The sequence below is a fragment of the Variovorax sp. efr-133-TYG-130 genome (assembly GCF_030208835.1).
Classification (GTDB): domain Bacteria; phylum Pseudomonadota; class Gammaproteobacteria; order Burkholderiales; family Burkholderiaceae_C; genus Variovorax.
On the sequence record NZ_JARVTD010000032.1, the window covers coordinates 1 to 56516 of the forward strand.

A 56516-nucleotide genomic window follows, 5' to 3' on the forward strand; every position below is an offset into this window, starting at 1 on the left:
AACTGCAACCCGCCGTCTTCTAGGAAAAACTGTCTCGATTAAACCGAGCAGGTCAGAGCAATGTACTCCAATCACTTGCTTCATTTGTAGCAGATCACCAGCCTTGCCTTCGGGATTTTTAGGATATCTCGGGCCCATACGCCATGGTCGATCTATCAAGCAGACAATAGCGTACCGTCCGACCGATTGGATGCGCGACCACCTGGCCACTCTCGGTCAGGGCGCTCAACGCGCGCTCGATACGAAGACTCTTCCAGCCGTCCTCAAGAAAGAGAAATTGCAGATCTTTCAGGCTGACCAGTGGTTGTCCCGCCATTTTGAGATGCTGCAATCGTCTTCTCATTTTTTCGGCATCTTGCACACGGCGCTCATGCACGTTTTCTGGGGAAACCAGCCGCAGATACTGTCTGGCGTGCCAACGCACGATCTGGATCGCACGCACAAATGTCTCATTCGCGATCGGGCCATCCAATCCATCTGCCACATGCAGCACTGCGGCAACCCGCGCCGCTTGCTCGGTCAGCTTTGCAGCAAAGCCGCTCACTTGACTGTACGGCCCCTCGAGCATTACCTGTTGTGCGACGTTGAAAGCATCGCGAAAAATTATTTGCGCACGCGCAGAAAGAGTCAGCGGTATTCGTTGGTCGTCCACTCCTTCGGTAAGCTGCGCGCCGTCTTCAAGTAGCTGAGTGCATCGCCGCGCATAGGCAGCTAGATGCTTCTTTTTCGTCTCTGAATCATCGATCCAACGGTAGCCGCTGGAAGGAGGGGGGCTTGCCCAAAGAAAGCGATTGACCAAACCGCTGTCTTCAGCCTCCTGCCCTCGGCGAAGCATGAAGCGCTCCAACATTCCCGGCTGAATGCCGAGGATCATGGACATTCGCGGCGCTGCCACTGAAATGCGCTCCTTGTCATTTGCTCGATCCAAGTGAAGGGGAGCGCCACCCCAGAGATCATTCCAGAAAGCCATGTCGCGCATCAGGCCTCCCTTGAAGAAGCTGCTGGCTTCCATCGAATACAACAATGCGGATGGCCAGCGCAAACAAAGTGACTGTTTCACTGCCAAGGGTGTTGCATCGTTAAAGAGGAGCTTGGGAATCGCCGCGCTGCTGGGGTGTGCCAGGTAGAGTTTCCTAAGTTCTCGCTCTGCCCGATCGGCGATTCTGCGGTTGCCAAGCTTTCCCCGATATTTCGCTTCGACCGCCTTTCTTTGCATTTCCCAGAGCCTCCTTGCGACAACCAGTTCAACCTTGGCTTCGCGCGCTGCGTCGGCAGTCCTCTGTTCAAAGTCGTGGAATGGGCGTAGCAGGGGACTGGCCGAAGCATCCTTTCCTTCGCCGGAGCCGGCGATGAGGATCACGTTCAGGGAAATGGGACTGGGAGCCATCCCGGGCCGTTGAACGTTGTAAAGATTCTGCGCAGCGCTGGCCATCGCGGCTAGTGCAATAGGCGCAATCATTTCCATCGGAATCTTGGTGTTGCTGCTGTGCTCCTCGATTGCGGAAGTCAGGCAGGTTCCATATGCGCGGATAGGAAGTGCTTCGTCTGATTGGAGCAAGTGCATCAAAGCTTTCGTCAACAAATTTTCAAGATTCACCGGGGTGCGGCTGTGATCTCGCATTCAGTCAGGCCGGCAAGGGAGGATAGCGCCGCTATCAACAATCTATACACACTAGACACTAAAAAATTGGTACAGGAATTATCTCGACGTAAAAAAACAGAGTTTTTGGCGTATTTCTGCGAGAAAATTGCATTGGAGAGCAACATATTAGCGTATGAAAAGACTTCCATTGACGCGGGATATGATTGCTGTTACGCGTGGCACTGGCGCCGCTACGACAGGCAGGATTGAGCGCCAATGGAACTGAGAGATGATGCCTCGAACCGCCCTGGAGCGGAGGCGCGTAATATGGCAGACGTCCGTCGGTGATCGGCTTTGGCGATGATTACTTTAGCCCTGAGGACAGCAGCTTTGGAGGGCGTCCTTGCGACCTTCTGTGGTCAGACCCAATCTTGCTAGCGTTTCGTTTCGAGACGACGTTGGTGGCAGCTTTCAATTTTGAACTCTGCTGCCAGAAAGTCGCGAGATTCCTTCAGCTCTGATACTTTGAGATTTGACTTTTGCTTATGAAAAGTGCTGATGACTTCGGTCGCTATGAGGAAGCCTTGTGGGGGCTTTCTTCTTCTCGTAGGTTTTTGCTTATCAGCCGGAGCCCGCTAGATCATCAACAAGCCACGCAGCGAGTGCTGGCGAAGGAAGATGAGGCGTTTTTGGGAGTCAAATTGGCTGCATTGACGATAAAGTTGATTGTCGAATCCGACGGTGATGTCTGCTCCGTGGAGGAGCGGCGGAGCGCAAGAACAGGGTCTGAGTTTCGCTTTGTGACAGTGGTAAAGATCCTCGAGCCGATAGCATCGCGTCTTAATCTATTGCTTGAAATCGGCACCGACGAGATACGGCATTTGTTGCCTGGCCACCAATTCAATCCCTACTTTGAGTTGTTGAGTAGAGTTATGAGAAGAGTTGCCTATATGCAGCCCGCGCTTCATCACTGGCGTACGTTTGTTGGCGAAGAGGCAAAAGCTTTCGTTCGGCATTTCAATAGGCTGGTCAATCTTGTACGGGAAAAAGGGCGAGGGCTTAAGGTACAACGTGCCCTGGATGGGTGGCGCAAGCGCATACGCGCGCGAACTGCTTCTTCTCGAAAATACGTCGATCAGATCTTTGCCCTGTATCCTGATCTGTTTTCGATCCATCTGAATCTGAGCTATTGCATGCAGGAGAACGTGGGTACTCGGGCGTGGGAATCGCCTTTCACTCTGCAACAGGTAAAAGCTCATCTCGCAAGATTCGACCGCTTCATGCGTGCGCACTTTCCGGTGGTGGGCCACTTGTACTGGCGTGAGTATGGCTCGCAGTCAGGCTATCACTTTCGAGTGGTCTATTTCGTGAACTCCTTGATCAAGAGCACGGACGAAAGCGTCATGCCGCTGCTGGAAGAGTATTGGCGAAAGAACGTCACTCAAGGATGGGGTCGAACCTATGACTCCCGTTCAGCACGTTATGGACATATCGGGGTGGACGGGGTGCGTGCGCACGAGCTTCGCGAGAGTACACGCATGGCGCTAGTGAGTGACGTAGAGCGACATATCACAAAAGCGGATTTTTGGGCATTCCATAAGGAAGGCGGGAAATGCTTCGGGCGAGGGCAAGCACCAGTGGCGCTTTTCGGCGCTTTGACAGGCGGAGTTCGCAGAGGATGATGGTGAGCGAATCGATGCTCTGGGAGCGATGGAGCCTAAGGCTTGACCATCAGTGAAAATAGAACGTCAGGTGTTTCGACTTTGAGGTCCGTTGAGCAAGCGTTGATAGATCTTTCGAGAAACACATCATCTTTTCTTTTCGGGGCGAGAAGCGATCCATGCGTCGAGCTCGTCTTCCCTATAGCCCATAGCGCTTTGCCCGATCTGCACCGGGCTCGGAAACGTTGCATCGAAATACTGACTCTTCGGGTTTTGCCGTTCGTAGAAGGTCGAGCGAGAAAGGCCGGTGCGTGAGATGGCTTCTTTTGCGCGAAGGAGCCTCGCGCCGAACTTTGCGGCGGCCGGCCTTTCCGTAGGCAAGCTGAGCTCTACAGCAACAGATGTCGTTGGAGTGCTTTGTGATGTCTTAGTATCGGTGACCGTCAGTTTTCTGATCTCGAATCCGGATTTGAGGCAGTAGCGGACGGCATCCGCGCGGCGCAGATATGTCCCTGGCGCGGGGGAGAGGGCTTGTGTCCGGGCTGCAGTAAAGATCTGGAGCTTCTCGCGGGTCACCCAGTCCTGCAGGTCCTTTAGACGGTGCGCGCATGTGTCCAGCCAGCGTTCTCTTCGCGGCGATATCAATGGCTTGAGAACTTCATTTGAGAGGGCTGCAACTTCCTCTCGCCTGCGCTGCATGATCATCTGCCGCGCCGAATATGAGCGTGGGTACAAACGCCTGGAAACGAACTCATCTGTCCAGGCTACTCGCGTCTCAGATGAAGGCGACATCTCCTCGATGCGACCGACCAGCGCATCGGCGATCGAAAACGTCAGCTCGCTGCAGGATAGGAAGTCCTTGTCAGGCAAATCGACGATCCGAGCCTGCAGCCCGGAGCGAGGAGGCGCGTCAGATTGTTGGTCAGTAGGGGGCGACAAGCTAGGAGCGTTCATCGGAAGGAATGTCTCACCACATACTCGCATGCATCTGCGATTAGAAAGATTCTAGGGGCGGCCCAAAGAAATCGGCGGCGTGTTCGTCAAGTGCGACGTGAGCCAGGAAGTCGACGGTCAGGTCGCCGTGGCGGCCGCCCTCAAGCTCGGCAATCTGGTCGGCCTCGTCGGCTCCGCTGGCATCGCCCCGGCCGAGAAGACCATGGGCAAGAATGACCCGCACGCACTGGCCGCCTTCAGCGAGGCCGTCGCGGTCAACCTGATCGGCAGCTTCAACATCCGTCCGATGCTAGGCACCGTGGTGTCCTCTTTGCGCGAGGTGATGCTCCAACGTTCGCCGGCCGGCTGTACGGGATCTTGTAGTCACCCTAGATTCACCAGGTTTTATATCACGACGTGATATAGTTGGCTGACTCCGGCGTTCATTCAATGTTCCCTTCTGCCTACAAGCTCCGCAAGAACGACTTCGAGGCGCTCTCCCAGTTCCGCTACCAGATGCGCCGTTTCGAGCGCTTCTCCGAACGCGCCGCGCAGGCCGAGGGCCTCACGCCGCAGCAGTACCTGGTGCTGCTGCACATCAAGGGCGTGCCGGGGCGCAACTGGGCCTCGGTTGGCGAGATCGCCGAACGCCTGCAGCTGCAGCCGCACGGCGCAGTTGCGCTCGTCACGCGCTGCGAAGCGCTCGGACTGGTGCAGCGCCGACGCAGCGAAACGGACCGCCGGCAGATCGAGGTGCACCTGCTCGCCGAGGGCGAGAGGCTGTTGCTGCGGCTGGCCGAGCTCCACCGCGCGGAACTGCGCTCGCTCAAGGGCGTGTTCGACGTGCCGCAAATCGATCTTCCGGAAATTCCATGAGCTCCAAAGCCAACTCCCATCCGCCGCGCGGCGACTTCGCGCTCAACACGCGCCTCATGCGCATCACCGTCATGGCGGCCGTCATCGGCGCCGTCAGTACCGTGGCCGCGCGCGTGCTGCTTGACCTGATCCGCTTCTTCACCAACCTGTTCTTCTTCCAGACTTTCTCGCTGGCCGACCGTTCGCCGGCCACGCACACGCTGGGCGCCTGGGTCATCGTGGTGCCGGTGATAGGCGGTCTGATCGTCGGCCTGGTCGCGCGCTACGGCTCCGACAAGATCCGCGGCCACGGCATTCCCGAGGCCATCGAGGCGATCCTGTTTGGCAAGAGCAAGATGTCGCCGAAGGTGGCGCTGCTCAAGCCGCTGTCTTCGGGCATCGTCATCGGCAGCGGCGGGCCCTTCGGCGCGGAGGGGCCGATCATCATGACCGGCGGCGCCATCGGCTCGCTGATCGCGCAGCACTTCCACCTCACCGCGGCCGAGCGCAAGGCGCTGCTGGTGGCAGGCGCCACCGCCGGCATGACGGCAGTGTTCGGCACGCCGGTGGCGGCCGTGCTGCTGGCCGTCGAACTGCTGCTGTTCGAGCTGCGCCCGCGCAGCCTGCTGCCGGTGGCCGTGGCCTGCGCGGTGGCGGGCTTCGCGCGGCCGCTGCTGATGGACCCGGGCCCGCTCTTTCCGCTGCAGACCGCTGTGCCCGGCCCGCTCGCCATGCTGTCGTGCGTGATCGCGGGCGTGCTGTGCGGCGCGCTGTCGGCGTCGCTCTCGATCTCGCTCTACAAGGTGGAAGACTGGTTCGGCAAGCTGCCGGTGCACTGGATGTGGTGGCCCGCCATCGGCGGCCTCGCGGTCGGCATCGGCGGCTGGCTGCAGCCGCGTGCGCTGGGCGTGGGCTACGACGTGATCGGCGACCTGCTGCACAACCACCTTGCGCTGGGCGTGGTGGTCGCGCTGCTGGCGGTGAAGGCGGTGATCTGGGTCATCTCGCTGGGCTCGGGCACCTCGGGCGGCGTGCTCGCGCCCCTGCTGATGATGGGCGCGGGCCTGGGCGTGGTGATCTCGCACGTGCTGCCCGGCAATGATCCGATGCTGTGGCCGCTGGTCTGCATGGCGGCCACGCTGGGTGGCGTGATGCGCGCGCCGCTCACAGCCACCATCTTCGCCTTCGGGCTCACGCACGACAGCAACGCGCTGCTGCCGCTGCTGGCCACTTCGGCCGTGGCCTACGGCTTCACCGTGCTGACGATGCGCCGTTCGATCCTCACCGAGAAGATCGCGCGCCGCGGCTATCACATCTACCGCGAGTACGGCATCGATCCGATGGAGCGGCATTCGGTGGAAGAAGTGATGACGCGCGAGGTGCGCAGCATCGACGCGGCCATGCCGGTGGCGCAGGCGATGTTCGAGCATTTCGGCGAGGGGCAGGCGCACCGCGCGTTCCCGGTGTTGCGCAACGGCGCGGTGATCGGCGTGGCCGACCGAGCCATGCTCGCCGCACGCGGCACGCGCGACCCCATCGCCACGGTCGGCGATGCCTGCGCCGACGCCCCGCTCTATTTCGCGCTGCCGGGCGAGAACTGCCGCGCCGTTGCCACGCGCCTCGCGCGCCACAGGCTGGAGCGCCTGCCGGTGGTGAAGGACGCGCAGTCGTTCGCGCTGGTCGGCATCGTGGCGCGCAGCGACTTGATCAAGCCGTCGCTTGCGCACTTCGACGAAGAGGAAAAGCGCGAGCGCATGCGTGGACTGCCGTGGCAGGCCTGAGTGACGTGGCCCCTGTAGACGTGCCAATGTTGAGTTAGCGAGTCCAAGGTTGTGGAGACTACTTAATCTCCGGTGATTGCCTTGCATCGCCAGCGCGCTGGCGATGCAATGCAGCGAAGCTGGCCGGCGGGATGTTTTGTGGCGGGCGGTCCAGTCCACACCAATATCTCGACATCCCGTACGCAGTTCGATCACCCCAGCTCCACCAACATAACGTCCAAGGGCGTTCACTGAAGTCCGGTGAACGCCCTTTTTCATTGGGGAACCTCCACTTGGCGGTCCAGTGATGTCCGATTAAGTCCACTGGTAGCCGGCGTAAAACCGGGGGAACAATGGAGCAGAATCCGAGCCATCCGGGACTCTGACTTGTATCTGGAGGTCAGTCCCGCCGGCTCAAAGCGGTGGTTCTGGAAGACCTACGCGAACAGGAAGGAGGGGCGCATGGCTTTGGGCAGCTATCCCGCTATGAGCTTGGCAGAGGCACGCAAGGCTCGGGATACAAGCTGCTAGAGAGCACGTCCGTGGTCGTCGTACTGTCGAAGGTACTGGAACTGCTCTTCTTAATAAGGGACTTGGAGGATCTTTGCGTGGCCATGTTGGTGAATGAGTACGACATGGATCGATTGAGTGACCGATTGCATAGCCGAGGGGATTGAGCGTGAGTCTGAGTGCCTCTTCAAGGATCTGATCCTTGAAGAGGCACTCATTCGGCCAGCCAAATTGTTTTTTTGGGGAAGCAGAGTCGCGTCTTGCGTGGCAGATGAGCGCATTGGCCCCGCCCAATTGAAGCACCGGGCCCGCCTTTCGAGGGGCGTTTGAGGATTTGACGCTGACCCAGTGGAAGTACGGATAGCGCAGACAGGGAATCAGCCAGGACCGTCGCTCGCAGCCGCGAGCAGCGGCACCAAGACGTCGCTGATGGGTGTTGGAATGTTGTGAGCCTGACCGCGACGTGAGACGACGCCGTTGCGAATGTCCCATTCGAGCGGACGGCCGGCTTCGCGATCCGTGAGGATGGATGTGCCCATGTCGACGGGAGACGCCTGGAACTTGTCGAGGATCGCCTGCGGCACCTCGTCGCCAAGCTCGGCGCCCTCGGCGCGGGCCACCGCCAGACATTCCTGCAGATAGCCTAGGGTGAGCCTGGAGATGTCGGACCGGCCGAACATGCCCGAGCGACGATGCGTAAGCGCCATGAGTCCGGCCACCGCGTTCTGCAGCAGCTTGCGCCAGGCCAGGCATTTGAAATCTGCCGCCAGCTCGACGAAACAGCGGGTGCCTTGCATCGCCTCGGCGATCACGCGGGAAGTCGGCGCGTCCGGCAGGCTGAGGCGAGCATCGCCACGCAAGTGCACCGAGCCATCGGGCTGCGCCTGCGCGGGAAACCACACGATGGCGGGCACGACCTGCCCACGCGGGCAATGTGGCGCGATCCTCTCTAACTGCTCGACGCCGTTTTGCAGAACGCACACGACGGTTTCCGGACCGGTCAGTGCGCCAAGCCATGCTGCGGCTGCCTCGATCTGCGTCGCCTTGACAGCCAGAAAGACGAGGTCGACCGGGTGATCGATCTGGATGGGATTCGTCCGGATCGGACCAGGAATGGTGATGAGGCGATCGCCATCGCGCAGCGCCAGATGACCGCGGGATGTGCGGCCGCACAGCAACGGCGTGCGGCCGACCTCGTGCAGCACCGCCGCGATCGTGGTGCCGATGGCACCTGGACCCACGACTGCCACGGATGGACTGCTTTCTGGATTCATGCAACGGGACTCCTGCGGCTTGGTTGCAGAGCACCTGCTTGCGTGGCGGTTGTCTGCTTAGGATGAGTACTGTAATTTCAGATGAACGATGATGTTGGTAACGGAGTTTCTTTGGATGGAGGACGGCTCGGGCAATGGATAGGAGGCATCCAGGCCCGCTGCGGCAATCTGGCTGCCAGCGAAGCGAAGGTCGTGGCTCTTCTGCTCGCCGATCCCTTATTCGTCGGCGCGAGCACAACCGCGCAAGTTGCGGCTCGTGCGGGCGTTTCGCCACCGAGCGTCGTCCGCGCCGCGCGTGCCATCGGGTTCACCGGGTTCACCGAGCTCAAGATCGAGATCGCTCGCGCCCGCGGCACGACCCGGTTTTTCGCACCGCCTGAAATTCTCGGTGCGGACGCGACGTCCGCCACGGTGCTCGAAACGTCCATCCGCGCAGGCACCGACGCACTGGCCGCACTCGCCGGGGCCGTCGAACTCCCTGCTGTCGACGAGGCGGTCCGCGCCATCCAGTCGGCGCGCCAGGTCATCGCGTACGGCACCGGCCCGTCGGCAACCGTCGCCGCCGATGCAGTCTTCCGCCTGCGAGCAGTCGGCGTGACGAGCATCGGCATTCCCGACCACCTGTCGGCGATGATCGCGACGCGCCTGCTCGGACCTGGCGATGTCGTCATCGCCGTGAGTTCGACGGGACGCACGGCGGCCACGCTCGCCGTCGCCGATGCGGCTTCCTCGGCTGGGGCGTCGCTCATCGCCATCACCAACCAGTACGGCACACCGCTGGCCACGCTTGCGGACGTTGCGCTGGTCGTTGGCGGCGCGCCGCTTCCGGCGCAGATGGCCGCGGCGGGGAGCCGGCTGGCGCAGCTCGTCGTGATCGATGCGCTGGTCGCGATGCTTGCGTTGCGAGATCCGGAGCGCAGCCGACGGGCAGAACGGGCGGGCATCGACCTGCCCGACATCTCCTGATGCATCCCGGCACGGTCGCGCTCGTGCTCGTTGCGGCGACAGCGCATGCGCTGTGGAACATCGCCTCGAAGTACAAGCGTGGCGAGACCTTCCTGTTCGTCTGGGCCTATACCTGCGCCTCGGCGCTGCTGTGCGTGCCGATCGGCATTGCCCTCATGGCCGAGGGGCAACAGGTGCTTGATTGGCGGCTCGTGGTGGGTTCTGCGGTCTCAGCGGCATTGCACATCGCGTACTCGCTCATCCTGCAGGCCGGCTACGACCGTGCGGAGCTCGGGGTGGTCTACTCGGTCGCCCGCGGCACGGGGCCCATGCTGACGATGCTGTTCGCGGTTCTCCTGTTGGGAGAGCGGCTCACCACGGTCGCCATGCTCGGCGCGTTGGTGATCATCGCGGGCATCCTCGTCGTCGCGGGCAATCTGTTCAGAAGTGGCTCCCGCCATCCGGTGCCGGGGATCCTCTGGGGGGCCGCGACAGGCGGCACCATCGCCGCATACACTCTCTGGGACAGCTACTCGGTCACCTCGTGGTACCTGGCGCCTGTGATCTATTACGCAGGCACGCTGCTGCTCCAAGGCCTGATCCTGACACCCATCGCACTGCTGCGGCGGCATCGGATTCCCGATGTCCTCCGTGCCGATGCCGTGCCGATCCTCATCGTGGCCGTGTTGTCCCCGCTCGCCTATATCCTCGTTCTCACCGCGATGCTGAGTGCGCCGGTGGCTTTGATCGCGCCGCTGCGCGAGTCGTCCATCGTCATCGGCTCTTTCCTCGCGTGCTGGCTCTTTCGTGAGGACCATCTCGCACGGCGCGTTGTCGGGGGCGTGATCGTGCTGGCCGGGATCGCGGCGATCAGCCTTTGATGTTCATGGGGAGGACTCAGGGGCTGGCGCGATTGCGAATTGGGGTTTCGGTAGCAGGGGAGGGCCGCCGAGCTTGGCCTTCGTCGCGCGGAGAAAGAGTCCCCTATCTTTACTTCAAAAAGCCTCGAGCGCCAGCGCCGTCACGCTCTCGGCACCTTCGACGATGCTGTCGCGCATGCCCGGCACCTTGTTCAGGATGTGCTCGGCATAGAAGCGCGCGGTGGCGATCTTGGCCAGCATGAAGTCGGTGTCGAAGCTGCGCGAGGCGAGGTCCTGCGCAATGATCAGCGAGCGCGCGAGCTGCCAGCCGGCCACGAGGTTGCCCGCGAGCATCAGGTAGGGCACGCTGCCCGAGAACACCGCGTTGGGCGATGCCTTGGTCTGGCCCGCCACGAAGTCGACCACGTCGACGAACGCGAGGCGTGCAGCCTTCAGGCGCTTGAGCACCGCTGCCGCGGCGGGGCTGTCGCTCTTGGCGAGTTCGGCCTCGGTCTTCTCGATCTGCGCGGCGATGGCCTTGGCGGTCTGGCCGCCGTCGCGTGCGGTCTTGCGGCCCACGAGGTCGTTGGCCTGGATGGCGGTGGTGCCTTCGTAGATCGTCAGGATCTTGGCGTCGCGGTAGTACTGCGCCGCGCCGGTCTCCTCGATGAAGCCCATGCCGCCGTGCACCTGCACGCCCAGCGAGGCCACTTCCAGGCTCATCTCGGTGCTGTAGCCCTTCACCAGCGGCACCATGAATTCGTAGAAAGCCTGGTTCTGCTTGCGCGCATCCGCGTCGGGATGATGGTGCGCGGCGTCGTAGGCGGCAGCGGCCACGCTGGCCATCGCGCGGCAGCCTTCGGTGTAGGCGCGCATCGTCATCAGCATGCGCTTGACGTCGGGGTGGTGAATGATGGGCGCGCTGGCGTTGATGGAGCCGTCCACCGGGCGGCTCTGCACGCGCTCCTTGGCATAGGCCACCGCGTGCTGGTAGGCACGCTCGGCGATCGCGATGCCCTGCATCCCCACGGCGTAGCGAGCGGAGTTCATCATGATGAACATGTACTCGAGGCCACGGTTCTCCTGGCCCACCAGGTAGCCGATTGCACCGCCATGGTCGCCGTACTGCAGCACGGCGGTGGGCGAGGCCTTGATGCCTATCTTGTGCTCGATGCTCACGCAGTGCACGTCGTTGCGCTCCCCGAGCGAGCCATCCTTGTTCACGAGGAACTTGGGCACCACGAACAGGCTGATGCCCTTCACGCCCTCGGGCGCACCGGTCACGCGCGCGAGCACCAGGTGCACGATGTTCTCCGCCATGTCGTGCTCGCCGTAGGTGATGAAGATCTTGGTGCCGAACACCTTGTAGGTGCCATCGGGCTGCGGCTCGGCGCGGCTGCGCACCATGGCGAGGTCGCTGCCGGCCTGCGGCTCGGTGAGGTTCATCGTGCCGGTCCACTGGCCGCTCACGATCTTCTCGAGATAGGTGGCCTTGAGCTCGTCGGAACCGGCCGTGAGCAGCGCCTCGATGGCGCCGTCGCTCAGCAGCGGACACAGCGCGAAGCTCATGTTGGCCGAGTTGAGCATTTCGCCGCAGGCCGCGCCGATGGTCTTGGGCAGGCCCTGGCCGCCGAAGTCCGCCGGATGCTGCAGCCCCTGCCAGCCGCCTGACACGTACTGCGCGAAGGCTTCCTTGAAGCCCGGCGTGGTGGTGACGGCGCCGTCCTTGAACGACGAGGGATTGCGGTCGCCCGGCACGTTCAGCGGCGCGATCACGTCCTGGTTGAAGCGCGCGCACTCTTCGAGCACGGCCTGTGCGGTCTCGAGGCCGGCATCCTCGAAGCCCGGCAGCTTGGCGATCTCGCCGATGTTGGCCAGATGTTCGATGCCGAACAGCATGTCTTTCAGGGGTGCTATGTAACCCATCTCTATCTTGCTTTTGCAGCAACTCCAAAGTAATCGGGAAATGTGGCCGGGCCGCATAGGGGGCAGCAGCCAGGCGGCAAGAGGCCGCTCGGTATGAATCTGAAGGACTAGCCTTGCTTGTCCATCTTTTCGTGTGCATCCACGAGCTGCGCCAGCAGCTTCATGAAGACGGCGCGATCCTCTGGCGACAGCGGCTCGATCAACAGCTCCTGCGATCGGTGGATGCTTTCCTGCAGGTCGTTGATCAGGTTCAGGCCGTCCTTGGTGATCACCGAAAGTCTTGACCGCCGGTCGTCTGGATTGACGCGCGTTTCGACGAGCCCCTTGTCGCCAAGGCGTTTGAGCACTTCCGCCGTCGTCGTCCGATCCAGGGAAAGCTCCCGGCCGATGGCCTTCTGATCAAGCCAGGGGTTCATGGAAAGTGCCGTCAACATGCCGACCTGCAGCGGCGTGATGCTCTCGGACTTGCACAGATCGAAGAAGATCGCCTGTCCGATCTGGGTCAATCGACGAATCAGGAAGCCCGGGCGACGCCACATCACTTCGCGCAGCGGATTGAAAGGCTCGGGGCCCTGAGGTTTTGCCGCCTCTGCTACGCCACCTGTCTTCTTCTGAGCGGGGGAACGCTTCGTCATCATCTCGAGATCGCCGATAGTCAGCCGGCGAGTGTACCGGCTGCCCTGTGTGTGAATGGATAGCCAATCGCGCCTCCACCGCTACGACAGGTCGATTTTCAGATGCTCGCCGAGCTGGCGATGGAACCCGTCCTCATCGTCCCAAGGGATCATGTGGCCGGCGCCCTGTACCCGACACTGCACCAGGCCTGGCGCGAGTGCTTCGATCTCCGTCAGGTCTTCCGCGAGCACCACGCCGCCTCGTCCCGCCGTCATGAGAAGCCCGGGCGTCTGCAGCTTGGCCAGGTCGGCGTGGATGTCGTCGCTGTGAAAACCGGCATGCGCCTGCACGATGGCCTCCTCGCTGCAGGTATGCAGCCACTCGGCCCGCAGTTGCAGCTGTTCGTCGGTCCAGGTCGGCGCGTAGGGGCGAAGCTCGTCGGCCGTCACACCCTCGATGGCCATCCGGATCGACTCCACATACCAGGACAGCGGCACCGGATAAGGCCGGCGGCCGGGACCGGAGACAGGGGGGTCGACCAGCAGCAGCCTGTCGATGCGACGGGCGTCGCGCGCGGCTGCGCGAATCGCCACGCGCGCGCCCATCGAATGACCCAGCAGCGTCACGGACGGCCAACCCTGAACCTCCAGCAGCGCGAGCACGTCGGTCGCCATGGCATCGAGGCTCGCGTCCATGCCGGGCGCGCTGGAGGACAAGCCGCGCCCGCGAAAGTCCAGAACATGGACGTCGAAGTGGCGAGCCAGCCGCTCGGCAACGAAACCCCAGGTGATCGCGGGGCTCGTGATGCCGGGCAGCAGGAGCATGCGCGAGCCGTGCCCGCCATAGCGCAGCAAGTGCAGCCGCACCCCGTTCGCGCGTACGTGATAGCCATGAAGAAGGGAACTCATTGCGACTCCGAACTGTTCCATGCACAGTCGCTCTCGCTCCAGGCCGGTGTTGAAAATTGCATCGATGAAAAATCCTGCCATTGCGCCGGGGCTTGCGGGACCCGGCGTGGCCTGTCTCAAGGCCGCGGCGGTCTTCCCAACCAGCCACGGATGCGGTTCCAGAGCACGCTCCACATCATTGCGGCCATGGAGACAGTGGGCTGCGGCTCACCGGCCGACACCGCCTGCCCGCCCAGCCTGCGGGTGATCTGCTTGCCGAAGTCCGCCACCATGCGGCGCACGAAATCCTTCACTAGGCCGGAGCGGGAGAATTGCGCGAGCGGGCCCTGCAGTGCGTAGATCATGTCTATGTGCACCCGGGTGTTGTCGGTCGACAGCGCCTCCAGCCGATAGCTGATGTCGCCCTGGGTGCGCGATTTGCTCAGGCTGTCCTGCCCGGCCCCCCGGAGGACGGCGCGCTTGGCCGCGTCGTCGCGCTCCAGCCGCGCCGCGCCGGCGAAGGCCGCCGACATCGGGCCGAACTTGATGGCGATGGTGCCCTTGACTCTTTCGCCCTCGTGCGAGTCGATGGTCGCGCCCGGCAGGCACGAAGCCACCGCAGGCAGGTCACCCATGAATTCCCACACCCGATCGAGCGGATAAGGCACGTCGAAATGGACTTCGATCGCGTTGCCCTTCGCCTTGGCCTTGGCCATCGCGACCGGATCGACTTCCGCCATGTCCGCCGCAGCGGACGGTTCGGAGGCGGCCGGCTTCCCGGTCGATGAAGTGGATGTCGAAGTGGATGACGGGGTGGCCGATCCGGCCTGCGCCGCCGCGGCGACACGCTTCATCGTGACCGAGCGCGGCGCGCTCAATCGTTGCCGCAGTTGCTCGAACTGCGCGTCGGGGCTGATGCGCTGTTGCTGAAGGACGTCCAGGATGGCGTCCACGATGCCCTGGTACCCGGTGCAACGGCACAGGTTCCCGGACAGCTCGAGACGCACGCACGCTTCATCGGCTTCGGGCAGGCGAAGCACGATGTCGCGCGCGGTGGTGAGCATCCCCGGCGTGCAGAAGCCGCACTGCAGTGCGTGGTGGCGCGTGAATGCCTGCCGCAGCCGCTGCATCACCGCGTCGTCTTCGTAGCCTTCGATGGTGGTGATCTCGCGGCCTTCGCAAGCCACGGCGAACGTGATGCACGAGCGCGTGGGCTGGCCGTCGACGAGCACCGTGCAGGCGCCGCAGACGCCATGTTCGCAGCCGAGATGCGTTCCTGTCAGGTGCAGTTCGTCGCGCAGGAAGTCGCCAAGATGCATCCTCGGCTCGGTCTGCCGGCTGAAGCTGCGGCCGTTCACTTGAATGGAAATCGGGTCCAAGTCTTTTTACTCCGCTTGTCTGGTGTCGGCAAAGATGCCGGACTGATCGAGTGCGCGCTCCAGGCTGGCCGTGAAGAGCTTGCGGTCGATGGCGTCGCGTTCGGGGAGTGCGGTTTGCACGGCTGCTCGCAGTGCCTCGCGCCCCGCCGCGCCCGTGCCCTTGAGCGCGATCTCGGCCGCCAGCGAATGCAGCAGCAGGGGGGGGCCGTCAGCGGCTCCCAAGACGATTCGCGCTCGCTTGCGTGAGGCATCGAAATAGACCGCCGCACTGGCCTCTGCAAATTCGCCCGGCTTGCGGCAGACCTTGTGGTAGCCCCAACGCGTCGTGTGAGTCTGCGAAGGCACCGCGACGGAGACGATGAGTTCATCGGACTCGAGCACGGTCGTGTAGGCGCCGAGCATGAACGCGTCGGCCTCGACCGTGCGTTCGCCTCGCGGCGACCTGACCGTCACGCGTGCGCCGAGTGCCGCGAAGGTTACGACCCAGTCGGCTGCGGGATCGGCATGCGCCAGGCTGCCGCCGACGGTACCTCGGGTGCGGATCGCGCGATAGGCGATTCCGCGAGCAACCTGGCGCATGGGGTGTTCCGCCAGCGGCGCATGCACGCCGTCCTCTATCTCGGCGTGGGTGACGGCAGCGCCGATCTCGATCCAGTCGGCCTTGCGGCTCACCGTCCGAAGGTCGGGAATGTGTGCGACGTCGACCACCTGTGCAGGCCGCGCCAGCCTCAGGTTGAGCATCGGTCCGAGCGACTGGCTGCCGCTCATTGCCTTTGTGGCGCCTGCGCCGGCGGCCAGCGCTGCGATCGCCTCATCCACTTCGAGGGCGCGCGCGTATGCGAATTTCGGCGCTTTCATCGAGCGTGCTCCTGTTGGCTCTTCGCGCCTTCCAGCGCCGTGAGCAGGCGGCGTGGCGTCAACGGCGTCATCAGCACTTCGGCGGCGCCCGTGCCGCGCAGGGCGTCGTTCACGGCATTGAAGATCACTGCCGGCGGTGCGATCGCGCCGCCTTCGCCCACGCCCTTGGCACCGAATTCGGTGTGCGGCGAAGGCGTCTCGAAGTGTTCTATGCGGATGCGCGGCACTTCCGTGGCGCCGGGCAGGATGTAGTCCGCCAGGGTGGAAGCCAGCGGCTGGCCCTGTTCGTCGTACGGGCTCTCCTCGTACATCGCGGTGCCGATGCCCTGTGCGATGCCGCCGATGGTCTGCCCTTCCACAATCATCGGATTGACCATGGTTCCGCAGTCTTCGACGACGACGTAGTCGAGGATCTCGACTTCGCCGGTCTCGGTATCGACGGCCACCACCACCGCATGTGTCGCATACGTGAAGGTGCCGGTATCGACGTTGGGCTTGTACGCACGAGACACCTCCAGGCCACCGAGATGAACGTCGGCAGGCAGGTCCTGCGGCGTGAGGTACCAAGCGCCTCCGACTTCCGACAGGGGGATCGACTTGTCGCCGGCCACGGCGCGTCCTTCGATCAATGCGACGGTTGGCGCATCCACGCCCATGAGGTAGCCCGCGATCGACTGGATGCGAGGCAGGAGCTCCTTGCACGCGACCGAGATGGCCCCTCCGGACATGACCGTGGCGCGCGAGGCGTAGGTGCCCGAGGAGAACGGGGTGAGCGCGGTGTCGCCATGCACCACCCGAATCCTGGCCACCGGGATGCCGAGCACGTCGTTGGCGATCTGCGCGAAGCTGGTCTCCATGCCCTGGCCGTGCGAGTGCACGCCGACACGCACTTCGAGTCCACCGTCGGCGGTCATCCTGACCACTGCCTGGTCGAAGCCGGGCACCACCGGCAGGCCCCAGTTGGCGAACACCGTCGTGCCGTGGGCGGACTGCTCGGTATAGGTGGCCGTGCCGAAGCCGATGAGGCGGCCGTCCGGCTCGCCGCGTGCCTGCCGCTCGCGTACCGCGTCCAGTCCGATCATCTCCACGGCGCGCCGCAGGCTTGCGGGGAAGTCGCCGCTGTCGAAGTGCTTGTTGGCCACGTTGACATAGGGCATGGCGGCGGCTGGTACGAGATTCTCCATTCGCACTTCCCAGGGCTCGCGCCCCACTGTACGCGCCACTGCATCCATGAGCAGCTCGATCGCGAAGCAGACGCCGGTGCGCGCGACGCCGCGATAGGCCATGAACCCGGGCTTGTTGGTTGCGACGCAGAGGGTCTCGCACCGATAGCCTCGAAAGCTGTAGGGGCCGGGCAGGTTGCCGATCGCCTGCCCGGGCTCCAGGCCGACGAAGAAGGGATAGTAGGAATAGGCGCCGCCGTCGATGGTGATGACGGCATCCAGCGCCAGGAGCTTTCCGGTGCGGTCCGCATAGGCGGTGAGCCGATAGTGATGCTGCCGCGTATTGGCGCCGACGATCAGGTGCTCGCGCCGGTCCTCGAGGTAGCGGAACGGCGTGCGGTACGTCTTGGCGAGCCAGGCAACGCACAGGTCTTCAGGGTAGAGCTGCCCCTTGTAGCCGAAGGCGCCTCCGACGTCCGGCGACACGACGCGCACGGCTTCCTCGTTCATCGAGAGGTGTTGGGCGATTCCCACGCGCAGCAGATGCGGAACCTGCGTCGCACTGACGACCACGAGTTGATCGGTCTGGAAGTCCCAGTAGGCGAGCACCGACTTGCCCTCCAGCGGCACGATGCACTGGCGCGACAGCTCGACCGTGCGGCTGACCTTCACCTCGGCCTTCGCGGCAAGCTCCTCGAAGTCGCGGTTGGCGCGCAGCGTGAGAAACACGTTGTCCTTCCAATCGGGATGCATGAACTCTCCCGTGGCTGCGAGAGCGGATTCGGCGCTGTGATAGACGGGCAGCTCGTCATATGAGACCTGCACTTCCTCCAACAGGTCTTCCGCCATGGCGCGCGTCGGCGCAACCGCCATCGCGATGGCCTCGCCGACGTGACGGACCTTGCCGGAGGCCAGTGGCGGCAATGCCGAGTACTGGTAGGTGGGCAGCGAGGACGGCGAGCCGATGTCTGCCGCGTCGGGCATCATCTCCCGCAGGAACACCTTCCCGGCCAGCGCCTCGGGAATCTCGACGCCTGTGACGACGGCATGGGCCAGCGAGCTGCGCAGGAACGCGACCTCCTGGAGCCCCGGCAGCACGAAGTCGCCCACGAAGTTGCCCTTGCCGACCAGATGGCGCGCGTCTTCCTTGCGAGGCACCCGGGCGCCGATGCCTTCGCGCTTCAACAGCCGTGCAGGAATGTCTGCTTGGTCCATGCGTTTCCTTCTCCTTCCGATTTCCATGTGCCGGGCTGCACCGGATGTGCAGCATCGAACACGCGAGATACGAACCGGCCGAATCGATCAAGCCCATTCATCACGGCCACGCTCCCCTGCGAAGGGACGGCCTCGAAGCTTCTTCGCAGGCGGTTCGGCGCGTGGATCGAGACGCCGGCTCGCATGCGCGGCACCTCGGTCCAAAGTGTGATCCGGTCAACAGGCATTGCCGAGTAAGTCAGTTAACTTGCATAAGTGTAAGAGCCATTTGATTGCGTGGAAAGATGTTTCGCTGAAGCCCGGCATAGGGAGCGCAAGTTCTCACGAACATGGTGCATTTCTCCAATGAAAATGCGCCATATCGAGGCGAATTGGCAGATTTCCAAAGTCCATCTTGGGGCATCGGAATTCCGTAGAAACCCGAACAAAAAACACGAGACAAATCGATATTTATGTCAGTACACTGACTACTTTCGATGCTCAAGATCGACAGGATGGAATCATGGAATGGATCAAGGTCGCTTCAGCGCAAGAGCTGAGTAACGACGAAGCGAAGACCGTCAATGTCGCGGGCCAAGGTGTCGCGCTCTTTCGTATCGACGGCGAGTTCTTTGCCACGGACAGCATGTGCACGCATGCCACTGCGCTGCTCTCGGAAGGCTATGTGGAGGACGGCTGCGTGGAATGCCCGCTGCACCAGGGCCGCTTCGACATTCGTACGGGCAAGGCGATGTGCACGCCGGTTACCGTGGATCTGCGCACCCATCCCGTCAAGCGGGAAGGCGACGACATCTATGTGTTGTCGCCCGAAGCCAAATGACGTCGCCCGGCGTTCTCATCATCGGCGCGGGCCAGGCGGCCGCAGTTGCGGCACGTGCGCTGCGCGAACTGGGCTTTCGCGGCGGCATCACGATGGTGGGGCGGGAGCGCCACAAGCCGTATGAGCGGCCGCCGTTGTCGAAGGCCGTTCTGGTGGCAGCGCAAGAGCCCTGTCTCGACGTTCTGGCGCAGGAGGTCTGGGCACTCGGCGACATCGACTTGCTGAGAGGCAGCGATGCGGTCGGCCTGGATGTCTCGAAGCGGCAGGTCCGCCTTGCCGCTGGCCAGATGCTCGCCTACGACACGTGCCTTCTTGCCACGGGTGGGGAGGCGAACACGCTGACATCGGCTCCAGCTGGCCATCCGCACGTGCACTACGTGCGCACGCTGGACGATGCGCGCAGGCTGCGCGCCGCCCTTCATGGCAAACCGCAAGTCGCCATTCTGGGGGGCGGCTTCCTCGGCCTCGAGATCGCTCACGCTGCGATGTCGATAGGCGCGGCGGTGACAGTGCTCGAGCGCGCGACATCCTTGCTCGATCGCTTCCTGCCGCCAGAGGCGTCGACGTGGCTCGAATCCGGGCTGCGCGAGGCCGGTGTACGGCTGCTGCTCGGGACCTTTCTCGGCGGCATCTATTCGATGCCTGGCGGTCGCATGCGGCTGGTCACCGATGCGGGCGATCTGGAGGTGGATGAAGTCGTCGTCGCCGTCGGCCTCTCGCCCAATGATTCGCTGGCCCGCGATGCGGGCTTGGCGATTGCGGCAGGCGGCGGCGTCCTGGTCGACGCGCAGTGCCGCACCAGCGACGAGCGCGTCTTCGCATGCGGCGACTGCACCAGCCAGCAGCGCCCCGGACAGACGGCGCCCGCGCGATTGGAGTCGTGGCAGAACGCCAACGACCAAGCACGCATCGCAGCTGCAGCCATGCTCGGCGTGCCCATTCCCGCGCCAGCGGTTCCCTGGTTCTGGACCGACCAGGGCAAACACAACATCCAGATGCTCGGATTGCCGGCGCCGGGTCTGGACTACCTGCGTCGAGGCGATCCGGCCTCCGGCAAAGCGCTGTGGATCGGCCATCGGGGCGGCGTTCCGCTTCATGGCGTTGCCCTGAATGCGGGCGCCGATCTGCGCGCCATTCGTCCGCTCTTCGAAAAGGGGCTGCCCGTGCCGCTCGACGACTTCCCGCTGAACGCCACCAACCTGCGCGCCTGGGCCAGGCAGATGCAGGCCGGCGCCGCTGCCACCGTTTAACCACCTCTCAGAGCCAAGGAGCTTTCCATGTATCAATCGCAGGCGGTCATCGGCATCACCAATGCCCGAAAGAACCCGCCCCTGGAGCAGTGCGTCTGGCCCGCCGACGCGCTCAACAACATCCCCGATTGGGTGTACACCAGCCAAGCCATCTATGACCAGGAGATCGAGCGCATCTTCCGTGGGGACACCTGGAACTTTGTCGCCCTGGAAGCCGAAATTCCGAACCCTGGCGACTACAAGCGCGGTTATGTAGGTGCCACGGCCGTGGTGATCGTTCGCGCGGAAGACAACACGATCTCCGTCTTCGAGAACCGCTGCGCCCACCGCGGTGCCGAATTCTGCCGCTCCAGCCACGGCAACGCCAAGGAGTTCGTCTGCCCCTACCACCAGTGGTCGTACGACCTCAAGGGCAATTTGCAGGGCGTTCCGTTCAAGCGCGGAATCAACAAGATCGGCGGCATGCCGCCGGACTTCAAGAACGCGGAGCACGGTACCCGCCAGCTGCGCGTGGCGACGCGCAACGGCGTGGTGTTCGCCACCTACTCCGACAACACTCCGCCGCTGGAAGAGTACATGACCAAGGAGATCGTCGAGGAGTTCGACGTTCCCTTCTCGGGCAAGAAGCTCAGGATCCTGGGCTACTGCCGCAACGAGCTTCCGTGCAACTGGAAGATGTACCACGAGAACCTCAAGGATCCGTACCACGCGACGCTGCTGCACTCGTTCCTTGTGGTGTTCGGCCTTCTCGTGCCGGGCATCAAGTCGATCGTCTTCGCGGACAAGGAACATGGCCGACACGGCTACATGGCGTCGTCCAAGCCCGACCAGGTCTATGCCACCGTCGCCGCCGACGACAAGGCGCAGATGCGGTCGTTCAGCGACAACCTCCGGCTGCGCGACGAGCGGTTCCTCGACTACGTGCGCGAGTTCGACTCGCCCTGGTCCGCCAACATGATGACCATGTGGCCGAACCTGATCGTGCAGCGCCAGATGAACACGATGGGTGTGCGCCAGATCATCCCAAATGGCCCGAACAGCATGGTGATGCAGTGGACCATGTTCGGTTATGAGGACGACACGCCGGAGATGACGCGGCACCGCCTCCGCCAGGGCAACCTGATGGGGCCGTCGGGCTTTCTCGGCCTCGAGGACAACGAGGCGCTGAAGTTCGTGCAGGAGGGCATCCGCAATTCGTCCACGGACAACAACGTCGTCAAGCTCGATGCCGGCCATCAGGGTACGGCACGCAACCTGATCTCGGAGTCGTGCATCCGGTCGCTCTACGAGTACTACCGGGCTGTCATGGGCATCCGTATCGCGGAGAACGCAGCATGAAGGAGCAACTCGCCTACGCCAGGTCCGTGGTGTTGCCCCTTCGCGCGGCCGAACTGCGCGCCGAGATCGACTCCTTTCATGTCGAGTACTGCGCCGCGCTCGACGCCAACGACGTCGAGCGTTGGCCCGAGTTCTTCAGCAAGGAAGCGACGTACCGGATCACCTCGCGCCAGAACGCGCTGCTGAACATGCCGGTGGGGCTCGTGTACTGCGAGGGCCTGGACATGATCACCGACCGCGCGCTCGCCGTGGCGCACTCGCAGATGTTCGCGCCCCGGCACATGCTGCATGTCCTGGGCATCACGCGGGTGCTGCGGGAGACGGGCGACACGATCAGCTCGCAGACCCCCTTCATCCTGATGCAGACCCTCGTCGAGGGGCCTTCCACCGTGCATCTTGCGGGCATCTACCACGACCGTTTCGTGCGCGAAGGCGCAAGGCTGCTCATCGCCAGCCGCGAAGTGGTGCACGACACCGAGATTCTTGACACAGCCCTGGCCTATCCGGTCTGAACCCGATGAGGACAATGATGAATCGAACTCCCAAGATCGCGCTCGAAGAGCACTTCTCCGCCCCCGGCTTCGATGCGTACTCTGCCAAGTACACGCGCGCGCTGCCGGTCGACTTCGTGGCCCGGCTCGACGCCAGGCTGAGCGACTTCGACGACCGGCGCCTCGCCGAGATGGATGCCGGCAACATCGAATACGCCGTGCTGTCGCAGACGATGCCCGGCGTACAGGCCGAGGTGGATGGCACCACCGCCGTGCGGCGCGCACGCGAGAACAACGAGTTCCTCGCCGAGCGCGTGGCGCGCCATCCGCAGCGCTTCGGAGCCTTTGCCCACGTTGCGCTGCAGGATCCGACCGAGGCGGCGCGAGAGCTGGAGCGCACGGTCGTCGAGCACGGCTTCAAGGGTGCGATGATCAATGGCCACACCCTGGGGCGCTATTACGAGGGCAGCGAATTCGACGTGTTCTGGGAGCGCGCGCAGGCGCTCGGCGTGCCGATCTACCTGCACCCCAACGCGTTCAGCCAGCCACCGGCGCTGCTCGAAGGCATGCCGGTGCTCCAGGGAGCTGCCTGGGGATGGGGCGTGGAAACGGCAGGGCACGCCTTGCGCCTGCTGTTCGGCGGGGTGTTCGACCGCTTCCCGCGACTGACCTTGCTGCTGGGCCACATGGGCGAGGCCCTGCCGTATCAACGCTGGCGCATCGACAGCCGCTTCGCCGCGTATCCCTCGGGCATCAAGCTGGCCCGCAAGCCCAGCGAGTACATCGGCAGCAACATCCTGATCACGACATCCGGCGTGTGTTCCGCGCCGGCATTGCTTGGCGCCATTGGCGAGCTCGGCGCGCAGGCCGTGCTCTTCTCCGTGGACTATCCCTACGAGTCCACCGCCGAGGCCTGCACCTTCATCGAGCAGGCGCCGCTCGATGAGCAAACCCGTGCACAAGTCTGCTACGGCAATGCCCGCCGGATCTTCAAGCTGGGCAGCCCGCAAGACCTTGCGCTCCTGCAGATCTGACACTTTCAAACAAAGGACGAAAAATGCCAGTCAGCGATTATCAAATGGTCAAGGCCTGGGACGAGGTCCTGAAGCTCAGCAAGGTGGAGCGCGGCCAGAAGGTCTCGATCCTGTGCGGTCCCCACACCCATCCGCAGACGCTTCAGACCGCGACGATTGCAGCCCAGGCCGCGGGCGCGGTCGTCACCAGAATCGAGCTGCAGCCCATCAACGCCGAGAAGGCCCCCAGCCGGGACCTGATGAACTATCTGGGCGAGACGCCGCTCACCAACAATCCGGTTGCGCTCGCGGCGATGAAGAACAGCGACATCGTGCTGGACCTGATGCTGCTGCTCTTCTCGCCCGAGCAGATGGAGATCCTTGAGTCGGGAACGAAGATTCTCCTGGCGGTCGAGCCGCCCGAGGTGCTGGTGCGGGCCGTGCCCACCGAGGCCGATCGACAACGTGTGCTGGCGGCATCCAGGCTGCTGAAGTCGGCCAGAAAAATGCATGTGACGTCGCCGGCTGGCACGGACGTGACTTTCAAGCTCGGCGATTTTCCGACCATCTCCGAGTACGGCTTCTGCGAAGAGCCTGGGCGCTGGGACCATTGGCCGAGTGGCTTCCTCTTCACCTTCGCCAACGAGGGCGGCAGCGACGGCACCATCGTGATCGACCGCGGCGACATCCTGCTGCCGCAGAAGAACTACGTTTCGGACAAGATCACCATGCATCTGCGCGAAGGCTTCGTGCGCAGCATCGAGGGTGACATCGACGCCGCCTTGCTGCGCGAGTTCATGGAAGCATACAAGGACCCCGAGGCCTACGCCATCGCGCACATCGGCTGGGGAATGCAGCCGCGCTGCTACTGGCACACGCTGTCGCTGGTGGACCGCGAAGCCACTTCCGGGCAGGACGCACGCGCGTTCGAAGGCAACTTCCTGTTCTCGCTGGGCCCGAACAACGAAGCCGGAGGGCCGCGCACCACGCCTTGCCACCTCGACATTCCCTTGCGCAACTGCACGGTGAAACTCGACGATGTCGTCGTGGTTCGCGACGGCAAGGTCATCGACGAGGCCTTCCAATGAGCGCTGATCCGGACATCTACCAGAAGCAGGGCTTCGGCAATGCCGTCGCGCCGAAGGCGCCGTACGGCCTGCTGATCATCGACTTCGTCAACGGGTTCGCCGATCCGCTCACGTTCGGCGGCGGCAACATCGAGCCGGCCATCGAATGCACGCGCGGCCTGCTGGCTGCTGCGCGCGAGCGCGGATGGCCGGTCGCCCACACGCGGGTCGTGTACCAGGACGACGGAGCCGACGCCAACATCTTCGCGCTCAAGGTGCCGCCGATCCTCGCCCTGCGGGAGGACGCGCCGCAAAGCCAGATCGTCCCGCAGCTACTGCCCCGCAGCGGCGAACTGGTGCTGCGCAAGATCCATCCCTCGGCCTTCTTCGGCACTTCGCTGGCTTCCTGGTTGTCCCAGCGCGGCGTGCAGACCTTGCTGATCGCGGGATGCACCACCAGCGGGTGCGTCCGTGCCAGCGTGGTCGACGCAATGTGCCACGGCTTTCGCCCTCTCGTCGTCACGGACTGCGTGGGCGACCGGTCGCTTCAGGCGCACGAGGCCAATCTGTTCGACATGGAACAGAAGTACGCGACCCTGATGCCCCGCGACGCCGCCCTGCAGGCGAGCGAAGCGGTACTGCCCCACGGCGCCCAGGCCTGAAGCCAAGCCTCGCCCCACGATTCCCGACCCACCTCTCGTCAAAACCCGGGCGCATGCCCTGCCAGCGACCCTACCTGGAGAAGAAGATGACCCTCAAACTCATTGCCGCGATGGCGGTCTCACTCGCGACGCTCGCCTTCCAAAGCCGCGCCGACGTCGTCAAGGTGGGTGTGATCGCACCCATGTCCGGACCGTTCTCCGCGGTGGGGCAGACCTGGGAGGGTGCGACCAAGGCCTATCAGAAGCTTAACGGCACCACTGCGGGCGGACACACGATCGAGGTCATCTACCGCGACCTGCCGGACATCAATCCCGCGCAGGCCAAGGCATTGGCCCAGGAGCTCATCATCAAGGAAGGCGCCCAGTACATCGCCGGCCTGTATTTCACGCCCGATACCTTGGCTGTCGCCGCACTCGCACAGGAGGCGAAGGTGCCCGTCGTGATCTTCAATGCGTCGACCTCCTCGCTTCTCGAGAAGTCTGACTACCTGCTGCGCACCTCGTACACACTGCCGCAGATGGCGGTTCCGGTGGCCAAGTACGCGCTCGAGAAGAACGTGAGGAACGTCGTGTCGCTGGTCAGCGACTTCGGCCCCGGCCTCGACGCCGAGAAGGCCTTCAACACCGCTTTCGTCGCCGGCGGCGGCAAGCTGCTCGAAGCAATCCGTGCGCCGCTGAAGACGACGGACTTCGGCCCCCTGATGCAGCGCGTGAAGGCGCTCAAGCCCGATGCGCTCTACGTCTTCGGTCCGGGGGGGCCGGCCACCTACGCGATGGTCAAGGCCTACAACGAAGCGGGGTTGAGGGCCGCGGGCGTGCGCTTCCTGGGCACGGGCGAGACGGATGAAGACCAACTGCGCGCGATCGGCCCCGAACTGCTGGGAATCGAGACCGGCATGTTCTATTCGGCGACGCACAACTCGCCGCTGAGCAATGCCGCCGTCAAGGCCTTGGCCGAAGTGGCACCCAAGGCCATCCCGACCGTCCAGCTCGCGAATGCGTACGACGGCCTGCATGTGATCTATCACATGGTCAAGGCGACCGATGGCAAGCGCGACGGGCCCAAGGCCATTGCCGCCGCCAAGGGCTTTTCCTGGGAAAGCCCGCGTGGCCCGGTGAAGATCGACCCCGCCTCCCGCGAGTTCGTGCAGAACGTCTACATGCGGGTGGTCGAGAAGGATGCGGCCGGGCGCTTCGTCAATCGCGAGTTCCGCACCTTCGAGATGCAGCCCGACTACGGCCGCATCCAGAACGCAACCAAGTAGGAAGAGGCTGCAGCATGTCCGTTGCGCTTCTCAGCAGCATCCTGGTCGACGGGATCACGTACGCCATGATCCTGTTCATGATCACCGTGGGCCTGTCGATGACCATGGGCCTGATGCGGGTGGTGAATCTGGCCCATGGTGCCTTCGCGATGCTCGGCGGCTTTCTCGCGGCCAGCATTCCGCAGCGCTTGGGCGTGCCCATCGGGCTGGGTTTCATTCTGGCGATCGCCATCGTGGCCCTGGTGGCGGTGCTTTTCGAGCGCATCCTGCTGCGCCGTTTCTACCGGCGCGACGATCTCGACCAGATGCTCGTGACCATCGGCCTGATGTTCGTCGCGACGGCGGCGGTCAACCTGATGTTCGGATCGTCGGTGACATCCGTCGCGCTTCCCGAGGCATTCGGCGGCTCTGTGGACCTGGGGTTTCGCTCCATTCCCCGGCACCGGCTCATCGTCGTCGCCTGCGGGCTCGTGGTCGTCGGCGTCCTGTGGCTGAGCGTGGACCGGTCTTCCTTCGGCATTCGGGTGCGCGCCGCGGTCGACAACGCGCCGATCGCCCGGGCCATCGGCATCGACACGACCAGGATCTATGCGGCCACCTTCGCGATCGGTGCCGCGCTCGCGGCGCTGGGCGGCATCGCCGGTGCAGAGATGCTGCCGATGGAGCCGACCTACGCCTCCAAGTACCTCGTGATCCTCCTGGCCGTCGTCGCCGTGGGAGGCAACGGAAATCTGTTCGGCTCTTTCTTCGCAGCGTTGCTGCTCGGCATCGTGGAGACCTCGATGAAATACATGGTTCCGCAGCTCGCATCGGCTGCCTTTTTCCTGACGATGATCATCGTCTTGCTGGTCCGCCCGCAGGGGCTGTTCGGGAGGCAGGCATGAGCGCGGTGATTCCACCCATGGCAATGGCTGCGCCGGCGCGCTTGCGCCCGTGGAAGCAGTTGCGCGCCGAGATCGTGCTGATGCTCGCGGGGCTGCTGGCTTTCGCGCTGTTCCCGCAGGACCTCGGATTGCTGACCAACATGGCCACGATGTCGATCTTTGCACTGTCGCTGAGCCTCGTGCTCGGACAGGCGGGCATCGCGACCCTGGGCCAGGCCGCGCTGTACGGCACCGGCGCCTATGTCGCGGGCTGGACCGCGCTGTACCTGACGACCGATCCCATCGCCGGGCTACTACTCGGCGGCCTGGGCGGAGGGCTGATCGCGCTGCTGAGCGGTGCCGTCATGCTGCGCTCGACCAAGCTCACGCTGGTGATGCTCACCATCGCCGTGGCGCAGCTGCTGCTCGAGCTCGCCAACTGGGCCAGGTGGCTCACCGGCGGCGACGACGGACTTGCCGGCTTCGAGGTTGCGCCGCTGTTCGGCATCTGGGAGTTCAACTTCATGGGCCACACCGGCTATTTCTACGCGCTCGGCGCGCTGGTGCTGGTTTACTTCCTGGTGCGCAACCTGGTCGAGTCGCCCTTCGGCCTGACGGCCAGGGCCATACGGCAGGACCCGGGGCGCGTCCAGGCGCTGGGCGGGCGCGTGTACCTGCACCTGTTGGCCGTCTACACCGTGGGCGGCGTCGTGGCGGGGCTCGCGGGCGCACTGACGGCACAGACCAGCAAGGTGGCCAATCTCTCCATGCTGGACTTCACGACGTCCGCGGGTGTGGTGGTCATGATCGTGCTGGGCGGCACGCGCCGCCTGGCGGGTGCGGTGCTCGGCACCGTCGCGTACATGACCATCCACCACATCGCGTCGACCTTGAACCCGTATCACTGGCTGTTCGTCATCGGGTCGATGTTGATCGTCGTGCTCATCGTTCTGCCGGAAGGCCTGATCGGGCTTCTTGACCGGGCCGTGGCATTCGCCAGGCGGCCGGGCCGCAGCGGGGGAGGCCGATGACCCACCGGTTGCAAACCCAGAATCTCTGCCATTCCTTCGGAGGTCTGGCGGTCACGCAGAACGTCACGCTGTCCCTACCGCAGGGTGCACGCACGGCGCTGATCGGTCCCAACGGGGCCGGCAAGACGACGCTGGTCAACCTGCTGAGTGGAGCGATGCGCCCGCAGTCGGGCGATATCCGGTTGGACGGCCGCTCGATCGTCCAGCTGCCGCAGTACGCACGCGTGCGCAGCGGCATCGTCCGCACGTTCCAGATCAGCCGCCTGTTCAAGGACCTCACCGTGGCGGAGAACGTCAGGGTCGCGGTGCTGCAGCGGCTGCGGGCCTCGATGCAGTGGTGGCCCTCGCAGGCGCGTTCGGCGCGTGTTCGCGACGAGGTTCACGAGACGCTCGGCATGCTGGGCCTGCATCCCTACGCGAACCGGGTGGTGGGACACCTCGCGCTCGGGGAACAGCGGCTTGCGGAGATCGCCCTGGCGCTCGCGATGAAGCCGCAGGTGCTGCTGCTGGACGAGCCCGGCGCGGGGGTGCCGCAAGGAGAAGGCGGCCGCATCATGGACGCCATCGAAAGCCTGCCGAAGGAACTGTCCGTGCTGCTCATCGAGCACGACATGGACCTGGTGTTCCGCTTCGCCTCACACATCATCGTGCTCGTTGCCGGTGCGGTGATGGTCGAGGGCACGCCGCAGGAGGTCGCCGCCAACGAACAAGTCAAGCAAATCTACTTCGGACGAGACGGCCATGCCCAAGCTCCCTATTGAACTCCGGTTCGACGATGTCACGACCGGCTACGGCGGCGTGCCGGTCGTCGAGCATCTCAGCTTCAGCGTGCGCGAAGGCGAGCGTCTGGGCCTCATCGGGCGCAACGGCGCCGGCAAGACCACTACGCTGGCAACCGCGATCGGCCTGGCCGACCTGATGCAGGGTCGTATCCACTTCGGCGGCAACGACATCGGCGGGGCTACCACGTATGCGCGCGCACGGGCAGGGCTCGGCTACGTGCCGCAGAGCCGCGACATCTTTCCTTCGCTGACGGTAGAGGAGAACCTGCTGTCGGGCCTGCAGGGACGCTCGGCCGGCGTGGCCCTGCCGCCGGTCTACGCACTGTTCCCGCGGCTCAAGGAGCGGCGGCGCAACGGTGGGACGCAGCTGTCGGGCGGCGAGCAGCAGATGCTGTCCGTGGCACGGGCACTCGTCGGCCAGCCGCGCATACTGCTGCTCGACGAGCCGCTGGAGGGCCTCGCTCCGATGGTGCGAGAGGAACTGATGGACGCCATCGTCCGGATGAGCGACCAGCTCGGAGTCGGCTGCGTCCTCGTGGAGCAGCACGTCGACGTCGTTCTCGACTTCTCCACGAACGTCATCGTGCTGGAGCGGGGCGTCGCCGCTTATTCCGGCTCCGCGTCGGCCCTGCGCGAAGAAGAGGACCTTCTGAACCGCACCATCGGCATCCAGAAATGCTGAAGCCGATGCATGCGAGTGCCGAGACAAGCAGTTTGCCTCTTCAGGGAGCGCTGAGTTTGCCGGAAGTTTCAATCCTGCCATGCAGAACCTTCGCGCGCTCCTGAGCCCGCTGCGTGCGTTCGATGCGGTGTATCGGGCCAAGGGGGTGTCGCGAGCCGCTCAATTGCTCCACGTCACTCCCGGGGCCGTGAGCCAGCAGATCAAGCTGCTGGAAGCGGGGCTGGGCGTGCAGCTGTTCCAGAGGGCCGGTCGCGAGATCGAACTCACCGCAGTGGGAGAACGACTCGCCACCCGCGTCTGCGACGCCTTCGATCGCCTGCACGACGCGCTGGGCGACCTGGCCGACAGCCAGCGGGAGAAGCGACTCCGCCTCAAGGTGCCTCCGAGCATCGCCATCCGCTGGCTGGTTCCCCGCCTTCACGGCTTCCATGCGCTTCATCCCGACATCGGCCTGGAGATCGCGACGATCGCACTCGCGGATGACGTCCGGCTTGAAGGCGCCGACTGCGCAATCCGGCACGGCATGGGCGAGTGGGCCGATGTGGAGCTCGACCACCTGTTCGACGACGAATTCGTCCCGGTCTGCGCACCCGCCCTGGCGGGGCAGTTCCAGGCACCTGGCGATCTGCTGCGGGCCGACCTGCTGCACTCCATGCTGCGCCCGCAGGCCTGGCCGCTGTGGCTCGGCTCGGCCGGCCTGTCGGATACCCCATGCCTGCCGGGAATCGCGTTGGCGAATGCTGCGTTGTGCTATCAGGCCGCAGCGGATGGCCTGGGCGTGGCAATGGCGCAGCGGGCCTACGTGCAAGATGACCTGCGCACCGGGCGCCTCGTGGTTGCGGTGGACCATGTCGCCAGGACGGAGCTCGGTTACTACCTCGTCTGCGACCCTTTGAAAGCGGCCACGGCACCGGTCCGGCTCTTTCGGGACTGGATCCGCTCGGTGCGCTAGGTGCGCCGCGAGGAGCGCGCCATCGCGCTAATCGGCCTTGAATCCTGAGGCCTTGACGACCGGTTCCCAGAACCCGCGCATTTCGTCGAACCTGGCGCGCGCTTCGGCGGGCGAGCTTCCCGTGTTCATGAAGCCGAGCATGCGGACCTTGCTCGCGAACTGCTCGGTGGAAGCCGCCTTGCGCACGGCGGCGCTCCATTCGGAGACAACGGCCGCGGGCGTGCCGGGGGCCAGGCATATGGCCAGCACGCCGACTGCGGTGAGTTCCTTGCGGCCGAGTTCGCCGAAGGTCGGCACGTTCGGCAGCAGCGGCGAGCGTTGTGCGGAGGTGACGGCCAGCACGCGCAGCTTGCCGGCGTTGTGGTGCTGCGCAAAGTCTCCGACCGTGGACGTGCCCGCCGCGACATTGGCGCCCGTCAGGTTCACGATCATCGGCGCTGCGCCCTGGAACGGTATGTCCTGCAGCGGTGTGCCGATGATCCTGGCGATCTGAAGTCCCAGGAAGTGCGTCGGACCGCCCGATGCCGCGTGGCCGAAGTTGGCTTTCTCCGGGTGCGCACGCACCCATTGGGCGTATTCGGCAAAGGTCTTGACGGGCGAGGAGGAGGGCACGGCCAGTGCCATCGGGAACTCGACCACCGTCGACACCGGCAGGATGTCCCTCTGCGGGTCGTAGTTGAGCTTGTTGAAGACGAAGGGGTAGATCGATGCGAGAAAGTCGGGGCACAGCATGGCCACGCTGCCGTCGGTGGGAGCGGCGCGCATCGCATCGATCGCGATCTTTCCGCCTGCGCCCGGCTTGTTCTCCACCACCACAGAGCGATCGAGCGGGCCATGCAATTGATCGGCAAGCGCGCGCGTCACCACGTCGAGCGTGCCACCGGGCGAGAAGCCGACCAGGATCCTGGCGGGTGAACGGCCGGCTTGCTGCCCGATGGCCGGTGATGCACCGACGAACGCGGCAACGATGAGTGCGAGGTTGTTGAGCCAGGCGGTACGCGGTTTATTCACGGGATGCTCCAGGAGAAAGCTCACATCGGTTGTTCGAGCGTCGACTCGTGCTTGCGAGCAGATCGAAGGCTCGCCCAGAGAACGCATCCGTCTCGCGGGCGAGGCATTTCAGCGGCCGCGAAACACGGGAGGGCGCTTCTCGGCGAAGGCGCGGCGCCCCTCCAGCCGATCTTCGCTGTCCCTGAGCAGCCCGAAGGCCTGGCGCTCCAGGGCCAACCCGCCCGCTAGCGGCAGTTCGCGTCCGTTCATCGCCAGGCGCTTGGCGGCGGTCATCGCCAGCGGGGCATTGGCTGCCATCGCGCCTGCGAGCTGCAGGGCTGCCTGCTGCAATTCGGAGAAGGGAACCACCTTGCTGACCAACCCGATCCGCAGCGCTTCCGCGGCGTCGATGCGTTCACCGGTGAGCAGCATCCACATCGCGTCCGACTGGCCGACCGCGCGGATCAGGCGCTGCGTGCCACCGGCGCCCGGGATGCTGCCAACCCGCACTTCCGGCAAACCGAAGCGTGCGTTGTCGGAGCAGATGCGAATGTCCGCCAGCAAGGCCAGCTCCAGCCCGCCGCCCAGGGCGTAACCGTTGATGGCGGCAATGACGGGCTTGTCGGTCTGCAGCGTGCCGAAGTTGAAATGCCCGGTTCCGCAGCGAAAGACCTGCCGCGCCGCGCTGTCGGCGGGCGGCATGGTCTTCTTGAGGTCCGCGCCTGTGCAGAAGGCGCGCTCTCCCGCACCCGTGAGGACGAGCACGCGGACGTCCTCGTCGTTCGAAACCTCGTCCCAGATCTCGAGCAATTGCTCGTTCGACTCCGGGTCGATGGAGTTCATGGCCTCGGGCCGATTCAGGGTGACGACGGCGACGCCGTTCTGGACTTTCTTGACGATGGGCATGGTTGTGCTTCAGTTCTGGGAAGGGCTGGGGGCGATCACCGAATCGATGGCCGCGGCTGGCATGCCGAGCTCGGCCAGCACCTCCCGGGTGTGCTGGCCCAGGGTGGGGGCGGGGCGTCGCGCCCGGGGCCGCTCCCCGACCGCGCCGATGACGCTGCGTGGCAGCGTCATCGACCCGGCGACCGGGTGCTGCAGCTGCTCCGCGAGCGCCGCTTCGAGGAAGGGCGCGGACTGCGCCACCTCCGCATAGTTGTTGATGGGGCCGCAGATGATGTCCACGGCTGCGAACTTCTCCAGCCAGAAGGCGCGGGGATGCGCGAGCATGCGCTCTTCGAGCAGGCGCAGCAGCGTCTCGCGGTGCTGGAGCCGGCCCTTGTTGTCGGCGAAGCGTGGATCGCAGGCCAGTTCAGGCGCGCCTATGGCGGCACACAGGGCCTGCCACCGTGCGGGGTGATAGGCCGCCACCATGATCCATCCGTCGGCGCAGCGCAGGGCTTCGTTCGGGGTCGAATACGGCGCGGCGTGCCCCTGCGGCCCGGGCACGTGGCCGTCCGCGAAGTAGGACGCGAAGCTCACGTGCTGAAGCGCGATGGCGCTTGCGAACATGCTGGCTTCGACGTGCTGCCCCTGGCCCGTGCGTTGCCGGTCCGAGAGGGCGGCCAGGACTGCGATGGTCGCCAGCGACCCCGTGACCAGGTCGACCACCGGCACCGGCACCTTGCACGGCTCCCCGTCGCGCGCGCCGGTAACGCTCATCAGGCCGCTCACGGCCTGGAGCACGCCGTCGACCCCGGGAAGATCCTTGCTGGCGCCGTGCTGGCCATACGCCGAGACCGAGCAGTAGATGAGCCGCGGATTGCCCGCGGACACCGTTGCGTAGTCCAGCCCGAGGCGCGTCATCACGCCCGGGCGGAAGCTCTCGACCAGCACATCCGCCTGCGCGACCAGCGCCTGCGCCACCTGCAGGTGCTCGGGGTGCTTGAGGTCGAGCACGACACTGCGCTTGTTGCGATTGAGCGCCATGAAGGCGACCCCCTCGCCCCGCACCCAGGGCGACAGGGCACGCGAGAGATCGCCTGCAGGCGCTTCGATCTTCACCACGTCGGCGCCCAGGTCGGCCATGCACAGCGTGCAGGTCGGACCGGCCATCACCTGCGTGAAGTCGATCACTTTCAAACCGCTCAATGCATTGGCGAGCATGCGATCTTCAGTCTTGTTGGATTGCTCATGTCGTGATGTCGGCGCGCTATACGGAGGGGCTGCCGAGGCTGCGCCCGCCGCAGACGTACAGGAGCTGGCCAGTGACGTAGCTCGAGCCGGGTTCCGCGAAGAACCGGACGGCGCGGCCGATGTCCTCCGGCTGGCCGATGCGTTCCATCGGCACGGTCTTGTGGAGCCCCTGCCGGACCTCCTCGGTCAGTGTTTCGAACAGCGGCGTCTCCACGATGCCGGGCGCGATGGCGTTCACGGTGATGCCCTTGCGCGCATATTCGAGCGCCAGCGAGCGCGTCAGGCTCACCACCGCTCCCTTGGAGGCGGAGTAGGCCGCCTGGCCGCGGTTGCCCAGCCATGCGCGCGAGCCGATGTTGATGATGCGGCCGAACCGGTTCTCCGCCATCTGTGCCAAAACCGCCCTCGAGCAGATGAACTGCGAATGGAGGTTGACCTCGATCACGCGGGTCCAGAACGCGAGATCCATCTTGGAGACCAGCTTGTCGCCGCCGATGCCTGCGTTGTTGACCAGTATGTCGATGCGGCCATGAGACGTGAGAAGCCGGGCCACCGTCGCCTCCACCTGCTCCACCGAGCTGACGTCGACCTTGAAGGTCCGCACGTCGAAGCCCTCGCCCGAAAGGGCCTGCTCGGCTGCCTGCAGCGCCGCCTCGTCGAAGTCCCACAGCGCGATGCGGCATCCGGCTTGTGCGAGCTCGCGGGCGATGCCGAGGCCGATGCCCTTGGCGCCACCGGTCACGACGGCAACGAGGCCGTGCAGCGAGGCCGGCGTGGTTGTGCTTGTCTGGTTCATGATGCTTGCAATCAAAGCGAAAGAATGTTGATGGAGCAGGCGGCGTGGTCCACGCCCCAGATGCCGCCACCGGTCACCTGCGTGAGGCCGATGCGCGCTCCGCGCACCTGCCGTGCGCCGGCACGGCCTTGCAGCTGCTCGCAGACCTCCACGACCTGTGCGACGCCCGTCGCTCCCGGCGGATGCCCCTTGGCGATCAGTCCGCCGCTGGGGTTGACCGGCACGCGTCCGCCAAGCGTGGTCGCGCCGCTTTGCAGGAGGCTTGCCGCCTCGCCCCGGCTGCAAAGACCAAGCGCCTCGTAATAGAGCAGCTCGGAAATGGTGAACGCGTCGTGCACCTCCAGCAGGCTGAGATCCTGCGGTCCGATGCCGGCCTGTTCATAGGCCAGCCTGGCGGCGCGCGCGGTGATCTCGGCCTCAGTCATGTCGACCGGTGCGGTCTCGAACAGGCCCGACTGCACCACCGATGCCAGGACCCGGACCGGCTTTGCAACGCCCCTGGAGGGCTTGGTGCTGAGCACTAGCGCCGCCGCCCCGTCGACCACCGCGGGGCAGCACTGGAGCAGCGTGAGCGGCTCGGCCACCGGGCGGGACGCCAGAATCTCCTCGCGGCTCGCCAGCTTGGCGAACGTAGCGACAGGATTCAGGACGCCGTGCTTTCGATTCTTGACGGAGATGTCCGCCAGCGTCTCCAGCGCGAGGCCGTGGTCGTGCATGTATCGCTTGGCGCGCATGGCATACAGGGCCGGCATGATCATTCCGCGTCGGTTGTTCCAGTCCTTCTGGCTGAGCTGCAGCGGGCCACCGCCAAGGCTGCTCAGATGGTCCATGCCGAACACCACCACGGTGTCGTACTGGCCGACCTTGAGCGCCTGCAGCGCAAGATTCAATGCAGTGGCGCCGCTGGAGCAGGCGTTGTCCACGTTGTAGACGGCACCGCCCTCGGCATGCAGCTCGCGCAATGCGCGCTGGCCGGGCAGCATGGCCCCCAGCGCGTTGCCGCAGTAGAACGCCTGTACCTCCGAGAGCTGCGTGCCGGCATCGGCAAGGGCATCGAGAATCGCTGCCTGGGCCATGGCCTCTTCGGTCAGTTCGGGAAAGCGGCCGAAGTCCGTAATGCCGACCCCGGTGATCAGTGGTTGCTTCATCGCGCATCACTCCTGGAAGGCATAGTCGGGCGTGCTGTCCGGCAACGCGAAGGGCACCACCCGCAGGCGGCTGCCGATGGCCGGCGGCTCGGTGCCGAACAGCAGCCGCCCGAACGCCCGCACGCCAGGCGCGAAGTCGACCATGGCGAGGCCGTAGGGCGGCTTCTCCTTGCCGGGGTGGACGATCGTGAAGCTGTAGAGGGAGCCGGTGGGGCCGAGCTCGATCTCCTCGACCTGCTGGTCATCGTGAACGAATTCGATCGGCGGGAACTGGGGTGGCTGGCTGGCCACGCGTGTGGCGACAAGCACCATGCCGCCGGGGGTGTCGCGGAAGGGGGATTCCGTTCGCTTGATGATCTTCAAAAGGTGTCTCCTGTTCGTGTGGAGCTGGCCACAGCAACAGGAAGTATCGAGACGCACACCCTCGTGGTCATTGGATTTCTGCTCGGCATTCTTTAGCCGCGCTAAAGCATGCAGCCAGGCTAAAGAAAGGCCAGCCAAACTGAAAGGACGGCGGCCCGGGCGCAACCGCATACTGGACCGATGAAAGAACAAATCAACGTACCGGTCACCTTGATGCGCGGAGGCACGAGCAAGGCCGTTTTCCTCTCACAGCGGGACGTGCCCGCCGATGCCGAGGCGCGCCTGCGATTTCTGTTGGCTCTGTTCGGCAGTCCGGATGTGCGGCAGATCGATGGGCTCGGCGGCGCAGACATCCTGACGAGCAAGTGCGCCATCATCGGGCCGCCGTCGCGCCCGGATGCGGACATCGACTACACCTTCGTGCAGATCGGCATCGACCAGCCCACGGTCAGCTTCGAGATCGTCTGCGGCAACATTTCGTCGGCCACGGGGGTGTATGCGTTGCAGGAGAAGCTGGTTCCCGTGCAGGAGCCAGTCACCACCGTTCGGGTGCACAACACGAACACCGGAAAGATCCTTCGAATGACGGTGCAATGCGCCGATGGCGAGCCGCGCGTGGAGGGAGACAGCGAAGTGGATGGCGTGCCCGGCACCGGCGCAGAGGTGGCGCTGGATTACTCCGACACCAGTGGCTCCACGACCGGCAAGCTGCTGCCCACCGGGCAGGCACGCGATTGGGTCCACGTGTCGAAGCTCGGCCGCGAAATACCGGTGTCGGTGGTCGACGTCGGCACGGCGTGCGTGTTCATCCGCGCGGCGGACCTGGGCATCAACGGCACGGAACTGCCGGGCCAACTCGGCCCCGAGATCTACGAGATGGCCGAGGAGGTGAGGCGCTGGGTCGTCGAACGCTGCAATCTTCCGTCGTCGGGGATCCTGACGCCGTACCAGATCTTGATCAGCGAAGCGCAGGACTACCGGACCATTGCCGGCGACCGCATCGTGCAGTCATCGGAAATCGACTTCGTCGCGCGCATGGTGCTCAACGGTGGCGCCATGCACAAGGCGTTCCCTGGCGGCGGCTCGGTATGTCTCTCGGTCGCGGCGCAGATCGCGGGAACGATTCCGGCCGAAGCGCGAGGCACGCACGCCGGACCGACGCGCATCCGCATCGGCCATCCGAGCGGGGTGCTCAAGATATTCGCGAATGTCGAGCATGCGGGCGAGAACGAATGGACGGTGCGCGAAGTGCACTTCACGCGCACGGCGCGGCGCCTTTTCGACGGAACGGCCTATGTGCGGCGATCGCGCCTCGAGGTGCCCGCAGAAGAAGGCACGTCCATGCGTGCGAGTACGGCGGTGATGTCGCCATGAGTACCCAGGATCTTTTCTCGCTGCAGGGCCGCACGGCGCTCATCACCGGTGGCTCGCGAGGCATCGGCCGCATGATCGCCGAGGGGTTCCTGGCGCACGGCGCACGTGTCTACATCAGCGCGAGAAAGGCCGAGGCCTGCGACTTGGCCGCGCGCGAACTCGCGGGCACGGGCCACTGCGTATCGCTGCCGCACGACGTGTCCACGGTCGCGGGCTGCCAAGCGATGGCCGACGCCTACGCCCGCCATGAATCGACGCTGGACATCCTGGTCAACAACGCCGGAGCCGCATGGGGAGAAGACTTCGATGCTTTTCCGGAGAGCGGCTGGGATAAGGTGGTCGACCTGAACCTGAAGACGCCTTTCTTCCTGACGAAGGCGCTCGCCGGACCGCTGCGCGCCGCGGCCAAGGCGCGGGTCGGGAAGATCATCAACATCGCTTCGACCGACGGCATCGGGCTCAACCCACAGGAGAACTACTCCTACGTTGCGAGCAAGGCAGGACTGGTTCACCTGACGCGACGCATGGCGATGCGCCTGGCACAGGACAACATCGCGGTCAGCGCCATTGCGCCGGGTGCATTTCCCTCCGAGATGAACCGCAATGCTCGCGACCATGGGGAGGTGCTGTCTGGGCACATTCCCGCCCGTCGCATCGGCACGCCGGACGACATCGCAGGCGCAGCCATATTCCTGGCTTCGCGCGCGGGAGACTACGTGATGGGTGCCACCCTGGTGGTGGACGGCGGCGTGACCCACGCGCGCCCCTACCGGTGAAGTCCTGAGGCGGAACTTCGGCTGCGTTCATGCCGGCACGACGTGATGCCGGCCGATGAGCGCCCCGGGGGGCCTCATCCTCCGGCCATCAGCCGGTCATTGATGTACGTGGCGGGAGGCTTGCCGAACGCCTTCTTGAACATCGTGATGAAGGCCGAGGGCGACTCGTAGCCGAGGTCGTAGGCGACCTGCTGCACGGTCGCTCCTCCGGACAGTTCCCGAAGCGCGACCATCATGTGCAGCTGGCGCCGCCAGCGTCCGAAGCTCAGGCCGGTCAAGGCTGTGCACAGCCGGTTCAGCGTCCGCTCGCTCATGCCGAGCTGGCGCGCCCAATCTTGCTGCGTACGGCGGTCGGACGGATCCCGCATCATGGCGCGGGACACCTTTCGCAGCCGCGCATCCTCGGGCATGGGCAAGGAGACTTCCTCCTTTGGCATGGCGCAGAGCTGGTCCAGCAGCACATGGGCGAGCCGATCGGTCGGCCCGCCTGGCTCGTAGGAGGGCGGTTGTTCCGCCAGGTACTGGATCATCTCGCCGAGCATCGGGCTGATGCGCAAGGTGCAGCAGCTGGCAGGCAAGGGCGCGGCATCGCGCGCAACGAACAGATAGAAGATCACCGCGTTCGCCGTGCTGTGGTTGCTGTGCGGCGTGCCGCCCGGAATCCACACGCCCGCCTGGGGCGGAACCATCCACATTGCACCGGGTACGTCGCAGGAGACCGCCCCCCGCAGCGCCATCACCAACTGGCCCGATCGATGCACGTGAATCGGAACCTCGCGCTCGCGCTCCTCGACATCCACGCGATGTGCCATGACGGGCACCGAAGGCTCGTAGTCCAGGTCGAGGTTCGCGCGAGACGTGGTACGGACGGAGCGGTTCATTCCCGGTGACCGAAAAGAGAAATCATTTGTCCAAGTTTACGATTCTTGCCTCGCATGAGGATGCCTAGCATCTGCACATGCAAATGATTCGCAACAAGTTCGAAGCCGGATCGACGCCCTCGAACACGATCTCCAGGGGCGCCGCATGAGCGCGAGGCCTCGTTTCTCCAGGCAGGAGTGGCTCTTTTCGCTCAAGAGCTTTTTCGCGGCCATGCTCGCGCTCTACCTGTCCAGCCGTTTCGGGCTGCCCCGGCCCTTCTGGTCCATGATGACCGCGTACATCGTGGCCCATCCCCTGGCGGGCCATGTGCGCTCGAAGTCGCTCTACCGCCTCTGCGGCACCGTGCTGGGATGCGCGGCCACCGTGGTGTTGATCCCGTCGCTGTCGGGATCGCCGCTGCTTCTGTCGCTCGCGCTTGCGCTGTGGGTGGGCTCTTGCCTTTATCTGTCGCTGATGGAGCGAAGCGCGCGCTCCTATGCCTTCATGCTCGGAGGCTACTCTGCGGCGCTGATCGGCTTTCCGCTGGTGGACGCACCCGCAGCGATGTTCGACATCGCCGTCGCCCGAACCGAGGAGATAGCGATCGGCATCGTCTGCGCGAGCCTCGTCCACAGCATCGTGTTGCCCGCCAGCCTCGCGCCTTCACTTGTCGGGCTGATCGACCGCACGCTGGGCGATGTACGCCGATGGGCCGGCGACCTGATGAGCCCTGGTGCCGACGATGAGGTTCGCAAGCGGCTGGCACAAGACAGGCGGCGCATCGCCACCGACATCACCCAGTTGCGCCTGCTCGCAACCCACGTGCCCTTCGATACCGGTGGCCTGCGTTGGACCCGGCATGCCGTGGGCGACCTGCACGACGGCCTCGCGGCACTGACGCCTTCGCTTTCGGCCCTGGAAGACCGGCTCGCAGCCTTGCGCGATGCAACGCGCGGCGTGCCTGACCCGGTCGCGCGGGCCGTGGCGCAAGGCAGCGCCTGCCTCGATGCCGACGCGCCGGCCGGCGCCTTGGAAAGCGTCCGCGCCGCTGCCCGGGCTGAGAGCGCGGACCGGCGGAACTCGTCCTGGGTGCGTGCGCTGAACATTGACGTCGCGGCCCATGTCGACGAGCTGGTCGCGGGATGGCTCCGGTGCAACGCGCTTCGCGCCGACATCGCCGCCGGGCTGGCCGGCCATGCGCCGCCTCCGAAGCGGGGAGAGGCTTCGCGGCCTTCGGTCCTTCACGTGGACAGGGGCCTGGCGCTGCGCTCCGCATTCACGGTCGTGCTTTCCACGTGCACTGCATGCGCGGCGTGGATCTTCAGCGGTTGGCGCGCGGGATCGTCGATGGCTATGGCGGCAGCGGTCTTCTGCAGCTTCTTCGCCACCATGGACGACCCCGTGCCGGGCATGCACAAGTTCCTGGTCGCCTTGCTGTGGTCGATGCCGGTGTCTGCCTTCTACATCCTCGGCGTCATGCCGCTGGCGCACGACTTCGGCATGCTGGTGCTGTGTATTGCGCCCCTGTTCCTGGTCGTGGGCGGCTACCTCGCTCGTCCGGCAAGCAGCCTCACGGCACTTGGGATGTTTTTCGGCGTGGCCGGCACGCTGGCCCTGCACGACATTGCCAGCGCCGACTGGGTCAGCTTTCTCGAGGGCAATCTGGCGCTCTTCGCCGGTGCCCTGATTGCCGCACGCGTTACCGCCATCGTGCGCAGCGTGAGCAGCGAATGGAGCGCGCGGCGCATCCACCGGGCCACCTGGCGCGATCTTTCCGGGATGGCGGCGCGCCCGAAGCGCGCGCTGGCGCGTGACGCATTCGCCGGCCGCATGCTGGACCGCATCGCGCTGCTGGTTCCGCGCACGGCTGGCGGCGCGGCGGACCAGGGCAGCGAGGCGGTGCAGCTCGCCATGCGCGAACTTCGCATCGGCGCGAGCATCGGCGTCCTTCAGCAGCATCGCCACCTGCTGCCCGAAACGCCTGTGCGCGAGCTGCTGGCCGCGCTCGAGCGAGCCTTCCTCGCCCAAGCCACGGAATCGCTGACGCGGCTAGACGCGCTGTTGCCGCAGATCGACCGGCTGCTGGCCCTTTGCCTCGCAAGCACCGGGTGCGAACCCGCTGTCTCGGCCCTCGTGGGGCTGCGCAGCGACCTCTTTCCTTCTGCGCCTTCGGACCTCCAACCATGATCGAAACGAGCTTCTTCGGCATCTACGTTCCCGGCCTGCTCCTGCTTGCAGGAGGCGCGATGGCTTGCGCCTGGTGGGTTCGCCGCCTGCTGTCGCTGCTCGGTGTCTACCGGTGGGTGTGGCATCCACCGCTCTTCGATCTGGGGCTGTATCTCCTGTCGCTTTATGCGCTGGTCCGGCTGGCCGGCGCCATCTCCTCCTGAACTGATCCGTTGTCCTGCTGCTCGATCATGAATACCAAATCCGTCCGCCTTCCCGCCTGGCTGTCGCACCCGGCTCCATCTCTCTTGCGCATGCTGTTGACCGCGCTGGTTGCTGCGGCAGCCTGCTGGGCCGGCCTGCAACTCTGGGACCACTATGAGCTGGCGCCCTGGACGCGCAACGGCCGGGTGCGCGCCGACGTCGTCCAGGTGGCGCCCGATGTTTCCGGCATGGTGGCCGTCGTGGCGGTGCGCGACAACCAGCCGGTCGTGGCGGGCGAGTTGCTCTTCTCGATCGACGAAGCCCGCTTCGCGCTGGCGCTGCAGCAGGCAGAAGCTGCAGTCGCCGCTCAGCGGATCGTCATCGGCAATCAGCAGGTCGCGCTGGCCCAGGCGCAGCGCGAGCGCCGCCGCAACGACGAACTGGAGGGCCTTGTCGCGCAGGAGGTGCGCGAGCAGTCGCGCCTGCGTGTCGAGCAAGCCAGGGGGGCGCTGCTGGCGGCCGAAACGGCCCTGCGCCAGGCGCAGGTGGCGCTTGACGTGGCGCGCCTGAACCTGCAACGCGCAGAAGTGCGCGCGCCGGCGGCGGGCCGTGTCACCAATCTCGACCTGCGCCGGGGCGCCTATGCGACCGCAGGCCACCCTGCATTGGCGCTTGTGGCTGACGGTTCGATCTACGTCGAGGGCTACTTCGAGGAAAACAAGCTGTCGCGCATCCGGCTGGGTGACCGGGTGCGAGTGACCCCCATGGACGCGCCCTCGCTCGAAGGCGAGGTCGACAGCATTGCCGCAGGCATCGGCGACCGCGACCGCAGCACCGGTGCCAACCTGCTGTCCAGCGTGAACCCTACATTCAACTGGGTGCGGCTCGCCCAGCGCGTTCCGGTGCGAGTGAAGCTCGACCCGCTGCCCGCCAATGCTCGCCTGGTCGTCGGGCAGACTGTCTCTGTCGAGGTGATGGAGGCCCGAGCAGCCTCCACCGCCGCCGCGGCTCGCGTTCAGGAGCCGCGGTCATGAAGCCGCCTCTCGTCCTCGCGCTTGCAACCGCTGCCGCATGCGTGATGTTGGCTGGCTGTGCACATGGTCCCGTCGGCCCCGACTACGTCGCACCGGCCGCGCTCACCGCAGCGCAGTCCGCTTCGGCCGGGCCGTTCCTCTCCGGCGGCGCGGCCACATCGGATGCAACGATGCCCGCGCACTGGTGGCGCCTTTTCGACGACCCGCAGCTCGAGGGCCTGATCGCCCGGGCCCTGGCGCACAACACCGATCTGCGGCAAGCCCTGGCTACCTTCGAGCGTGCCATGGCCCTCGAGGCAGAGGCGCACGGGAGCGAACAGCCCTCGATCACCCTCAATGGCGGTCCGAGCTTCGGTCATAGCTCGGGCTTGTCGGTGCTGCAACCCGGCCATGCGCCGCCGAGCCGGCTCAACTACAGCATGGGCATGGCCGTGTCCTACCAGCTGGACCTCTTCGGCCAACTGCATCGCGCCATCGAGGCTGCCGAAGCGGATGCCGGCGCCGCGCGCGCCGCGGTGGACCTGGTGCGCGTGAGCGTTGCCGGCGGCACGGCGCAGGCATATGGCGCAGTGTGCGCCACCGGGCTGCAGTTGCGCGTGGCACAGGTGTCGATGCGCCTGCAGGAGGACGCGCTCGGGCTGGCGCTGCGGCTGCAGCGCGCGGGCAAGGCCGGCACCATGGACGCCGCGCGTGCGCGCGCCCAGCTCGAAACCCTCCGCGCCGCGATTCCCCCGCTGGAATCCCGGCGCCAGCAGGCGCTGTATCGGCTCGCCACGCTCACGGGTGCGCCGCCGCGCGACCTTCCCGAGGCCGTCGGCCATTGCGAGCAGCCTCCACGCGTAGCCGGACTGCTGCCCGTGGGCGACGGTGCGGCGCTGCTCGCCCGGCGCCCCGACGTGCGGCAGGCCGAGCGAAGCCTGGCCTCCGCGACGGCGCGAATCGGTGTCGCGACGGGCGATCTGTATCCCAAGGTGACGCTGGGCCTCTCATCGGCGTCCACCGGCTTTGTCGAACGGTTCGCCAACCGCGAGACCTTCAGCTACAGCGTGGGCCCGCTGATCAGCTGGTCCTTTCCCAACACGGGTGTCGCACGAGCGCGCATCACCCAGGCCGAAGCAACGGCTCACGTCGCAGTCGCGCGGTTCGAGGGCACCGTGCTGAATGCGCTGCGAGAAGCCGAAGCCGCGCTGGACACCTACGGCCGCGAGCTCGATCGGCATGCGGCTCTGGCTGCCGCGCGTGACCAGAGCCTGATCGTGGCCGACCAGGCGCGGGCGCTGCTGATCAACGGAAAGGTCGGCCAGTTCGATGCGCTGGACGCCCAACGCACCCTGGCCTCGCACGAAGCCGCGCTGGCTGAGTCCGACGCCCGGCTGGCGGAGTACCAAGTCGGGGTTTTCATGGCCCTGGGTGGCGGATGGGAGAGTGGCCCCGCTGCGTCGCACCCGTGAGGGTGAAGGGCAGTTATCTGCAATGGGACGCTTCGCGAGTGACGGGATGAATGATGGACGGATTCGAGCTTCTCAGGACATTTTCGGAAGTGGCCTTCCAGGGCAGCTTCTCGCGCGCGGCCGGCAGGCTCGGTATCTCGAAGGCTAGCGTGAGCAAGCACGTTGCAGCACTGGAGTCGCGCTTCAATGTCCGCTTGCTCAACCGCTCGACGCGTTCAGTCTCCCTCACCGACGCAGGCCGCTTGCTGCAGGCGCGATGTGCGCCCCTGATGGAGATGATCGAGCAGACCACGAGCGAGCTGCAGGCACGCGGCTCGCACCCCAGCGGTCGCCTGTTGATCACCGCGCCCCACGGAATGGTCCAGACGGCGTTTCCGCGCCTGCTGGGAGACTTCCTCACTTGCTATCCCGACGTGCAGCTCGACCTGAAACTGAGCAACCGCATGATCGATCTTGTCGACGAGGGAGTGGACATCGCCTTGCGGTTCGGGCGGATCGGCGACGAGAACCTGATCGTGCGGCGCCTGCGCCGGATGGGTCTCACACTTTGCGCCACGCCGCGCTACTGGGCGCGGCGCGGCATTCCGTTGAAGCCTGATGACATGCGAAAGCACGATGTCCTCGCATACTCCGTCACGCCAGGGCCTCCACAGATCGCATTCGAAGTGGACGGCCAGCCGTACAACGTTCCCGTTCGGGGACGCATGGACGCCAACGATGCGAGTGCGTTGATTGGCGCAGCACTGGCGGATATCGGCGCGGTGTGCGTTCCCGACCTGCTTGCGCAACCCTACGTGGAAAGCGCTCACTTGGTTCCGGTTCTCAGAGACTTCATGCCCAGCGACATCTGGCTCTATGCAGTCTACACACAGCGCCGCCAGAACAGCGCCGCTCTCCGTGTCCTTCTCGCGATGCTGGAAGTTCGTATGCGCGACAGTGCTGCTTCCCTTCCGATCTTGATAGGCGCCGCGCCTATACCTCCTCTGTAACGGCGAACCGTGAGCCTCTTCAATTCGCGCTTCGGTACGGAACAGCTAACAGAAGGATGCCGCGTGCGGGTAGTTCAAAACTAGTTATTCGGAGCACCTGAGCGCGGGCTTGGGTCACATGGATCGGCACGCCGGCCTTCGTGGGTACTGCACGGGCCTGATGCTTCTCTCGTCGCGCTAGAGCGGAGAGCGCATGGCCACGCGGGTGGATCCGACGCACGCCAGCGCGCGGCACCAGTTCGTGGCCAAGGCCGAGTGGTCACACACGCCGCAGCTGCGTCGTACGTGCCAGTGGGTAATGCCCAGGATGGACTTCAGGCAGGGCGGTCGGTGGATCATCGAGGGCACCGGCCTTTCGAAGAAGGGTTGCCATTCGGTGCGCGTTACACGCCAGTATCGCGGGAAGCAGGGCAAGCAGGGCAAGCAGGGCAGTCTGCCCGTGGCCCGCCAGTTGTACCTGCCCGAGGACTGGGCGTCGGAGCCTGAGCGTCCCACCAATGCCCATCGGCAAGCGTCCGAAACGCATATTCAGCCCCCGCACTTCACAGATGGCGAAAAAGCTGCGATTGCATGTCTTGTTTATTTAATATACATTAAATGCTTATTGTTATATTCTGCATTCCAGAACGACGTTCATCTGCAGTCTTTTCCTGTGGAAGGTCGCACTGGGGGCTATTCAGGAATTCGACATGTCGGTTCGCGTTGGGCGTTTGCCCATAGATGATCAAAGCAATGGGTGGAGCGCTTTGCTGCCGCCGCGGCGAGCAAACGCTGAGGTACGGGGTGAGTTGGACTTCGACTGGGTGGTCGTCGGTGCAGGGTACGCGGGTGTTGCTGCAGCCCGGCAACTTGCTCGGCTCCGGCCCAACGCGACAATCGCGCTTGTTGAAGCCGGGCTGGTCGGAGAGAACGCTTCCGGCAGAAACTCCGGCTTCGCTATCGATCTTCCGCATGCAGCAGGGACGTCGGAAGAATGGACGGAGCAGGGCCGTAGCGCGATCCGCGTGGGACGATTCGCGCTCAACGAATTGGATTGCCTCGTCAAAGAGCACAGCATCGACTGCGGCTGGGAGAAGCGTGGGCGATACCATGTTGCCGTCACGGAGAACGTCGCGAAGCGTTCTCTCGCCGCGTACGAGGCCAGTCTCAAAGTATGGCAAGAGCCGTACCGGTGGGTCGACCGAAGCGAGCTGCGAGAAGCGCTGGGCACGGCCTACTACGCCGCTGCCATTCACACCCCTGGCACCTACCTGGTCAATCCGGCGAGTCTTATCCGCGGGCTCGCCGATAGCCTCCCTCGGCAGGTCAAGCTATTCGAAAACTCACCAGTGATCGAAGCAGACATCCGCGGCCAGACGCCCAGCGTACGGACCCCGCATGGCCGAATTCGCGCGAACGCACTCATCCTGACGGTCAACGCCTTCTCGCAGTCCTTCGGCGTCTATCGCACCCGTCAGATCCCCATATTGTTGTTCGCGAGCCTGACGCCCGCGTTAAGCGATGAACAACTCGGCCAACTTGGCAGAGAGTCGACTTGGGGCTTGACGCCGGCGCATTCCGTGGTCGGATCGACGCTAAGGCTGACTCGGGAGCGACGCCTGATGATTCGTCAGGGATTCGAGTACTCGCCGTCATTAGGCACCACTGACGCTCGACGCGCGAAGGCTCGGGAGATCAATCTGGCACTCCTGCGTCGGCGATTTCCTCAGCTCGGTCCGATTGAGCTCGAACACTTCTGGGCTGGCTGGCTTGCCGTGTCGCACAACCACGCGCCTGCGTTCGGTCGCGTGGGACCGAACTCTTTTGCCGCCTCGTGCTGCAACGGATCCGGCATCGTGCGGCACACCGCGGCGGGGACGTTCATCGCGGACCTAGCCCTCGGCCGCGATCATTCCCTGATGACAGATTTTCTCTCGCAAGGAACGGCCAACTACATCCCGCCGCGCCCACTGCGCGACATCGGTGTCGGCATGGCCCTTTCCTACGGTGTTTGGACCGGGCGAGGCGAACGATGAAGTCGTGGACGACGCGCAGCCGCACGGACTTTCATTTTTTCACTCGGAGCACCTGAATGACTTCTCTTCGCCTGATCACTGGACACACAGTCGTCTCCGAGGCGCGCGGGGGCGCATCTGACGGCTTGGCCGAAATCTCTTGGGTGGTCTCGGACGGCGAGGACGCCGCGCTGCTTTGCGGATTCGGTCGATGGCATGAGGCAGCCTGTGAGCCGAAGACGCTCGACTATGACGAAATCATCCTGGTGCTGGAGGGCGTTTTCGGCGTCGAGACTGGCGACGGAGAACGCGTTGAAGGTCGCCCCGGTGACGTGATTGAAATCCGCAACGGGACCACGGTCAAATACTTCGGGCGCCAAGCCCGGCTCTTCTTCGTGACGAACTAGGATGCAGGCGCGGGGAGGGCTACGATCTGCCTGTCTTGCGTGGCTTCTCTTGGCCTGCGGCGACGATCATCCCGGCAAGGCATTCGAGCTGGGAAGCGATGGATTCTTCCGTCACCGGGAACAACTTGAACACTGCAATCCCGCGAAGCGTGGAAAACACCATTTCGGCGAATCCGGCGGGGTCGCTATGGTTCGCGGAAACCTCAGGAAAGAGCGCGAGAAAATGGGCGAACGACACCGGGTCTTCTGCCTGCCGTTTCGCATCGATGCGCTTGAAAAGTGAGGGGATGGACTTGCAGCCAAAGAACACTCCCCAGGCAGCCACATAAGAGTCCGCACCGTAGATGTGCTGCCATGCGCGTTCCACGAACTCCGCGGCACGCTCACTGAGCGGGATGGCTGAATCCGGCCACACAGGGCCCTTGTCAGATAGCGGTGCCATCACCTCTTCCACGACCTGCTCTAGCAGCGCCTGCCGTGTTCCGAACTGATGCTGCAACGCACCGAGCGTGACCTTCGCGCCGGACGCAATGTTCTGCAGGTTGGCTTTCTGAAAGCCTTGCCGCCGAATCAGCGATATCGCTGAATTCAGGATGCGGCGCCGGGTCGTTTCGCTGCGTTCCGCCTGGGTTCTGACGACGCGCCGGGGTTTGTTTGGGGAAGTGGCCATCTTCCGTGCATTGTATTCACAGCTTCACGGGGGGCACGTAAACCCTATACATGTTGCGTTAAATGCTTATTGTTTTATGCAAGATTGAAACGTACCATGCAGCCTCTGCAAGTCGACCATCAAGCGCCGAGCGTGCCCGCAGCGACAGCTCGACTGTCGGGGGAAAGAAGCGCGTGGTCCCCATCTCAGGAATGCGATCTGCTGTCATGAAATCTGTCCATATAGAAGACATTGCCCAACTGCAAGTGCCATTGCAGGGATCAGAAGATTCCGTTCAAACGGTCCACAAGAAAAGGGCGCTCGTCGCCGCCATCATCGGCAACGCGCTGGAGTGGTACGACTTCATCGTCTACGGGTTTCTGGCGGTGTTCATTGCCAAGCAGTTCTTCCCGCCCGGCGATGACGCAGCAGCGCTCCTTTTGACCTTTGCCACATTCGCCCTCTCTTTCGTCGTAAGGCCGCTCGGTGGTGTGTTGATCGGTCTGTATGCCGACCGTTTCGGGCGACGTCCTGCGCTGAGCTTCATCATGGCGTCGATGACCGTGTCGATGCTCATCATGGTCTTCGTCCCCTCCTACGCTTCCATCGGGGTGACTGCCACCGTGTTGATGGTCATCGCGCGCATCCTTCAGGCGCTGTCTGCGGGCGGCGAATTCGCCAGTGCCGCGACTTACCTTCTCGAGTCCGTTCCGGCGAAGAAACGAGGCCTCTACAGCGGCCTCTACAGCAGCGGCCCGTTGCTCGCAACCGTCATGGCAGCTCTTGTCGGACTGCTGATGACCCAGGTAATGACACCGGAATCCAGAGACAGCTGGGGATGGCGGGTTCCCTTCGCCTTCGGCCTGCTGATTGCACCGGTCGGCTACTACATCAGGAGATACCTGCCGGAGTCAGAAGCGTTCGAAAAAAACGCCGGCGACCGGGGAACCATGGAGATGCTTCGAATCGTTTTCAGGGAACACCGCCGTGCACTCATGGTCGCGCTGTCTCTGGCGGCGATCGGCACGTCGGTGCAATACGTTCTTCTCGTGTATGCGCCCACCTACGCCGTGCGTGAGCTCAAGCTGCCGGCCAATGTTCCGTTTCTGGCCCTGTTGGTCTGTGGCGCCATCGGGACGGTCCTCACACCGCTGCTGGGAATGGTTGCTGACAGGCTGGGCGCGAAAAGGCAGTTGCACATCAGCCTTGCCGCACTGATCGTGATGATCGTACCGCTCTATGTCTGGATGACCTCCGGGCCAACGACGGCCAAGTTCATCATTTGCTCGGCAATCTTCACCACTGTGACGTCGGCCTCCAACGCGGTCTATCCAAAGCTAATGGCGTATCTCTTTCCGCCTGAACTTCGCTCCACAGGCATGGCGATCTCCTACAACTTGAGCGCAACCATCTTTGGCGGTTTCTCGTTGTATGCGATCACCGTCATGCTGAATGCTGTCCAAAGCGCTCTGGTACCTGCCTTCTATGTTGTTGCCGTGACGGCCGTCTTCTGGATCTTTCTGGTTGTGCTGCATCGACCCGGCTCGGACTTCAAGGTCTGAGGATAACCGTGGGCAGGACACCGACGCCCCATCCCTTCATCTCCCAAGCAAATCCACCATGCTCAATCCATCCAATGCAATGAAACCCGCTGCCTCGGATCAAGCGAGAGAACTGTATTCCCGCCTGCTCGTCTGCGATATGACTTCGCCCTTCTGCGCTCCCGCGGACCAGCGGCTCAAGGACGCATTCGTTTCGCGGCTCATTAACGAAGGCTTCACTTATGTGTCCTTCACGCTGGTAGCCGACAACAGCGATACGATCGGTGCGATCCAGGCCATCGCGGCGTACCGGAAGTTCTTCCTTGACCAAAGCGACCTTTGCATGCTCGTCAACACGGTGGACGACATCCATCGGGCCAGGAAGGAGGGCAAGCTCGCCGTGGGCTTTCATTTTCAAGGTTCTGTTCCGGTCGGTCGGGACCTTTCGATGGTGGAAGTCTTCTACAAGCTCGGGATTCGCCACATGCTGCTGGCCTACAACCAGAAGAACTTCGTGGCAGACGGATGCCACGAACTTGGAGAGGGTGGGATAAGCCGATTCGGGCGGACGTTGATCGCCGAGATGAATCGGGTCGGGATGCTCGTGGACGTCGCCCATGCCGGCTATCGCTCCTGCATGGAGGCCATCGAGTACTCCGATCATCCGGTGATCTGCAGCCACGGCAACATCTGGAACATCCACCAACATCCGCGTTGCTACCGAGACGATCAGATCAAGGCGGTGGCAGCCAGTGGCGGCGTGTTCGGTCTGACGGGCCTTTCGATCTTCACCGGTGACGATGACGCATCGCCTTCGAAGTTCGCCGAACAGATCGACTACATCGCGCAGTTGGTCGGGCCTCAACATGTCGGTCTGGGGCTCGACTACATCGTCGATTTACCCGCGATCACAGCCGACGCTGCGGCCCACGCGGACAAGCTGCCGCCAGATGGCGGCTACACGCGCAGCGATATGAAGCAGGTGGAACTGGGCGCCATGCCCGAAGTGGTGGATGCGCTCTTGAGCAAGGGCTATTCCGACTCGGATATTGGCCTGGTCATGGGCGAAAACTGGCTGCGTGTGATGAAGGAGGTCTGGAAGGCGCCGATGTAGGGCTCATTGGCGGCACACAGAGGCTCTTGAGCCTTCTTGGGTGGGTGCCTCCCCGACTTCGCATGTCTCCATCGATCAACGATTCCGCCAGGAGTCGTCGCGTCGAAAGACGAGCGCGGTGGTTGTTGCTTCGTCATTTCACGCCTTGTGCAGGAGAAAAAATGAGTTCTTGGTCATCAAAGAAACCGTCTTGGCATTCCCTGTTCCTAAAGTTCAGAACTCTTCAGAAGATCCAGTGCCCGTCGCCTCGCCGCAAGGTTTGGATGTTGCTGGCCTTCGCCACTGTCGTGGGCGGATGTGGTGGTTCTGATCCAACGCCAGACTACGCGCTGCCCGTTGCTTCAGAGTCGTTCTCCCCGGAAGGCCGAGCGCCTCGAGTCGAGCTTCTGTCGTCGCGCCAGGATACGGTCAGCGGAGGCGATGCCGTCATTGCGGTGAGCAATGATCCGGCTTCTGAATCGGCTCCGGCGACGGATCTGAAAGTCAGCCTCAACGGCGTTGATGTCCGTTCGTCGTTGGGGCACGACCCGTCAGGCAAACGCCTCGTCGGTCGTATTGCAGGCTTTCATGTGGGGGAGAACACGATTTCTGCGCAGAGCAAGTATGGACCTGCAACCTTGGTGACGGTCAAGAACCATTCCTCATCCGGCCCCATCATCTCAGGTCCTCACCAAGTCCCTTGGATTTGCGAAACCGAGAGCTCCGGGCTCGGCGCAGCATCCGATGCGAGTTGTACCGTTTCGAGTCGATTGGACTGGTATTACGTCACCACTTCCAACGCCTTCAAGCCGCTGACCAGCTTGGCTGCTCCGTATCCCGCAGATCTCGCTACGACGGAGACCATCGATGGAAACAAGGTGAACTTCATAGTGCGGGTCGAATCGGGCACGATCGATCAATCCATATACCGAATTGCCATCCTCGATGACCCCGCCAATCCGATCTCGAATCCGTGGGCGAAAGGCGGCAAAAAGCCCGGTGCGGGCTGGAATGGAAAACTCAATCTTGTGTATGGCGGAGGATGTTCCCCTGGTTATCGATCCGGTTCGAACACCTTGCCGGACGCTCTCGCAATGCTGCCTCTTAGCGTGGATAACGCCATAGACCCGCTCGGTCTTGGCTTCGCCGTTGCATTCGCTTCACGGATGGCGATGGACAACGGTTGTGATCCCGTGATGGCCGCGGAGAATTCGATGATGCTCAAAGAGCACTTCATCAAGTCATACGGAGTGCCTAAATTCACCATCGGCACCGGGCCCTCCGGCGGCGCGATGATTCAGCACTTCATCGCTCAAAACTATCCTGGTGTACTTGACGCGATCACGCCCGGCCTGTCCTTTCCGGATACACCGTCAGTCATACTTGATGTTGTCGACTGCGCCCTGCTTAACCGATACTTCGATGATGCGGGGCCGAGTGCCTGGCCTGTATCGATTCAGGCCAAGGTGGCCGGCTATCCGGTGAGCGGCACATCGACCACTTGTCGAAGCTGGGATGCGGCTGGTCATGCTTTTGTGACGCCCACTCAAGGCTTTTCACCGGTCGTACCCCCAACAGCAATCTTCGACCCGATCACAAACCCCACCGGGGCTCGCGGCGGATACGTCGATGGACTGGTCAATGTTTTTGGCGTTGATGCAAACACCGGTTTTGCACGCTCGATCTATGACAACGTCGGCGTTCAATACGGGCTCCAGGCGCTGAACAGCGGGGACATCACCATCGAACAGTTCCTTGATCTCAACAAAAATATCGGAGGGTTCGATGTCAATGGATCCTATGCAAGAAAACGGGCGGTTGCGAACATCCAAGGTGTGGAAAATGCGTACAAATCGGGGCTCGTCAACTCGGGCGAGGGCATCACGTTGCCGGTCATCGACACGCGCCTCTACACCGAAGGTTTAAACACGCACACCAGGGTTCGTACCTTTGCAACCCGCTCGAGAATTCAAGCTGCACACGGAACCTCCGCAAATCACGTGAGCTGGCTGTCCGCAAGTGTTGAGGGGTATCAGGGCGTGGTCAATCTAACGAAGATGGCGCTCGTGGCTCAAAACGAATGGCTTGAAAGAATAGCCGCGGATACGTCGTCAGACGATTTAGCGAGAAAGGTCATTAGAAACAGGCCTCCTGCGCTTGTCGATTCCTGCTGGGATTCAAGCGGCGTGTCCCATGCAGAGCCCGCGACCCTGGAGCCTGGCGGTGTCTGCAATACGATCTTTCCGATCTATTCGACGCCTCGAATCGCAGCGGGTGAAGGCGTTGCGCAAGACATTATGAAGTGCGAGCTCAAGGCCCCGGAGGCTTCGAGCTACGCGGTCGCCTTTTCGCCGATGCAATGGGCCGAGCTTCACTCTATTTTTTCGGAGGGAGTGTGCGACTGGACAAAGCCAAGCGTGGGAAGGGTTGCTGCTATTCCATGGCAACGGCATTGAAGCGCTTGCTCGGGCTAAAAGTAGATGGCGTACCAGAGCAGTGCTGCCAGAATCTCTTGCTGCCAGGATGGTTCAGGAACTGTCCATCAGCGAGCGCCGCGCCTGTCGCTATGCGGGGTTGTCCAGAACCAGCTACCGGGAACCGCCCAGCATGAACGAGTCCACGGCCAGCCTAAGCACGCGCATCGTCGAGTTGGCGCACGAGCGCCGGTGCTTTGGCTACCGGTGTAGATTTTCGCGCCCATTTGACCCAAAGTTCCATAAAGCGCCGACCCAGCGTGCTTGCCTTCACCCTTTTGCTCGGAGACGCGTGTGTCCAACAGCATGCGGGTCAAGGCTCCGTGAAGAAGCGGTGCGCCTCTGGGTGGAAATCAACAATGGGTAGTGAGAACGCGCTTACGCTCCTCTCGCATCAGGTCGGCGACCTCGCGTTCGACAGCGTAGAGCTCGCCGAAAAACTTCAGCGCCTGCTCCCCGGCGAGGCTGCCGTGATTGGCCCAGAGCTCGTGTAACTTGCGCCTCGCATACGCCAGGCGGCCGGCCTCGGTGACGCCGAGCTCGAAGCACGCCTTGTAGCCACTGAAGTCGTCGCACACGAGAGTGCCGCGCCAACCATCCTCGTCTGGCAGATCGAGGAAGTCGCGAGCATGCCGGCCGCCGCGGCCGCCGCGGCCGCCGCGGCCGTCGGCGAAGCCGACGTAGGCAACGCCGAAAAATGCGAATGGGGACAAACCTGCTGTCACAAAATGCGAACGAGCTCGCACAAAACGGTGACACAGGGCGGCAGTTGGCGGTCAAACAGCAGCGATTCCTTGGATGCGTCCTGGTCGACGCGATCGATGAGATGAGCGTGCGTTACTTGATGAGTAAAAGCAATCATGATCCGTGAATCGCAGTAGGCGTCTCCGAACGTGCGTCACATACTTGTATTGCCGTCATGTTTGGCGGCGATGAACAAGGTGCCAACCGAAATCCCGCTTGCTGAAAACGGGGCTTTGGTTACCTCTGGTTGGATGGACACGATGAAGAGGAAATTGCTGTAGTGGAAACAGAATCGACGGCCAAGGCCTGGGAAAAAAAGCCGTGGAAAATTATCCTCGCGGCAACGATCGGAAATGCACTGGAGTGGTACGACTTCATCGTCTATGGCTTCCTGGCTGCGACCATCAGCAAGTTGTTCTTTCCTCAAAGCGACCCTCAGGCGGCGCTATTGCTTGCGACGCTGAGCATTGGGATCGGCTTCATCGCACGTCCGCTGGGCGCCATACTTCTGGGCTGGTACGCAGACAAGGTTGGCAGAAAACCTGCAATGACGCTGGTGATATGGCTGATGTTCGTATCGACGGCAATGATCGCCTTCGCGCCAACCTTTGCACAAGCGGGTCTTTGGGCCACAGCGCTGATTGCAGTGGCCAGGCTGCTGCAGGGGTTTTCAGCGGGCGGAGAGTTTGGCAGTGCAACCTCGTATCTGATCGAGATGGCCCCTGCACATCGGAAGGGCTATTACGGAAGCTGGCAGATGTTTGCTCAGGCCTCTGGCGCGCTGCTGTCTACGGTGGTGGGAGCGTTGCTATTTAAAGTCTTCTCGCCGGAGACCATTGATGGTTGGGCGTGGCGACTGCCATTTTTCGTCGGCCTCCTAATTGGGCCTGCAGGCTTGTATATCCGCCGCCACCTGCACGAGCCGGAAGAGTTCACGCGAGTAGCGAAGGGGCCTGCTCCGTCTGTAAAGATCTGGCGTCACTTCGTACCGGAGATCATTGCTGGAACAACAGTGAGTGCCTCAATCAATGTGATGTCTTATGTGATCATCACCTACTTGCCTCTGTACGCACAACAGACGCTAGGAATGCCGCAAGGCGACGCATTTCTCGCACTGCTGGTGGCTATTGTCTTCCGTATGATGCTGATCCCGGTATTCGGCTTGGCGTGCGACATGTTTGGACGTCGAATTATGCTGCTCGGTGCACTGGCACTCTTTACTCTCACGATCTATCCGGCGTATATGTACATCATCGCCGCGCCGAGCTTCGTTTCATTGCTTCTCGTGGAGCTCTGGTTCGCCATCCTGATTGCGGCTGCCTACGCTCCGTGTCCTACCTATCTCTCCGAGCTGTTTCCAACACAGATCCGCGGATTGGGCCTGTCTATCGTGTACAACATTGCCGCAACGATCTTCGGGGGATTCTCCCTCTTCTTCGTGACCTTGATTCAGCAGATGACGCGAAGCGCCCTCGCGCCAGCGCATTACTCGGTGATCTTCTTTTTGGCTGCACTCGTCGCAGTATTGAAGATGGGGCCTCGCTCCTCCCCAAAAGTGCTTCCAGTCGGAGGGTGAGCATTCTCTGTGGTTGATGAGGCGGTGCGGCTCTGGAAACTCAGTAAACCGTCTCGATTGAATAGAGCGGTAACGGGGCTAGCAGGCCGATGCCCTTGGTAAGGGAGAAGACTCTTGTCGGTGTACCAGCTTGCTCAGCATCACCTTCAGGCTGAGCGGATTGGTGTGTGCCACCTGTTTGGTCGAGTCTGCTAAGAGCCAACTCACTTGTCTTGAGTCGAGTGGGCTTGTGTGGCGCATCCTCGGACAAGGTCAACGAGCTGAATAGCGTTGTCTGGAACAGCATTGCCGCGCCAAGCAATGTGCTGATCCGGCCGTGAGAGGACAAGCTTGTACGGGTAGAGCCGAACTGCTTCGGGTGAACTGACGTCAAGGACTTTCAGCGGAACACCGCGTTGCATAGCTGCTGCACGAATGGCATCAATTTGGACCGTAGGATCCATCCGTAGGAGGGTGTACTCAGGACCGAGGACATCATAGAGAGAGGTGCCGTCTTCCAGCCAGAAATGCGGAGTACGGCATCCTGGAACGGTAGACGGCGTGAACTGGTCCATGGAGTAATCGGGTGGCTCCTGTCCGTCGTAGACGATCAAGGGCGATGCGTCGTAGAAGTAGCCGAAATTCAAGCCGCCACAACAGTATTGCTTGACGTTCAAGTCGTATAGCGCCTGGCCTGCCATCTTTCGCGCGGCCTGTCCTTCCGCGCTAAGCTGTTCGATGTCCGCCGGCACGCCCTCGCGCTCCTTCTGTAACGCGAGAGCGTGGTTCATCGCGAATTTCGACACCTGCTCGGTGAGGGGCATCCTTTCGGCTTCGTAGGCGTTGAGAATGCCTTCGCCACCCCATCCGTTCAGTCGCGCGGCCAGTTGCCATGAAAGGTTCATCGCGTCGGCAATCCCCGCATTCATGCCGTAGCCTGCCATGGGAATCCAGAGATGGCAGGCGTCGCCGCAAATGAAGACGCGCCGATCTCGAAACTTGTCGGCTACCAGACGACGTCCAACCCAGTCCTCCTTGGAGATGACTTCGTACTGGAAATCTTGCCCTACGCCCAGGATCGTGCGGATCGCCCAGTCGCGATCAACGGCTTCAAAGTCCGTTTCGTCCGCGC

At 63.7% G+C, this 56516-nt stretch carries 50 protein-coding genes and 3 pseudogenes (1 of these 53 running past the window's edge); 34 read left to right on the forward strand and 19 right to left on the reverse strand.

What is annotated here, in order from left to right; all coding sequences use genetic code 11:
- Positions 1-118: 118 nt before the first annotated feature.
- Positions 119-1621, reverse strand: coding sequence for a YfjI family protein (locus QRN67_RS26595; RefSeq protein ID WP_285414291.1), 1503 nt, complete (start codon positions 1619-1621; stop codon positions 119-121).
- Between the two features lie 506 nt (positions 1622-2127).
- On the opposite strand from QRN67_RS26595, the gene QRN67_RS26600 reads away from it, so the two are divergent.
- On the forward strand, positions 2128-3264 hold the full coding sequence (locus tag QRN67_RS26600) for a hypothetical protein (RefSeq protein ID WP_285414293.1): 1137 nt from the start codon (positions 2128-2130) through the stop codon (positions 3262-3264).
- 126 nt (positions 3265-3390) lie between these two features.
- On the opposite strand, the gene QRN67_RS26605 is transcribed toward QRN67_RS26600, so the two are convergent.
- The gene (locus QRN67_RS26605) at positions 3391-4197 is read right to left on the reverse strand and encodes a helix-turn-helix transcriptional regulator (protein ID WP_285414295.1); all 807 of its coding nucleotides are present in this window, start codon (positions 4195-4197) and stop codon (positions 3391-3393) included.
- 64 nt (positions 4198-4261) lie between these two features.
- Between QRN67_RS26605 and QRN67_RS26610 the strand changes: the two are divergent.
- From QRN67_RS26610 to QRN67_RS33330, 4 genes and pseudogenes are all read left to right on the forward strand, one after another.
- Positions 4262-4477 (forward strand): annotated as a pseudogene (locus QRN67_RS26610) (3-hydroxyacyl-CoA dehydrogenase); the annotation flags it as partial.
- 149 nt (positions 4478-4626) lie between these two features.
- On the forward strand, positions 4627-5052 hold the full coding sequence (locus tag QRN67_RS26615; protein WP_285414296.1) for a MarR family winged helix-turn-helix transcriptional regulator: 426 nt from the start codon (positions 4627-4629) through the stop codon (positions 5050-5052).
- Positions 5049-6812, forward strand: coding sequence for a chloride channel protein (locus QRN67_RS26620; protein ID WP_285414297.1), 1764 nt, complete (start codon positions 5049-5051; stop codon positions 6810-6812). The genes QRN67_RS26615 and QRN67_RS26620 overlap by 4 nt, the downstream gene beginning before the upstream one ends.
- Positions 6813-7052: 240 nt before the next feature.
- Positions 7053-7322 (forward strand): Arm DNA-binding domain-containing protein, encoded by a 270-nt coding sequence (locus QRN67_RS33330; protein WP_503010948.1) that lies wholly within the window; start codon positions 7053-7055, stop codon positions 7320-7322.
- A 356-nt stretch (positions 7323-7678) separates the two neighbouring features.
- On the opposite strand, the gene QRN67_RS26630 is transcribed toward QRN67_RS33330, so the two are convergent.
- Positions 7679-8575, reverse strand: a complete 897-nt coding sequence (locus QRN67_RS26630) for an oxidoreductase (RefSeq protein WP_285414298.1) — start codon at positions 8573-8575, stop codon at positions 7679-7681.
- A gap of 81 nt (positions 8576-8656) precedes the next feature.
- Here QRN67_RS26630 and QRN67_RS26635 point away from each other — a divergent pair, with 81 nt between their 5' ends.
- Both QRN67_RS26635 and QRN67_RS26640 read left to right on the forward strand, forming a co-directional pair.
- Positions 8657-9541: a MurR/RpiR family transcriptional regulator gene (locus QRN67_RS26635; protein WP_285414299.1), complete on the forward strand. Its 885-nt coding sequence runs from the start codon at positions 8657-8659 to the stop codon at positions 9539-9541.
- Positions 9541-10401 carry an EamA family transporter gene (locus QRN67_RS26640; protein ID WP_184605476.1) on the forward strand — a complete coding sequence of 287 codons (861 nt, stop codon included), beginning with the start codon at positions 9541-9543 and terminating at the stop codon, positions 10399-10401. The genes QRN67_RS26635 and QRN67_RS26640 overlap by 1 nt, the downstream gene beginning before the upstream one ends.
- Positions 10402-10515: 114 nt before the next feature.
- Here QRN67_RS26640 and QRN67_RS26645 read toward each other — a convergent pair whose 3' ends face one another.
- The 6 genes from QRN67_RS26645 to QRN67_RS26670 form a co-directional block, all read right to left on the reverse strand.
- A complete protein-coding gene (locus QRN67_RS26645) occupies positions 10516-12306 on the reverse strand; it encodes an acyl-CoA dehydrogenase (RefSeq protein WP_285414301.1) in 1791 nt (596 codons plus the stop codon).
- 107 nt (positions 12307-12413) lie between these two features.
- Positions 12414-12944 carry a MarR family winged helix-turn-helix transcriptional regulator gene (locus QRN67_RS26650; RefSeq protein WP_184605474.1) on the reverse strand — a complete coding sequence of 177 codons (531 nt, stop codon included), beginning with the start codon at positions 12942-12944 and terminating at the stop codon, positions 12414-12416.
- 78 nt (positions 12945-13022) lie between these two features.
- The gene (locus tag QRN67_RS26655) at positions 13023-13829 is read right to left on the reverse strand and encodes an alpha/beta fold hydrolase (protein ID WP_285414402.1); all 807 of its coding nucleotides are present in this window, start codon (positions 13827-13829) and stop codon (positions 13023-13025) included.
- A gap of 116 nt (positions 13830-13945) precedes the next feature.
- Complete coding sequence (locus QRN67_RS26660) at positions 13946-15187, reverse strand: xanthine dehydrogenase family Fe-S subunit (protein WP_285414303.1); 1242 nt, start codon at positions 15185-15187, stop codon at positions 13946-13948.
- A 6-nt stretch (positions 15188-15193) separates the two neighbouring features.
- Entirely contained in the window at positions 15194-16045 is an 852-nt protein-coding gene (locus tag QRN67_RS26665) for an FAD binding domain-containing protein (protein ID WP_285414305.1), read from the reverse strand.
- Positions 16042-18423: a xanthine dehydrogenase family protein molybdopterin-binding subunit gene (locus QRN67_RS26670; RefSeq protein WP_285414307.1), complete on the reverse strand. Its 2382-nt coding sequence runs from the start codon at positions 18421-18423 to the stop codon at positions 16042-16044. Before QRN67_RS26670 ends, QRN67_RS26665 begins: the two co-directional genes overlap by 4 nt.
- Before the next feature lie 502 nt (positions 18424-18925).
- Between QRN67_RS26670 and QRN67_RS26675 the strand changes: the two genes are divergently transcribed.
- The 13 genes from QRN67_RS26675 (at position 18926) to QRN67_RS26735 (ending at position 30639) form a co-directional block, all read left to right on the forward strand.
- Positions 18926-19243, forward strand: a complete 318-nt coding sequence (locus tag QRN67_RS26675; RefSeq protein WP_184605470.1) for a non-heme iron oxygenase ferredoxin subunit — start codon at positions 18926-18928, stop codon at positions 19241-19243.
- Positions 19240-20493: an NAD(P)/FAD-dependent oxidoreductase gene (locus tag QRN67_RS26680; RefSeq protein ID WP_285414309.1), complete on the forward strand. Its 1254-nt coding sequence runs from the start codon at positions 19240-19242 to the stop codon at positions 20491-20493. The genes QRN67_RS26675 and QRN67_RS26680 overlap by 4 nt, the downstream gene beginning before the upstream one ends.
- A gap of 27 nt (positions 20494-20520) precedes the next feature.
- On the forward strand, positions 20521-21831 hold the full coding sequence (locus tag QRN67_RS26685; RefSeq protein WP_285414311.1) for an aromatic ring-hydroxylating oxygenase subunit alpha: 1311 nt from the start codon (positions 20521-20523) through the stop codon (positions 21829-21831).
- Positions 21828-22343, forward strand: coding sequence for an aromatic-ring-hydroxylating dioxygenase subunit beta (locus tag QRN67_RS26690; RefSeq protein ID WP_285414313.1), 516 nt, complete (start codon positions 21828-21830; stop codon positions 22341-22343). The genes QRN67_RS26685 and QRN67_RS26690 overlap by 4 nt, the downstream gene beginning before the upstream one ends.
- A 17-nt stretch (positions 22344-22360) precedes the next feature.
- Entirely contained in the window at positions 22361-23356 is a 996-nt protein-coding gene (locus QRN67_RS26695; RefSeq protein ID WP_285414314.1) for an amidohydrolase family protein, read from the forward strand.
- A 23-nt stretch (positions 23357-23379) separates the two neighbouring features.
- Positions 23380-24423, forward strand: a complete 1044-nt coding sequence (locus QRN67_RS26700; RefSeq protein WP_285414316.1) for a 2,5-dihydroxypyridine 5,6-dioxygenase NicX family protein — start codon at positions 23380-23382, stop codon at positions 24421-24423.
- On the forward strand, positions 24420-25064 hold the full coding sequence (locus QRN67_RS26705; protein ID WP_285414318.1) for an isochorismatase family protein: 645 nt from the start codon (positions 24420-24422) through the stop codon (positions 25062-25064). Before QRN67_RS26700 ends, QRN67_RS26705 begins: the two co-directional genes overlap by 4 nt.
- Positions 25065-25150: 86 nt before the next feature.
- The gene (locus QRN67_RS26710; protein ID WP_184605463.1) at positions 25151-26329 is read left to right on the forward strand and encodes an ABC transporter substrate-binding protein; all 1179 of its coding nucleotides are present in this window, start codon (positions 25151-25153) and stop codon (positions 26327-26329) included.
- 14 nt (positions 26330-26343) lie between these two features.
- Entirely contained in the window at positions 26344-27213 is an 870-nt protein-coding gene (locus tag QRN67_RS26715; RefSeq protein ID WP_184605462.1) for a branched-chain amino acid ABC transporter permease, read from the forward strand.
- The gene (locus QRN67_RS26720; RefSeq protein ID WP_184605461.1) at positions 27210-28223 is read left to right on the forward strand and encodes a branched-chain amino acid ABC transporter permease; all 1014 of its coding nucleotides are present in this window, start codon (positions 27210-27212) and stop codon (positions 28221-28223) included. The genes QRN67_RS26715 and QRN67_RS26720 overlap by 4 nt, the downstream gene beginning before the upstream one ends.
- Positions 28220-28984, forward strand: coding sequence for an ABC transporter ATP-binding protein (locus QRN67_RS26725; protein WP_285414323.1), 765 nt, complete (start codon positions 28220-28222; stop codon positions 28982-28984). The genes QRN67_RS26720 and QRN67_RS26725 overlap by 4 nt, the downstream gene beginning before the upstream one ends.
- Positions 28965-29687, forward strand: a complete 723-nt coding sequence (locus QRN67_RS26730) for an ABC transporter ATP-binding protein (protein ID WP_184605459.1) — start codon at positions 28965-28967, stop codon at positions 29685-29687. Before QRN67_RS26725 ends, QRN67_RS26730 begins: the two co-directional genes overlap by 20 nt.
- Before the next feature lie 79 nt (positions 29688-29766).
- Positions 29767-30639 (forward strand): LysR substrate-binding domain-containing protein, encoded by an 873-nt coding sequence (locus tag QRN67_RS26735; protein ID WP_285414325.1) that lies wholly within the window; start codon positions 29767-29769, stop codon positions 30637-30639.
- Positions 30640-30666: 27 nt separating this feature from the next.
- Here QRN67_RS26735 and QRN67_RS26740 read toward each other — a convergent pair whose 3' ends face one another.
- The 6 genes from QRN67_RS26740 to QRN67_RS26765 form a co-directional block, all read right to left on the reverse strand.
- Entirely contained in the window at positions 30667-31650 is a 984-nt protein-coding gene (locus tag QRN67_RS26740) for a Bug family tripartite tricarboxylate transporter substrate binding protein (RefSeq protein ID WP_285414327.1), read from the reverse strand.
- Positions 31651-31758: 108 nt separating this feature from the next.
- The gene (locus QRN67_RS26745; protein WP_184605456.1) at positions 31759-32535 is read right to left on the reverse strand and encodes an enoyl-CoA hydratase/isomerase family protein; all 777 of its coding nucleotides are present in this window, start codon (positions 32533-32535) and stop codon (positions 31759-31761) included.
- A 9-nt stretch (positions 32536-32544) separates the two neighbouring features.
- Complete coding sequence (locus QRN67_RS26750; protein ID WP_285414329.1) at positions 32545-33735, reverse strand: CaiB/BaiF CoA transferase family protein; 1191 nt, start codon at positions 33733-33735, stop codon at positions 32545-32547.
- A 46-nt stretch (positions 33736-33781) separates the two neighbouring features.
- Complete coding sequence (locus tag QRN67_RS26755) at positions 33782-34561, reverse strand: SDR family NAD(P)-dependent oxidoreductase (protein ID WP_285414330.1); 780 nt, start codon at positions 34559-34561, stop codon at positions 33782-33784.
- Between the two features lie 11 nt (positions 34562-34572).
- Positions 34573-35709 carry a thiolase family protein gene (locus QRN67_RS26760; RefSeq protein WP_285414331.1) on the reverse strand — a complete coding sequence of 379 codons (1137 nt, stop codon included), beginning with the start codon at positions 35707-35709 and terminating at the stop codon, positions 34573-34575.
- A gap of 6 nt (positions 35710-35715) precedes the next feature.
- A complete protein-coding gene (locus QRN67_RS26765; protein WP_285414332.1) occupies positions 35716-36072 on the reverse strand; it encodes a Zn-ribbon domain-containing OB-fold protein in 357 nt (118 codons plus the stop codon).
- Between the two features lie 180 nt (positions 36073-36252).
- Here QRN67_RS26765 and QRN67_RS26770 point away from each other — a divergent pair, with 180 nt between their 5' ends.
- Both QRN67_RS26770 and QRN67_RS26775 read left to right on the forward strand, forming a co-directional pair.
- Entirely contained in the window at positions 36253-37446 is a 1194-nt protein-coding gene (locus QRN67_RS26770; RefSeq protein WP_285414333.1) for a 2-methylaconitate cis-trans isomerase PrpF family protein, read from the forward strand.
- A complete protein-coding gene (locus QRN67_RS26775; protein WP_285414334.1) occupies positions 37443-38222 on the forward strand; it encodes an SDR family oxidoreductase in 780 nt (259 codons plus the stop codon). The genes QRN67_RS26770 and QRN67_RS26775 overlap by 4 nt, the downstream gene beginning before the upstream one ends.
- Positions 38223-38296: 74 nt before the next feature.
- Here the strand turns inward: QRN67_RS26775 and QRN67_RS26780 are convergent, their stop codons facing one another.
- Positions 38297-39103, reverse strand: a complete 807-nt coding sequence (locus QRN67_RS26780) for an AraC family transcriptional regulator (RefSeq protein ID WP_184605450.1) — start codon at positions 39101-39103, stop codon at positions 38297-38299.
- Between the two features lie 145 nt (positions 39104-39248).
- Here QRN67_RS26780 and QRN67_RS26785 point away from each other — a divergent pair, with 145 nt between their 5' ends.
- From QRN67_RS26785 to QRN67_RS26820, 8 genes and pseudogenes are all read left to right on the forward strand, one after another.
- On the forward strand, positions 39249-41270 hold the full coding sequence (locus QRN67_RS26785) for an FUSC family protein (RefSeq protein WP_285414335.1): 2022 nt from the start codon (positions 39249-39251) through the stop codon (positions 41268-41270).
- Entirely contained in the window at positions 41267-41473 is a 207-nt protein-coding gene (locus QRN67_RS26790) for a DUF1656 domain-containing protein (RefSeq protein WP_184605448.1), read from the forward strand. Before QRN67_RS26785 ends, QRN67_RS26790 begins: the two co-directional genes overlap by 4 nt.
- Positions 41474-41500: 27 nt before the next feature.
- Positions 41501-42487, forward strand: coding sequence for an HlyD family secretion protein (locus QRN67_RS26795; RefSeq protein WP_184605447.1), 987 nt, complete (start codon positions 41501-41503; stop codon positions 42485-42487).
- Between the two features lie 44 nt (positions 42488-42531).
- Positions 42532-43938 carry an efflux transporter outer membrane subunit gene (locus QRN67_RS26800; protein WP_285414336.1) on the forward strand — a complete coding sequence of 469 codons (1407 nt, stop codon included), beginning with the start codon at positions 42532-42534 and terminating at the stop codon, positions 43936-43938.
- Positions 43939-43988: 50 nt separating this feature from the next.
- Complete coding sequence (locus QRN67_RS26805; RefSeq protein WP_311733689.1) at positions 43989-44927, forward strand: LysR family transcriptional regulator; 939 nt, start codon at positions 43989-43991, stop codon at positions 44925-44927.
- Positions 44928-45045: 118 nt separating this feature from the next.
- A pseudogene (locus QRN67_RS26810) lies at positions 45046-45651 on the forward strand (transposase).
- 64 nt (positions 45652-45715) lie between these two features.
- The gene (locus tag QRN67_RS26815; protein WP_260310332.1) at positions 45716-46942 is read left to right on the forward strand and encodes an NAD(P)/FAD-dependent oxidoreductase; all 1227 of its coding nucleotides are present in this window, start codon (positions 45716-45718) and stop codon (positions 46940-46942) included.
- A 56-nt stretch (positions 46943-46998) separates the two neighbouring features.
- Entirely contained in the window at positions 46999-47328 is a 330-nt protein-coding gene (locus QRN67_RS26820; protein ID WP_285414337.1) for a EutQ-related cupin domain-containing protein, read from the forward strand.
- 19 nt (positions 47329-47347) lie between these two features.
- Here the strand turns inward: QRN67_RS26820 and QRN67_RS26825 are convergent, their stop codons facing one another.
- Positions 47348-47998, reverse strand: a complete 651-nt coding sequence (locus tag QRN67_RS26825) for a TetR/AcrR family transcriptional regulator (RefSeq protein ID WP_184605443.1) — start codon at positions 47996-47998, stop codon at positions 47348-47350.
- 206 nt (positions 47999-48204) lie between these two features.
- On the opposite strand from QRN67_RS26825, the gene QRN67_RS26830 reads away from it, so the two are divergent.
- The 3 genes from QRN67_RS26830 (at position 48205) to QRN67_RS26840 (ending at position 53067) form a co-directional block, all read left to right on the forward strand.
- The gene (locus tag QRN67_RS26830; protein WP_285414338.1) at positions 48205-49539 is read left to right on the forward strand and encodes an MFS transporter; all 1335 of its coding nucleotides are present in this window, start codon (positions 48205-48207) and stop codon (positions 49537-49539) included.
- 58 nt (positions 49540-49597) lie between these two features.
- Positions 49598-50632, forward strand: coding sequence for a dipeptidase (locus QRN67_RS26835; protein WP_260310330.1), 1035 nt, complete (start codon positions 49598-49600; stop codon positions 50630-50632).
- A 161-nt stretch (positions 50633-50793) separates the two neighbouring features.
- Positions 50794-53067, forward strand: coding sequence for a DUF6351 family protein (locus tag QRN67_RS26840; RefSeq protein ID WP_285414339.1), 2274 nt, complete (start codon positions 50794-50796; stop codon positions 53065-53067).
- Between the two features lie 389 nt (positions 53068-53456).
- On the opposite strand, the pseudogene QRN67_RS26845 reads toward QRN67_RS26840, so the two are convergent.
- Positions 53457-53729, reverse strand: a pseudogene (locus tag QRN67_RS26845) (IS66 family transposase); the annotation flags it as partial.
- Between the two features lie 380 nt (positions 53730-54109).
- Between QRN67_RS26845 and QRN67_RS26850 the strand changes: the two are divergent.
- Complete coding sequence (locus tag QRN67_RS26850; protein WP_285414340.1) at positions 54110-55405, forward strand: MFS transporter; 1296 nt, start codon at positions 54110-54112, stop codon at positions 55403-55405.
- Between the two features lie 203 nt (positions 55406-55608).
- On the opposite strand, the gene QRN67_RS26855 is transcribed toward QRN67_RS26850, so the two are convergent.
- Positions 55609-56516 carry the 3' portion of an FAD-dependent oxidoreductase gene (locus QRN67_RS26855; RefSeq protein WP_350226948.1) on the reverse strand. Its footprint extends 766 nt past the window's final position, so only the last 908 of its 1674 coding nucleotides appear in the window; its start codon lies off the right edge, out of view; it ends in the stop codon at positions 55609-55611.

What these genes read in the sequence shown, in the direction of transcription:
- QRN67_RS26595 (WP_285414291.1), bottom strand. Translation starts at nt 1,621, where the DNA reads ATGCGAGATCACAGCCGCACCCCGGTGAATCTTGAAAATTTGTTGACG.
- QRN67_RS26600 (WP_285414293.1), top strand. Translation starts at nt 2,128, where the DNA reads ATGAAAAGTGCTGATGACTTCGGTCGCTATGAGGAAGCCTTGTGGGGG.
- QRN67_RS26605 (WP_285414295.1), bottom strand. Translation starts at nt 4,197, where the DNA reads ATGAACGCTCCTAGCTTGTCGCCCCCTACTGACCAACAATCTGACGCG.
- QRN67_RS26615 (WP_285414296.1), top strand. Translation starts at nt 4,627, where the DNA reads ATGTTCCCTTCTGCCTACAAGCTCCGCAAGAACGACTTCGAGGCGCTC.
- QRN67_RS26620 (WP_285414297.1), top strand. Translation starts at nt 5,049, where the DNA reads ATGAGCTCCAAAGCCAACTCCCATCCGCCGCGCGGCGACTTCGCGCTC.
- QRN67_RS26630 (WP_285414298.1), bottom strand. Translation starts at nt 8,575, where the DNA reads ATGAATCCAGAAAGCAGTCCATCCGTGGCAGTCGTGGGTCCAGGTGCC.
- QRN67_RS26635 (WP_285414299.1), top strand. Translation starts at nt 8,657, where the DNA reads ATGAACGATGATGTTGGTAACGGAGTTTCTTTGGATGGAGGACGGCTC.
- QRN67_RS26640 (WP_184605476.1), top strand. Translation starts at nt 9,541, where the DNA reads ATGCATCCCGGCACGGTCGCGCTCGTGCTCGTTGCGGCGACAGCGCAT.
- QRN67_RS26645 (WP_285414301.1), bottom strand. Translation starts at nt 12,306, where the DNA reads ATGGGTTACATAGCACCCCTGAAAGACATGCTGTTCGGCATCGAACAT.
- QRN67_RS26650 (WP_184605474.1), bottom strand. Translation starts at nt 12,944, where the DNA reads ATGATGACGAAGCGTTCCCCCGCTCAGAAGAAGACAGGTGGCGTAGCA.
- QRN67_RS26655 (WP_285414402.1), bottom strand. Translation starts at nt 13,829, where the DNA reads ATGAGTTCCCTTCTTCATGGCTATCACGTACGCGCGAACGGGGTGCGG.
- QRN67_RS26665 (WP_285414305.1), bottom strand. Translation starts at nt 16,045, where the DNA reads ATGAAAGCGCCGAAATTCGCATACGCGCGCGCCCTCGAAGTGGATGAG.
- QRN67_RS26670 (WP_285414307.1), bottom strand. Translation starts at nt 18,423, where the DNA reads ATGGACCAAGCAGACATTCCTGCACGGCTGTTGAAGCGCGAAGGCATC.
- QRN67_RS26675 (WP_184605470.1), top strand. Translation starts at nt 18,926, where the DNA reads ATGGAATGGATCAAGGTCGCTTCAGCGCAAGAGCTGAGTAACGACGAA.
- QRN67_RS26680 (WP_285414309.1), top strand. Translation starts at nt 19,240, where the DNA reads ATGACGTCGCCCGGCGTTCTCATCATCGGCGCGGGCCAGGCGGCCGCA.
- QRN67_RS26685 (WP_285414311.1), top strand. Translation starts at nt 20,521, where the DNA reads ATGTATCAATCGCAGGCGGTCATCGGCATCACCAATGCCCGAAAGAAC.
- QRN67_RS26690 (WP_285414313.1), top strand. Translation starts at nt 21,828, where the DNA reads ATGAAGGAGCAACTCGCCTACGCCAGGTCCGTGGTGTTGCCCCTTCGC.
- QRN67_RS26695 (WP_285414314.1), top strand. Translation starts at nt 22,361, where the DNA reads ATGAATCGAACTCCCAAGATCGCGCTCGAAGAGCACTTCTCCGCCCCC.
- QRN67_RS26700 (WP_285414316.1), top strand. Translation starts at nt 23,380, where the DNA reads ATGCCAGTCAGCGATTATCAAATGGTCAAGGCCTGGGACGAGGTCCTG.
- QRN67_RS26705 (WP_285414318.1), top strand. Translation starts at nt 24,420, where the DNA reads ATGAGCGCTGATCCGGACATCTACCAGAAGCAGGGCTTCGGCAATGCC.
- QRN67_RS26710 (WP_184605463.1), top strand. Translation starts at nt 25,151, where the DNA reads ATGACCCTCAAACTCATTGCCGCGATGGCGGTCTCACTCGCGACGCTC.
- QRN67_RS26715 (WP_184605462.1), top strand. Translation starts at nt 26,344, where the DNA reads ATGTCCGTTGCGCTTCTCAGCAGCATCCTGGTCGACGGGATCACGTAC.
- QRN67_RS26720 (WP_184605461.1), top strand. Translation starts at nt 27,210, where the DNA reads ATGAGCGCGGTGATTCCACCCATGGCAATGGCTGCGCCGGCGCGCTTG.
- QRN67_RS26725 (WP_285414323.1), top strand. Translation starts at nt 28,220, where the DNA reads ATGACCCACCGGTTGCAAACCCAGAATCTCTGCCATTCCTTCGGAGGT.
- QRN67_RS26730 (WP_184605459.1), top strand. Translation starts at nt 28,965, where the DNA reads ATGCCCAAGCTCCCTATTGAACTCCGGTTCGACGATGTCACGACCGGC.
- QRN67_RS26735 (WP_285414325.1), top strand. Translation starts at nt 29,767, where the DNA reads ATGCAGAACCTTCGCGCGCTCCTGAGCCCGCTGCGTGCGTTCGATGCG.
- QRN67_RS26745 (WP_184605456.1), bottom strand. Translation starts at nt 32,535, where the DNA reads ATGCCCATCGTCAAGAAAGTCCAGAACGGCGTCGCCGTCGTCACCCTG.
- QRN67_RS26750 (WP_285414329.1), bottom strand. Translation starts at nt 33,735, where the DNA reads ATGCTCGCCAATGCATTGAGCGGTTTGAAAGTGATCGACTTCACGCAG.
- QRN67_RS26755 (WP_285414330.1), bottom strand. Translation starts at nt 34,561, where the DNA reads ATGAACCAGACAAGCACAACCACGCCGGCCTCGCTGCACGGCCTCGTT.
- QRN67_RS26760 (WP_285414331.1), bottom strand. Translation starts at nt 35,709, where the DNA reads ATGAAGCAACCACTGATCACCGGGGTCGGCATTACGGACTTCGGCCGC.
- QRN67_RS26770 (WP_285414333.1), top strand. Translation starts at nt 36,253, where the DNA reads ATGAAAGAACAAATCAACGTACCGGTCACCTTGATGCGCGGAGGCACG.
- QRN67_RS26775 (WP_285414334.1), top strand. Translation starts at nt 37,443, where the DNA reads ATGAGTACCCAGGATCTTTTCTCGCTGCAGGGCCGCACGGCGCTCATC.
- QRN67_RS26780 (WP_184605450.1), bottom strand. Translation starts at nt 39,103, where the DNA reads ATGAACCGCTCCGTCCGTACCACGTCTCGCGCGAACCTCGACCTGGAC.
- QRN67_RS26785 (WP_285414335.1), top strand. Translation starts at nt 39,249, where the DNA reads ATGAGCGCGAGGCCTCGTTTCTCCAGGCAGGAGTGGCTCTTTTCGCTC.
- QRN67_RS26790 (WP_184605448.1), top strand. Translation starts at nt 41,267, where the DNA reads ATGATCGAAACGAGCTTCTTCGGCATCTACGTTCCCGGCCTGCTCCTG.
- QRN67_RS26795 (WP_184605447.1), top strand. Translation starts at nt 41,501, where the DNA reads ATGAATACCAAATCCGTCCGCCTTCCCGCCTGGCTGTCGCACCCGGCT.
- QRN67_RS26800 (WP_285414336.1), top strand. Translation starts at nt 42,532, where the DNA reads ATGTTGGCTGGCTGTGCACATGGTCCCGTCGGCCCCGACTACGTCGCA.
- QRN67_RS26805 (WP_311733689.1), top strand. Translation starts at nt 43,989, where the DNA reads ATGATGGACGGATTCGAGCTTCTCAGGACATTTTCGGAAGTGGCCTTC.
- QRN67_RS26820 (WP_285414337.1), top strand. Translation starts at nt 46,999, where the DNA reads ATGACTTCTCTTCGCCTGATCACTGGACACACAGTCGTCTCCGAGGCG.
- QRN67_RS26825 (WP_184605443.1), bottom strand. Translation starts at nt 47,998, where the DNA reads ATGGCCACTTCCCCAAACAAACCCCGGCGCGTCGTCAGAACCCAGGCG.
- QRN67_RS26830 (WP_285414338.1), top strand. Translation starts at nt 48,205, where the DNA reads ATGAAATCTGTCCATATAGAAGACATTGCCCAACTGCAAGTGCCATTG.
- QRN67_RS26835 (WP_260310330.1), top strand. Translation starts at nt 49,598, where the DNA reads ATGCTCAATCCATCCAATGCAATGAAACCCGCTGCCTCGGATCAAGCG.
- QRN67_RS26840 (WP_285414339.1), top strand. Translation starts at nt 50,794, where the DNA reads ATGAGTTCTTGGTCATCAAAGAAACCGTCTTGGCATTCCCTGTTCCTA.